Consider the following 52,535-nt stretch of genomic DNA (forward strand, 5'->3'; position numbering starts at 1 on the left):
TCTCCCTCCTACTCGATTCTCACAGGCTTTTTTTCAGTTTTTCTTGATGAAACAAATGCTCATGACGGCTGTAGTTAATGTCCATTTGCTGCAATTTTTTTCGCAAAAATTTATGGTCCCTTTTTGGTGTGGCCAGGATATAACCGCGGATCACGATGTCCAATGTCATCTTTTCCGCTTTTTCGGCGAGCGCCACTTCCCCGATTTTGCTGGCGATTTTTTGTCGTGCGGCGTCCCGAAACAATTCGGGCACAGGCCTGACGAGTTCTTCCAACAGTTCCTTATATTCAGTGGTCCAGAGATGGAGCGTCCGTTTGATGTAATCATTCTGTTGATCCAAAATCGATTTGCCGTCTTCTTTTGGAAGTTTTTTCAAAAATTTCTGGAACATAAAATAGCCGCCGACCGCAAAAAGGAAAACAAGGAAGCAGCTCCACAATACAATAAAGGCCGAAAACCAGCCGTTCAGCATGGCACTCCCCCCAGATCCAATCATTTTACTCTTATTATATGAAAAGGGCACCTGAATTCTCAAGATTTATCACAATTCCAAAAAGGTAGAAAAAACCTTTCCGCTATTTTGCGGAAAGGTTTTTTCTCACTTTTTCTCCAGTTGGTCAAATGTCTCCTGAAGCAGCACAAGCGTTTTTTCAATATCTTCTTTCGTCGTTTTTTTGCTGTCATGAAGCAAAATCGGGCTGCCGAAGCGGACAAGTTTCGGTTTTCTTTTCAACACTTCTTTAAATGTTTTCGGCCCTTTATAAACCGCCGGCACAAGCGGGACATTTGCTTTCAGCGCGATGGTGACGGCGCCCCGTTTTAACGAAACATGTTCGCTCGATCTTGTTCCGGAAGGGAAAATGCCGACGATCTCCCCTTCTTTTAAAATTTTCATCGGAATTTTCAACGAGCTCGGCCCCGGATTTTCTCGGTTGACTGGAAAAGCATGGAGTTTTGTCAACAGCCATTTTACCCATTTTTTAGAGAATAGTTCCTGCTTTGCCATATAATGGATTTCATATGGCCAGAGTGCAAGCGCAAGGAAAATGATATCGAGCCACGACCGGTGGGTACAAACGACAACAAATGGGGCAGCTGGTATCTTTTCTTTGTTTTCTTTCTTCATTTTGCCGCCTAGGAGCAACAAAATGAAGGAAACGATATAATATCCAAATCTGTACATCCGTTTCACCCCCAAAAGCATTTTATACTAAACAAGTGCTTCGATTCTACTGATTTTGGAAAAATATTTGGCACAGATCTTTCCGGCACCCTTAAACGAGCGGATTGCCCCCCGGCTGGGCGGCTCAGCAGGAAATCGAACAGATCTTTTTGGAAAGCATCTGCGCAAGAAGGAATAAGATAAGAAAAGGTGGAAATAGATCGGAGGGGAAATTTATTGTATAAAAGATGGGTAGTGATATGGACGATGGTATTGTTATGTATTCCGGGGGGCAGCCCCAATTCCGCAGCGGGCCAGGCCGTACCGAAAAAAAACGGGATCAATGAAAAGATCGCCGCCATTCTCCAAACCGGCCCGATGAAAGGCGGGGTTGCCGGCATCAGCGTCCGTTCGGCTGGGACGGGGAAAATCCTTTATGAGCATAACGGCAACATGAGGCTGCGACCTGCATCCAATATGAAACTATTGACGGCAGCTGCCGCCCTTGAAGCGCTCGGTGGGGGATACAGGTTCCAGACCAGCTTGTACCGGGACAGCGTTGTCCGAAATGGAGAGCTCCATGGCAATTTATACATAAAGGGAGGCGGGGATCCTTCTTTGTTGAAGTCCGATTTTGATGCTTGGGCTGCCCAATTAAAACAAAAAGGGATCTCGTGCATTAACGGTGCATTGATCGGTGATGATTCGCGCTATGACGATGTACGGTATTCCGTTGACCTGCCGTGGAGTGATGAAGATGAATATTACGGCGCACAAATATCGGCTTTGACCGTATCGCCGGACAAAGATTACGATGCAGGTACCGTCATCTTTACGTTTACGCCTGGTGAGAAACCCGGCCAAAAAGCATCGCTTAAACTGGCGCCAAAAAACCGTTACGTCACCGTGGAAAACCGGGTAAAGACAGTGCCGGCCGGGGAACAGGGCGAAGATGACATTGTAATTGAAAGGAAACACGGCTCGAACCATTTTACGGCAAGCGGAACGATTACGGCAAATACGGAAAACGTCCGGCAATGGAAAGCGGTTTGGGATCCGTCTTTATTTGCGCTCTCGCTGTTTAAAACATCTTTGGAAGAAAACGGCATATCCGTTTTCGGCGGGATCAAAAGAGGAAGGCTGCCTAAACATGCCCGGCTTGTCCTTACCCATGATTCGCCGCCGCTTTCCAGCCTGCTCGTCCCGTTTATGAAACTGAGCAATAATACGATTGCCGAAATGCTTGTAAAAGAAATGGGAAAAGTGGAAAAGGGGGAAGGAAGCTGGAAAAAAGGCCTTGACGTTGTCCGGGAAACCGCGGCAAAACTTGGGGCCGATCCGGATGTCATGCTGATCCGCGACGGCTCGGGCATTTCCCATGCCGATTTGGTCCCTGTAAACGAATTGGCGAAATTATTGTATCATGTACAGAAAAAAGATTGGTTTCAAACGTATTTGCATGCGCTGCCCGTGGCAGGGGCGGAAGGAAGGATGGAAGGCGGTACGCTCCGGGGCCGTTTCAATGATACACCGGCAAGTGGCATGGTGTTTGCGAAAACAGGCTCGATTACTAGCGTCAGTTCGCTTTCCGGTTATTTGCAAACAAAAACAGGAAAACAATTGGTCTTTTCCATTATCATCAATAATGTGCTCGATGAGGAAGCGGTGCACGAAGCGGAAGAGCAAATCGTGCTCCAGTTGATGAGTGAGTAAGGGGGGCTAGCGATGAGGAAAGGGAAAGCATTGACGTGCGGCGCAACAGTCGGGCTGGTGGCGCCCGCGAGCCCGGTTTTGCCGGAGAAATTGCAGGCTGCGGTTGTAAAATTGCATCAGCTCGGTTTCCAGGTTAAATTAGGGGAAAGCTGTGGGAATGAATACGGAGGATACATGGCCGGTACGCCGCTGGAACGGGCGGCAGACATCAACAATATGTTTGCGGACGAAGAAGTGGATGCGATTCTTTGCCTGCGCGGCGGATACGGGTCACCGCAAATTTTACCATATCTGGATTACGAGATGATCAAAAAACATCCGAAACTGTTTACCGGCTACAGCGATATTACGGCCATCCATACCGCCTTCCTGCAAAAGTGCGGGCTTGCCACCATCCACGGCCCGATGGCGGCAGTCGAATTCATTCGAAACGACGATAAATCCGTCCAATCATTTTTGCGGATGGCTATGGCAGGCAGCACATCATATTCGGGGCTGAAAAATGCGGAAGTATGGGGGGGAGGGAAGGTTACGGCGCCGCTTGTTGGTGGGAATTTATCATTAATTTGCACGCTGATGGGCACGCCCTATGAACTCGATACGAAAGGGAAAATTCTTTTTCTTGAAGAAGTCCATGAGGAACCTTATGCCGTAGACAGGATGCTGACACAGCTTTTTCTTTCCGGAAAACTGGATGATGCGGCCGGGTTTGTCCTCGGACAATGGACGGATTGTGAAGCGAAGGAACATACAAACAGTTTTACGGTACAGGACGTGCTCAAACATTTTTTTTGCGGGCTGGATAAACCGGTTCTGGCCAATATATGGTCAGGCCACTGCACACCGAATGTTGCGCTGCCGCTCGGCATCCCGGTAACCGTTGATACTTTTCATATGCGTTTGGAATTTAATGAAAAAATCGTGGAAGAATGAGCGTTCCCAAAATGGAAACGCTTTATTGTTGACAAAATAATGAAAATAACATTATTTTTTAATATTATTGCACTATAAAGATTGACATTTACATGATTCGACAATATACTACTAATTGTGCTTAAATTCTATTTTCAGACAATATAAAATAAAATATCAAAGGTGAAGAATATGAACAATATTTTACTTAGGAAGAAATCAATTTCGGATATGCTTGAGACTAGCAAATCTCATGCATTAAAACGTTCGCTCGGGGCACTGGACTTGACATTTCTAGGGATCGGCGCTATTATCGGGACGGGAATTTTCGTGTTGACAGGCGTGGTTGCCGCAGAAACGGCCGGTCCTGCCCTTATTATTTCGTTTATATTATCTGGGATCGCGTGCGCGCTAGCTGCGCTTTGTTACGCCGAGTTTTCATCCAGCGTCCCGATCGCCGGGAGTGTTTACACCTATACGTACGCGACAATGGGGGAAGTATTTGCGTTTTTGATCGGCTGGGACTTAATGCTTGAATACCTGCTTGCCGTTTCATCTGTTGCAACCGGCTGGTCCGCTTATTTCCAATCGTTTATCAGCGGCTTCGGCATCCATATTCCGAAAATTCTATCATCACCACCAGGAAGCGGGCACGGCGGAATCGTTGATTTGCCGGCAATTCTCATCATCCTGTTGATCACCGCTTTGTTGTCACACGGTGTACAGGACAGCGCAAGGTTTAATAATTTGATGGTCATGATTAAATTGGCTGTCGTGTTCATTTTTATTGCGACCGGGATTGGCTATGTGAAGCCGGCAAATTGGACGCCGTTTATGCCGTTCGGGTTCCACGGCGTGATCACCGGCGCGGCAACCGTGTTTTTCGCTTATCTCGGCTTCGATGCGGTCGCTACTGCTTCTGAAGAAGTAAGAAATCCGCAGCGCAATGTGCCGATCGGGATTATCTCATCACTTGCCGTTTGTACATTTTTATACATTCTCGTATCTTTGGTTTTAACTGGCATTGTTCCGTTTAAACTGCTTGATGTCAATAACCCTGTTGCATTTGCCCTTGAATATATCGGGCAGGGGAAATTAGCCGGCATCATTTCTATAGGGGCGCTGGCGGGCATTACAACGGTGCTGCTCGTCATGCTGTACGGCCAGGTGCGAATTACGTTTTCGATGAGCAGGGACGGCCTGCTGCCAAAAACATTTTCTCACGTTCATCCGAAATATAAAACGCCGTTTGCCAATACTTGGTTGACAGGAATTGTTGCGGCTGTCATCGGCGGATTTGTAGATTTAACGACGCTCGCCCATTTGGTCAATATCGGGACGCTCGCGGCATTTACGCTGATTTCGATTGCCGTCATCATCATGCGGAAAACGCACCCGGATTTAAAACGCGCCTTTAAAGTGCCTTTTGTGCCGGTGCTGCCGATCATCAGCGCAGCTTGCTGCCTGTATTTAATGGTCAGCCTTCCTGCGCTGACATGGAAATTTTTCTTCGCATGGATTGTCTTCGGCGCAGCTGTATATTTATTTTACAGCAGAAAACACAGCCAATTGAGCAAATAGCGCTCTGCAGGATGCTGCCCGTTTTGGCGCATGTAGGCCTTTATACAAACATTTTCCCGGGTTCTCCATATCTTATTAGCATCAATGCGAAAAGGAGGGAACATATTGGCGGAATCCAGACAGTATTACGGAGGCTACCCAGGAGCCTATATGCCGTACGGATATCCTCAACAATACCATACCGGCTATCCGTATGGGCATCATTACGGCTACCACCATGGGCACTATCATCACTACCCGCATACGCACGGCTATTACGGCCACGGCGGCTACGGGCAGTATTCGGGCGGCTACGGCTACCGGGAAGAAAAATAAACAAGCGCAAAAGGATGCCTCGTCTAAAAAGGCATCCTTTTTTACGGGCAATTCATTTTGCGGTAATAGCCCGGCTGGAATATAATGAAAGCATCTTAAAAGGAGGGTTTCTCATGGCGGACTTTCAAAACCAGATTGTTGTGGTGACGGGAGCGGGAAGCGGCATCGGCAAGGCGGCGGCGGAAGCTTTTGCCGAAAAAGGCGCATCCGTTGTCGTCGCTGAACTGAATCCGGAAACCGGGGAAGAAACGGCCTGTTCCATCCGGGAAAAAGGTGGAAAGGCTTCTTTTATTGAAACGGATGTACGGAAACCTAATCATATCATCCGCTTGTTTCAGGAAACTGAAAAGCAATTCGGCAGCGTGCATGTTTTAATCAACAACGCAGGCATTTCGAGGTGGAAGGATCCGCTTGAGCTCGACGTCGCGGAGTGGGAAGACGTAATACATACGAACTTGCGGAGCGTATTCTTGTGTTCCCGTGAAGCCGCAAAATATATGAAAAAGCAGGGAACTGGAGGGGCCATTGTCAACATTGCCTCAACCCGCGCTTTTATGTCGGAGCCGTATACAGAAGCATACGCAGCGTCAAAAGGCGGCATCGTTGCATTGACGCATGCGCTTGCCATTTCTTTCGGCCGATACCGGATCCGCGTCAATTCGATTAGCCCGGGGTGGATAGAAACAAAACATTACGACCAGCTGTCCGAAACCGATCATGCCCAGCATCCGGCCGGGAGAGTGGGACGCCCGCGGGATATTGCAAAAGGCTGCCTATATTTGGCAGACAGGGAAAACGGTTTTATTACAGGCCAAAATCTCACCATTGACGGCGGGATGACGGTCAAAATGATTTATGAAGAATAATTTCCCTTGACGGATTGCCTAATAACTGATAAAATAAAAAAGAATTATTTTTGTTCGGTATAGTAAGGAAGGAAAAAGTTTTAAAACTGACCGCCTGAAATCACTTGAGCAAGGATAGTATTTTTGTGTTGAACACACTAGGAGGAAATAAAATGGAACAAGGTAAAGTAAAATGGTTTAACTCGGAGAAAGGCTACGGATTTATCGAGCGCGAAGGCGGCAGCGATGTATTTGTCCACTTCTCGGCGATTCAGGGCGAAGGTTTTAAAACTTTGGAAGAAGGTCAATCTGTTTCTTTTGAAATCGAAGAAGGTGCACGCGGCCCTCAGGCTGCAAACGTCCAAAAATTGGCATAAGGCTGAGTTGAGCGAAACCCGTTGGGAGAACCCTTTTCCCGGCGGGTTTCTTTTTTATTGGGATGCTAAATATCCGCCGCATTTTTCCCGCCAGTCCCATCCATTTATGGGCATTTAAAAGAATGCACCTTTGAATCTCTAGTTTTTCGCTCCGGGAATGGTGAACAAATTATGGCATTTTCCGCGCGCTTATTTCCTTCTTTTATTTGCTCTTATTTGACGGTCGGCGGCGTGCAGTGCATTTGTTTTTTGTGTCAAAACATCCTCTTCAGCTCCTATTCTTGGTATTTCGACAGCGATTCCTTGTCCCAATACCCACGGGAAACCGGGATCAACCTTCCAAAACCTATCCGGCCCCATGTTTGAGGCGCCCGCAAAAAAGAAATCTGATTATACATAATAAGAGAGCGTTATTGTTGCAAAATATGGCTGCGATATCAAGACAACTTTTTTGAAAAGATGTGTTGAAAGGGACATCCGCATTTTTGATGAGGAGGGTGGCCCCCGCTTGAACAATTTTTGAGTTTGCCGATTATACGATGCGCACACCGATTGAAAAGAAGGATGCATTTAATGAAATTTTAAAAATGCCGCATGAATCGGAAATATGGATTTTGCCTACAGCGGAAAAATCTTCTCAGTATATGCGCGAAATTCAGGAACCGAAAACGGCCACCTTATTTTCTTTTTGATCAAAATTGAAAGACACTATCCGGTGCGGCCGGACTTTTATTGTGGCGGACAAAGGCGGTTGCGGGGCTCCGGAGAAATTTACGGTAAATGGAAGATTAAAAAATTTATATTTTTTATTTTTTTAGTATTGTATATTCATACACTTTAAATTATAATAATACACATACATATCAATAGGGAGATGAATATGTTGAAAATAGGGATTGTCGGGGCAAACGGGTACAGCGGCGCGGAACTGATCAGACTGCTTGCCCGCCATCCCAAAGCAGAACTGGAGATGTTGATATCGCATCGTACAAAAGGGACGATGCTGACAGCGCAATATCCGCATTTTCAGCATATTGCCGAAGCGGAATTGGAAGACATGGCTCCGGATGAAATTTTAAACCGGGTCGATGTACTATTTTTCGCGACGCCGTCCGGTGTGGCAAAAGACTGGATTCCGTGCTTCCTTGAAAAAGGATTAAAATGCATTGACCTGTCCGGGGATTTCAGGCTTGATAACGGGGAGGCGTACAGGCGCTGGTATAGGCGGGAACCCGCTGCACAGAACTATTTGGACAAAGCGGTGTACGGCCTTTCCGAAATGAATGCGTTCCGGATAAAATACGCCCAGCTCATCGCCAATCCGGGCTGCTTCCCGACGGCGGCGCTGTTGGGGGTTCTGCCGGCAATTAGCGGTGGCCTGATTGACCCGTCTTTCATTGCCATTGACGGCAAGACCGGCGTTTCCGGGGCGGGCAGGAATCCTTCCCTCGGGAATTTATTCGCCGAGGTGAATGAAAATACCGGCGCATACAAAGTCGGCATCCACCAGCACACTCCGGAAATTGAAAGGTTTATAAAAGAATTTGGCGGGCAGGAGGCGAAGGTCACCTTTATCCCACATCTCGTTCCGATGACAAGGGGCATTCTTTGCACGATCTATGCGCCCCTGGCAAAAAAAGTCACAACGGAAGAGGTCCGTCAATACTATAAGGAAGTGTATAAAGGCCGGAAATTTGTCAGGATCAAACCGGCCGGCTCTTTTCCTTCAACAAAGGAAGTTTATGCTTCAAACTATTGTGACATCGGCGTTTACGCGGATGAACGGACAGGAAGGCTGACGATCATTTCTGCCATTGACAATCTTGTAAAAGGCGCGAGCGGGCAGGCTGTCCAGAATATGAACCTGCTGTTCGGCCTCGCGGAACATGAAGGGCTTGATGCCGTTCCAGTTTATCCGTAAGAATACGAATCTAAAATGAACATACAGCTAAAACATGGAGGATGGCAATGAATCAATTATATGAAAAGGCAAGCGCAGCATCTTACAGCAAAACAGACGGAAATATTATGAGTCCACTAGGCTTTATTGCAGGCGGGCTGCACTGCGGGATTAAAAGAAAGCGCCCGGATCTGGCTTGGCTTTATTCTGAAGTGCCTGCAAAAGCGGCTGCGGTTTACACAACGAACCATTTTCAGGCAGCGCCGATAAAAGTAACAAAAGAGAGCCTTGCAAAAAGCCAAATGCTGCAGGGGATGATCATCAACTCGGGAAATGCGAACTCTTTTACCGGGAATGAAGGCCTTGCGCATGCGTACATGATGCGCAAATGGTTTGCCGGGCATATCGGTGTGGAAGAAGACCTCATCGGTGTGGCCTCGACAGGTGTGATCGGTGAACTGTTGCCAATTGAAAAAATTGAAGCTGGCATCTCAAACATACCGATTGGGAAAAACGAAACGGGCGGGGATTTTTTTGAAAAAGCGATTTTAACAACCGACACATTCCAAAAACGTGCCTGCGCTGTGGTTGAAATCGACGGGAAAACTGTTACGGTTGCCGGCGCAGCAAAGGGATCGGGCATGATCCATCCGAATATGGCAACAATGCTTGCCTTTATCACAACAGATGCGGAAGTCGAGTCGGAAACATTGCAAACCGTTTTAAAACAAATGGTCAACGAGACATTCAATATGATTACCGTAGACGGGGATACGAGCACAAACGACATGGTTGTCATGATGGCAAACGGGATGGCGGAAAATCAACCGCTTTCCGCACAACATCCGGAATGGCACAAGTTTATGGATGCATTCTCGTATGTGTGCACGCAATTGGCAAAGCAGATTGCAAGGGACGGGGAAGGCGCCACAAAATTGGTGGAAGTATTTGTCTCTGGCGCCGAAACAAAAAACGCTGCGCAGACGGTCGCCAAAACGGTCATCGGCTCGAACCTTGTGAAAACGGCCATTTTCGGTGCCGATGCCAACTGGGGAAGGATTATTAACGCGATCGGCTACAGCGGCGTCAACGTGGATGAAAACATGCTGACGGTTAAACTCGGCGGGTTTACAGTTGTCGAAAACGGTATGCCGGGTTCTTATTTGGATGAAGAAGCACACAAGTATTTGGCCGGAAATGAAGAGATCCATATTGATGTAGATCTTGGGTCCGGAAGCCATTCGGCGATCGCATGGGGATGCGATCTGACATACGATTATGTGAAAATCAACGCAACATACCGTTCTTAAGTTTTTTGCGCGCTAAGGTGAATAATTATACAATTCTATAATTAATTATAAGGGGTTGGCCATATTGCCATACGTTGTCATCAAATGCGGCGGCAGCATTTTAAATCAACTGCCTGATGCATTTTTTGAAAATATTTTACAAATAAAACAACAATATCAGCTTGATCCGATCATCGTGCACGGCGGGGGGCCGGCGATTTCGGCGGCGCTCGAAAAAATGCGAATCAAAACGCGGTTTATTAACGGCATGCGCGTGACGACGGAGCCGGTGTTAAACGTTGTAGAAATGGTCCTCTCCGGCTCCATCAATAAATCGATTACTCGCAAACTTTCTTCAATGGGTGCTAAAGCGATCGGCATTAGCGGCACTGACTGCGGCCTGTTAACTGCAAAGAAGCTTGATTACGATAAGCTTGGGTTTGTAGGGGAAATCGAGTCGGTCAACAGTCATGTGCTCCAAGCATTGTTGGGACAACAGTTTATCCCGGTTATTTCCCCGCTCGCTTTAAGTAAAAACGGCCAGCGCCTGAACATCAACGCAGATTTGGCGGCAGCGGCAATTGCCAAAAAAATGAATGCGGCATTATGGATGGTGACGGATGTCCCGGGCGTGATGCACGAGGGGAAAGTGCTGCCCCATCTGACGCCGGAACAAGTCGAAATGTTGATACGAAAGAAAGCCGTCACCGGGGGGATGATCCCGAAAGTCCGGGCTGCAGCCGAATGCATCCAATCCGGGGTGAAGGAAGTCGTCATTGTCAATGGCATGGAAGAAAACAGCCTGCTGCGCCTTGCCGGGGGCGGAAAAATGGGAACGAAATTTACAGGAAACGGGGTTTTGATCGATGGTTAAACAATCAGCAATCAAAGTAAAACATGCGCTGATGGAAACATACAGACGGACGCCGGTGAAGCTTATAAAAGGAAAAGGCTGCTTTGCCTGGGACGAAAACGGAAAAAAATATCTTGATTTTACATCGGGCATTGCCGTCTGCAACCTCGGCCATGTGCCAGAAAAAGTAAAAGAAAAAGTGGGCAAACAGCTTGATCAAATCTGGCACACTTCCAACCTGTTTGAAATCGAAGCGCAGGAAAAACTTGCCGAAAAGCTCACCGAATTAAGCACATTTGACCGGGCATTTTTCTCTAACAGCGGCGCGGAAGCAAATGAAGCGGCCATTAAGCTTGCCCGCCTTTATGCGAACAAGCGCAAAAAAAGCGGACCAATTGTAACGTTTCAGCATTCCTTCCACGGCCGGACGCTCGGGACATTGTCGGCAACGGGGCAGGAAAAAATCCAGAAAGGATTTGATCCGCTGCTTCCAGGGTTTGCCTATTTGCCGTACAATGATCCCGCCGCTTTATCGGAGGTGGATACCATCAAACCGATTGCGGTGATGCTCGAACTCGTCCAGGGCGAAGGCGGCGTAATCCCGGCGAAACAAGTATGGGTGGACGCGCTGATCAGTACATGCAAAAAGAACGGGATTCTGGTCATTGTCGATGAAGTGCAGACGGGCATGGGCAGGACCGGCACGCTTTTCGCTTATGAACAGTACGGTTTCGAGCCGGATATTATGACACTTGCAAAAGGTTTGGGTTCTGGTTTCCCGATCGGCGCAATGCTTGCCAAAGAAGAAGTGGCGGAAAGCTTTACACCGGGCACGCACGGCAGCACATTCGGTGGGAATCCGCTTGCCACAACGGCCGGGCTCGCTACGCTTGAAACATTTATCGAAGAAAAAGTAATTGAAAACGCCCAAAAACAAAGCAAATACTTATGGGCGAAACTAGAGACCTTTAAGGCGCAATTTTCCTTTATTAAAGATGTCCGCGGCAAAGGGCTGATGGTCGGCATTGAAACGGAAATTGAAGCTGCGGAAATCATCAGGGCGGCGTTAAAAGAAGATTTGCTTGTGCTGTCTGCCGGTCCTCATGTTGTCCGCCTTTTGCCGCCGCTTATTGTGTCGGAAGAAGAAATAGACCTTTTTGCCGAAAAAATGCAAACCGTTTTTTCGCATTTTTAAACAAACAGCATCCATCCAACGGCTTTTAGATAAGGGAGGACAGAAATCGTGGTAAGAGGTTATCTTATTCTCGAAACGGGAGAAATTTTTGAAGGAAACTTGGCGGGCAGCCATTTTGAAACGGCCGGAGAAGTCGTGTTCAATACCGGTATGACGGGTTACCAGGAAATGATGACGGATCCGTCGTATGCAGGACAGATTTTAGTATTCTGCTATCCTTTGATCGGCAATTACGGCGTTAACGCGGATGACCATGAGAGCATGAGGGTTTCGGCGCGCGGGATTGTTACGGGTGAAATCTGCGGGGGGCCGAGCTTTTATAAATCGGAGTCAACGGCGTTGTCATTTTTGGAAAAATCAGGCGTTCCCTGCCTGACGGATGTGGATACGCGCGCGCTTGTCAAAACGATCCGCAGGCAAGGAACCGTACGGGGGATCATTACGACAGATCCAAATGCTGAAGTGCCTTGCTGGGACGGGGATGAATTTCTCGTTGCAAAGGTGTCAACGGATCGGCCGGAAACTCACGGCAGCGGCCTTTTGCATATCGCGCTTATGGATTTCGGATATAAAAAATCGATCCTCCAGTATTTGCTCGACCGCCATTGCAAAGTAACGGTCGTCCCTTTCGATTTTAGCGCGAAACAAATGGAGGAAATCGATCCTGACGGCGTTGTTTTCTCAAACGGCCCGGGCGACCCGGTAAGGCTTTTGGAGTGGCTGCCGGAAATTAAAAAAATCAGCGCCGCTTATCCGGTGCTCGGCATTTGCCTCGGACACCAGCTGCTTGCGCTTGCCTACGGGGCGAAAACGAAGAAGCTGCCGTTCGGCCACAGGGGCGGAAACCATCCTGTGAAAGATTTGCGGACCGGAAAAGTGTTTATGACGGCGCAAAACCACGGCTATGTCGTCGATGAAGCATCGCTTTCCAGCTCGGAAATGGAACTGGTATTTAAAAATGTCAATGACGGCACGGTAGAAGGCTGCGCCCATCCGCACCTGCCGATTGCGACTGTTCAATTCCATCCGGAAGCGCACCCGGGTCCGCAGGACAGCGAATACATTTTTGAGCAGTTTTTACAGCAAGTACAACAAAGAGCGGGAGTTATGTCTTATGCCATTAAATAAATCGATCAAGAAAGTGCTTGTGATCGGGTCTGGCCCGATTGTGATCGGCCAGGCCGCGGAATTTGATTATGCCGGTACGCAAAGCTGCCTTGCCCTGAAAGAAGAAGGGATTGAGATCGTGCTCGTGAACAGCAATCCGGCCACCATCATGACAGATGAAGAAATCGCAGACAGAATTTATTTTGACCCGCTGACCGTCGAATCTCTCGAACAAATTTTGCAAAAAGAACGCCCGGACGGCATCATCGGCACATTGGGCGGGCAGACCGGGCTGAACCTCGCCGTGCAGCTGTATGAAGCGGGCATTTTGGAAAAATACGGCGTGAAACTGCTCGGCACCCCTGTCGAATCGATTCAAAAAGGGGAAGACCGCGAAAAATTCCGCCAGTTGATGATCGATATCGGCGAACCAATTCCGCAGTCCAAAATCGTAGAAAATACGGAAGATGGTTTTGCATTTGCGAAAAAAATCGGCTACCCCGTCATCATCCGCCCGGCTTACACGCTCGGCGGCTCGGGCGGGGGATTTGCTTCCAATGATGAAGAGCTCCTCGAAGTTTTGCAGCGCGGGCTTGATTTAAGCCCGATCCACCAGGTACTGCTTGAAAAAAGCATTAAAGGATGGAAAGAAATCGAATACGAAGTTGTACGCGATGCCAATGATACATGCCTTATCGTTTGCAATATGGAAAATATTGATCCGGTCGGGATTCACACGGGCGACTCGATCGTTGTTGCGCCGTCGCAGACATTATCAGATGTGCAGTACCAAATGCTACGGAACGCCTCTTTAAAGGTAATCCGCGCGCTCGGCGTGATCGGCGGGTGCAACATCCAGTTCGCCCTTGATCCCCATTCTGATCAGTACTATATTATCGAAGTCAACCCGCGCGTGAGCCGTTCGTCGGCCCTTGCTTCAAAAGCGACCGGCTACCCGATTGCGCGCGTTGCTACAAAATGCGCGATAGGCTACCATTTGGATGAAATTTTAAACCCTGTGACAGGCAGTACGTTTGCGTCGTTCGAGCCTGCCCTCGATTACGTCGTCGTGAAAATCCCGCGTTTTCCGTTCGACAAGTTTACGGAAGCGGAACGGAAGCTCGGCACGCAAATGAAGGCAACCGGCGAAGCAATGGCCATCGACCGCACGTTTGAAGGAGCGCTCAATAAAGGTATCCGTTCGTTGGAACTGGGCTTGAATGGACTGCATCACCCTGCGCTCGAAGGCAAAACAGCGGAAGAACTGGTCCCGTATTTAACCGAAGCGACGGACCTCCGTCTGTTTGCAGTGGCGGAAGCAATACGGAAAGGCATGGATCTTGCTGCAATCGGAAATTATACGGAAATTGACCGCTGGTTTCTCGAAAAAATGAAAAACATCGTTGATCACGAAGAAGCATTAAAACATTATACGATAGAAAATGTGCCGGACCATTTGCTTGCCGCAGCCAAAAAAATGAATATCAGTGACGAAAGGCTGGCGGTGCTGTTCGGCTGCAGCGAAAAAATGGTACGCGGCAAACGGAAACAACTGGGGCTGAAGCCGGTTTACAAACTTGTCGACACTTGCGCGGCCGAATTTGAAGCCGTAACGCCGTACTATTACTCGACTTGGGGCGGCGCGGACGAAGTGAAAGTGTCGGACCGCAAAAAAGTGCTGATCATCGGTTCCGGGCCGATCCGCATCGGGCAGGGGATCGAGTTCGATTACTGCTCCGTCCATGCGGTCATGGCACTGAAAAAACTCGGTTATGAAACGATTGTCGTGAATAACAACCCGGAAACGGTCAGCACCGATTTTTCGATGGCCGATAAATTATATTTTGAACCGCTACGCCCGGAAGATTTGCTGCATATCATTGAAAAAGAGAAGGTGGAAGGCGTATTTACACAATTCGGCGGGCAGACGGCGATCAATGTGGCCGCAAGCCTTGAAGCAGAAGGCGTGCCGCTGTTCGGAACAGACGTCGATGCAATTGACCGGCTTGAAGACCGCAGCTTGTTTTACCAATTGCTCGATGAACTGAGTATTCCGCATATTAAAGGGCATATCGCCTATGATGCCGAGGAGATGAAAGCGGCGGCAAAAGACCTACAGTTTCCGGTGCTGGTCCGCCCGTCTTATGTCATCGGCGGCCAGTCTATGTTCATTTTTTACCATGAGAACGAACTGGATGCTTACGCCGAATCGCTGCAGTATACGAGCGAAAAAAGCTGGCCGCTTTTGATCGACCAGTATTTGCCGGGGGTTGAATGCGAACTCGACTGCATCACCGACGGGAAAAACGTTTTGATCCCGGGCATATTTGAACATATCGAAAAAGCTGGTGTGCACTCTGGTGACAGCATGGCGGTCTACCCTCCGCAAAACTTGAGCAAGACGGTACAGGAAACGCTTGTGGAATATGCGGAAAAAATTTGCATAAGCGGGCACATCAAGGGCATTGCCAATATCCAGTATTTAATTCACGGCGGCACGGTTTATGTGCTGGAAGTCAATCCGCGTGCATCAAGGACGGTTCCGGTTTTAAGCAAAGTCACCGGCATTCCGATGGTTGACCTGGCAATTGCCGCGCAGACCGGAAAACCGCTTGCTGTAAGCGGCCTGGCGGAAGCACCGGAACTTACTGCCGTGAAAGCGCCGGTATTTTCATTTACGAAACTGAAAGATGTCGACCCTGTTTTGGGGCCGGAAATGAAATCGACCGGCGAGGTACTTGGCCTTGCCGGCTCATACGGCGAAGCGCTGCAGAAAACGCTTCTTTCTGTCCGCTATCCGCAGTTCGAGCCGCATGAAAAAGCGCAATATGTATTCTGCTCGGTGACAGAGCGCGAAAAAGAAGCGTCGTTCGCTGTCTTAAAAGTTTTGGCAGGACGCGGCTATAAACTGGCTGCAACGGAACATACCGCCGAATTCTTGCGTAAATACGGCGTTGATGCGAAAAAAGTGGATTTGGAGGAAGCGGCCGCATTTTTTGAAAACGAGGAGATTGCAGCGGCAGTTATTATCCCGACGAAAGGGCGCGACAACAAACGGGGCGGAAGCATGCTGCGCGAGACGGCGATGCGCTTCCATATTCCGCTCTTTACATGCCTCGACACATTGGAAGTGGTCGTAAACCTGGCAACCGGCAAAAAACCGGAGGCCGCGGCGATCAATGATTTTCACCGCATCAAAGTAGAAGTATAGCGAGAAGGGAAGAAAAGAAATGGCAACGACTACCGGAACGAAGAAAAAAGATTTTTTAACGATCGGCCAGCTGTCAACGGAAGAAATCCATGATTGGCTGAAGGAAGCCCTCGCTTTAAAAAAAGCGCATAAAGCAGGGAAAGATACCCCTTATTTAAAAGGGAAAGTGCTCGGCATGATTTTTGAAAAATCTTCGACGCGCACCCGTGTATCTTTTGAAGCCGGCATGCTCCAGCTCGGCGGGTATGCCTTGTTTTTAAGTTCTAAAGATATCCAGCTCGGGCGCGGGGAAACGATCCATGATACGGCAAAAGTTTTATCCCGCTATGTCGACGCCCTGATGATTCGCACGTTCGGGCACGAAACGGTGGAAGAGTTTGCAAAATATGCAGATGTCCCGGTGATCAACGGGCTGACAGACTTGCACCATCCGACCCAGGTGCTCGCAGATCTATTGACGATCTATGAATATAAAGGAAAACTTGCAGGGCTGAAAATCTGCTATTTGGGGGACGGCAACAACAATATGTGCCATTCCCTGCTTGAAGGGGCTGTGAAAACGGATATTGATATTTCGGTCGCTTCTCCAGAAGGGTATTTCCCGGATCCGGACATCCTTGCCGCCGCCAAAAATGAAGCCGGACAAAAAGGCGTCAAAGTGGAGATCGGAACAAACCCGGAAGAGATGATTCAAAATGCGGATGTCGTCATTACGGATGTTTGGGCGAGCATGGGCCAGGAAGGGGAAGCAAAAAAGCGCCTGGAAGATTTGAAAGGCTACCAGGTCAATGAATCATTATGCAAACTGGCAAAAGATGATTTTCTCTTCCTCCACTGCCTGCCCGCCCACCGCGGAGAAGAAGTAGCGGAAGGTATTATCGACGGCCCGCATTCGATAGTTTTTGACGAGGCGGAAAACCGTCTGCATGTCCATAAAGCCATTTTAAAAAAATTACTGGAAAATTATTGAGCGTTCGTTTATAATGAGTGTATAAAAATTCAAATATAATATTATTTATGCAAAAAAGGCAGGGAGAAACTATAATGGCGAAGGAAAAAATTGTATTAGCATATTCAGGCGGTTTGGATACATCCGTATCGATTAAATGGATCCAGGAAAAATACGGGTATGATGTGATCGCCCTTGGGATAGATGTCGGGGAAGGCAAGGATTTAAACGCCATCCGCCATAAAGCATTGAATGTCGGTGCGGTTAAAGCCGTGATCATAGATGGTAAAGAAATGCTCGCAAAAGATTATATTTTGCCGGCTTTAAAGGCGAATGCCTTATATGAAGGGAAATATCCGCTGTCTTCGGCGATCAGTCGCCCGCTTATTTCAAAGCTGCTTGTCGATGTGGCGGAGCAGGAAGGCGCGGTTGCCGTCGCGCACGGTTGCACCGGGAAAGGAAATGACCAGGTCCGTTTCGAAGTGTCCGTCCAGGCGTTAAATCCAAAGTTGAAAGTCGTTGCGCCTGTCCGTGAATGGGGCATGACGCGCGATGAGGAAATCGCCTATGCAGAGAAAAACAATATTCCGATCCCGGTTGATTTAGACAACCCGTTTTCGATTGACGCCAACATTTGGGGAAGGGCATGTGAAGCAGGCGTGCTCGAAAACCCGTGGAACGAAGCGCCGGAAGCGGCTTTTGAATGGACAGCGCCGATTGAAATGACGCCGGATGAGCCGGAATACATCGAGATATCATTTGAAAAAGGCGTGCCGGTTGCATTAAACGGCGAAGCGATGGGGCTTGTTAAAATGATCGAACAGCTGAACCTGATTGCAGGCAAGCATGGCATCGGCCGAATCGACCATATTGAAAACCGCCTCGTCGGGATCAAATCGCGCGAGGTGTATGAAAATCCGGCTGCAGTTGTACTGATCAACGCCCATAAAGAACTGGAATTTTTGACATTACCGCGTGAAGTGACGCAATTCAAAGCAACTGTAGAACAGCATATGGCGAAAATCATTTACGAAGGGCTCTGGTACTCGCCTTTGAAAGCGGCTCTCGATGCATTTGTCGAAGAAACGCAAAAGACGGTAACGGGGACGGTCCGCATTAAACTGTTTAAAGGTACCCATACCGTTGTCGCCCGCAAATCGCCGTTCAGCCTGTACAACGAAGAACTTGCCACTTATTTGAAAGGAGACTCGTTTGACCATAATGCTGCGGTCGGTTTCATCAAACTTTGGGGCCTGCCGACAAAAGTATTTGCCGAAATCCAGGCAAACGGAAAAGTGTTGAACAAATAAGCTAAAATTTATGGCCGGTGGACTATAAAATTAGCGGAAAAAAGAGGGCGGATTCCGTAGTCAACCACTGAACTGAATCCGGTATAAGTATGATAAGGCTGTGGCGGTCTGCCGCGCAGCCTTTCATTTTTTTACTATCATCACGGCAGGAGGAAAAAACATTGTCAAAGTTATGGGGCGGACGTTTTACGAAAGAAACGAACAAGCTGGTGGAGGAATACACCGCGTCCATCGCATACGATCAGCGGCTCGCGTTTGAAGATATAGAAGGCAGCCTTGCCCATGTCCAAATGCTCGGCGAATGCGGGATATTACCGAAAGAAGATGCGGAAAAAATAAAAGAAGGGCTTGAAAAAATTGCCGAAAAAATCAAAAATGGTGAAGTGGAATTTTCAGTTGACAACGAAGACATCCATATGAATATCGAAAAAATGTTGATTGACGAAATCGGCCCTGTCGGCGGCAAGCTGCACACCGGGCGGAGCCGCAACGACCAGGTCGCCACAGACATGCATTTGTATGTGCGGAAAACGACAAAAGAAATGATCAGTCTGATTACGCATGTCCAGGAAGCGCTGCTTGTGCAGGCGAAAGCCAATACGGAAACGATGATGCCGGGCTATACACATTTGCAGCGGGCGCAGCCGGTGCTGTTTGCCCACCATCTGCTAGCTTATTTTTGGATGCTTGAGCGCGATAAAGAAAGATTTGCCGACAGCCTGAAGCGGACGGACTGGCTGCCGCTCGGGGCAGGGGCGCTTGCCGGCACGACTTTCCCGATCGACCGGGAGCGGACGCGTGAACTGCTCGGATTTGGCCGGATATACCCGAATAGTTTGGATGCCGTCAGCGACCGCGATTTTGTGCTCGAATTTTTAGCCAATGCTTCAATTTTAATGGCCCATATTTCGCGGCTTTCGGAAGAAATGGTCATCTGGTCCAGCCAGGAATTCCAGTTTATTGAACTGGATGATTCATTTTGCACCGGGTCGAGCATCATGCCGCAAAAGAAAAATCCGGATGTGCCGGAACTGTTGCGCGGTAAAACGGGAAGGGTATTCGGCCACTTGCTCGGGCTTTTGACTGTATTAAAAGGGCTGCCGCTTGCTTACAACAAAGACATGCAGGAAGATAAAGAAGGCATTTTTGATACGGCTGATACGCTCGAGGGGGCGCTCAAGCTGCTTGCACTGATGATTGAAACGATGAAAGTCAATAAAGAGAAGATGTTCAAAGCCGTTTCAAACGATTACTCCAATGCAACCGATATCGCCGATTATTTGGCGAAAAAAGGGCTTCCGTTCCGTGAAGCCCATGCCGTCATCGGACAGATTGTGCTGTATGCGATCCAAAATGATAAATTTCTGCTCGATTTGACGCTCGATGAATATAAACGCTTCAGTCCGCTTTTTGAAAAAGATATTTTCGAAGTGCTGAAACCGGAACATGTTGTAAAAGCAAGAAACAGCACCGGGGGAACCGGGCATGAACAAGTGGCTGCGCAGCTTGTAATGGCGGAAAAACAATTGGAAAACGGTTTTTAAAATGCAGGTTGACGTTGGCGGCATTTTTATGAAAACCCGGCGGGCGTCTTGCCGGGACTTGCCGGATTCTCCGTTTTCTTTTAAACTGTTATACAATAGACTGCACACGATGCGAAAAAGTTTGATATAATAAAATATTGTAAAGCGTTTTAATCTTTTGCATCATGAGTATAGGGCAGTACATACATCTTGCGAGTCAAAAAGTGGGAGGAAAAGGTCTTGGTTGAAATTGCAAGGCGCATGAACCAGTTGCCGACGTTGATTTTCAATGAACTCATTGCGTACAAAAAGAAAAAAGTAAAAGAAGGATGCCGGATGATCGATTTAAGCATCGGCAGCCCGGACCAACCGCCGCCAGCTTTTGTTATGGACGAAATCATCCGGAATGCAGGCGACCTGAACCAATACGGATATACGATTTCGGGGATTGAAGCGTTCTACAAGGCTGCAGCCGGCTATTATGAACGTTTCGGGGTGAAACTTGATCCGGAAACGGAAATCATCCAATTAATGGGATCACAGGACGGGATTGTCCATCTTCCGCTCGTCTTTTGCAATCCGGGTGATATCATCCTTGTCCCGGATCCTGGCTATACGGCATATGAATCGGGGTTGAAACTGGTGGAAGCAGTGCCTTACCCGATGCCGCTTCTTGAAGAAAACGGATTTATGCCGGACTTGTCGAAAATACCGGAAGACATCGCCCGCAAAGCGAAAATGATGATTTTGAATTTTCCAGGCAACCCGATTCCGGTTTTGGCAAAAAAATCGTTTTTTGAAGAAGTCGTCCGGTTTGCGAAAAAATACGATATCGTAGTGGCACATGATTTTGCCTACTGTGAACTCGTCTTTAACGGGAAAAAGCCGGTTAGCTTCCTTTCCGTCGAAGGGGCAAAAGAGGTCGGTGTTGAATTCAACTCCTTATCAAAAAGCTTCAATATGGCGGGTGCCCGCATCGGCTTTTTGGCCGGAAACCGTGAAGTGATCCGCCTGTTTTCGCAATTGAAGTCACATATGGATTACGGCATTTTTGAACCAATCCAAAGGGCTGCGACCGCTGCTTTAACAAACGGCAGGGAATTTGCACGGGAAAATGCCGCTCTTTATGAAAAGAGAAGGGATTTGTTTGTTTCCCGCACGGCGGAGATCGGGTGGAAGATCCGGCCATCGGATGCGACGATGTTTTTATGGGCAAAAATTCCGGAAGGCAAACAATCTGTTGCGTTTACTTACGAACTGATGGACCGGGCAGGGGTGGTCGTTACGCCCGGCATTGCGTTCGGCAGCCACGGTGAAGGATATGTCAGAATTGCGCTCGTACATGAGGAACATACATTGAAGGAAGCTGTCCGGAGAATCGAAGAAAGCGGTGTGCTGTTACAACAAAAAGCGGGACTCTTTTAAGGACCCCGCTTTTATTTGTCAATGAACATTATGTGAAATATATCACATAATTATTTTAAAATTTTCATGAAAACTTTAAAATGAGATAGACGCCGCAGCATAAATCGGTTATCATATTTTATGTAGGAATGATAATCATTATCAATAAAAATACCTCTATTCTTGGTTGCCAGGGAGGAGCAGTGATGGTCTTAACAGAACTGAAGCCTGGAGAAAAAGGCATCATTACAGATTTGTCCCATATTGACGAAAATATCCAAAGGCGTCTTCTTGATTTAGGTGTGCTGGAAGGCCGTGAAGTTTGTTATAAATGCGCATTGCCGTTCGGGGGGCCGTGCCTGCTTGAAGTTTGCGGGCAGTGCATCGGCATCCGCAAAAAAGAAGCAATGCGGATTCAAGTGGAGTGTTCATAATGCAGGTCGCTTTATTTGGCAATCCGAATACAGGGAAGACATCGCTTTTTAATGAACTGACGGGATCTTATGAATATGTCGGGAACTGGACGGGGGTCACCGTTGAGAAAAAGGTTGGGCGGCTGAAGAAAAATCTTGGCCTGTTAATCGATTTGCCCGGCATTTATGCATTGAACCCGCTTTCCAAAGATGAAGCGGTAGCTTCCAATTTTTTAATTGAAGAAGAATTTACATCCATTTTAAATATTGTCGATGCCTCCCAGCTTGCGAGAAATCTGCATTTGACCATCCAATTGATGGAATACGGAAAACCCGTCCTGATCGGCCTGAATATGATCGATGTGGCGAAATCGCGCGGCATGAAGGTAGATGAAAAATCCCTTTCGAAAGGGCTCGGCGTTCCGGTTGTGCCGATTATAGCCCGGACGGGAAAAGGGTGCGGGGAGATCTCGGAGCGGATGAGAGAAAAGCCTGTTGCGCCTGACTTCCGCATTGATTACGGGGATGTGATAGAGGAAGCGGCAACCCGCATTATGGGGATACTTCCGGATTATAAATCCTTGAATAAACGCTGGCTCGCCCTCCAATTTTTGGAAGGGAACGAAGTCATCCGTTCTATCTCTGCATTCCGTCCGTTGAAAACAGAACTTTTGGCTTATTGCACGGAAGTTGAAAACCGGCTACGGGAGAAAAATCCGCATGCTTCGTTGAAACAGGAAATGTTTAAAAAACGTCAGCAGTTTATTGATCGGCTGATCGGAACGGCCGTTGAACAAACAGGTTCAGAAAGAAAAACGTTGACGGAGAAAATTGATGCGGTGGTCTCCAATAAATTTCTCGGCGTCCCGATTTTTATTGGCACGATGTATTTGATGTTCTGCATCACGTTTAACTGGCTTGGGACTCCGTTATCCGATTTGCTCGACAAGTTCTTTTCGGGGCCGCTGACCGATTGGATCGAAGCCGGTTTAACGAAAGCCGGCGCAACCCAGTTTATCCGTGACGTCGTCCTGAACGGGATTGTCGCGGGCGTAGGCGGCGTGCTTGTTTTTGTGCCACAAATTTTCGTATTGTTTTTCTTTATATCGCTAATTGAGGATTCCGGGTATATGGCGCGGGTCGCAATGGTGATGGACCGGGTGATGGAAGCAGTCGGCCTGAACGGGAGAGCCTTTATTCCGCTGATTATCGGTTTTGGCTGCAATGTTCCCGGCGTGATGGCGTCAAGGCCGATCGAACAGCCGAAAGAAAGGCTGCTGACGACGCTCCTGACGCCGCTCATGTCGTGCTCGGCACGCCTTTCCGTATATAGTTTGTTTGTTTCGGCGTTTTTTCACAAATACCAGGCTTTAGTCGTCCTGTCGCTGTATTTGCTCGGTATCGTCATTGCATTGGTGCTTGCCAAAGTGTTTTCAATGGTAATGAAGACAGAAGGTTCCGTGTTTATCATTGAACTGCCGCCGTACCGTGTGCCGAATGCACGGAGCCTTTTCAGGGGCACATGGGACAAAGGAAAAGGCTTTGTCCGCAAAGCGGGGACTTTGATTTTCGGCGGGACGGTTGTCATCTGGCTGATTTCCTATACGGGGCCGGGCGGATTGGACGTTCCCGTTGATAAAAGTTTTATGGCGCTGATCTGCAAGTATCTCGCGCCGCTCTTTCAACCGCTCGGTTTTGGTACATGGCAGGCGGCTGCGGCACTTCTGACCGGTTTCATGGCAAAAGAAGTCGTTGTATCGACGATGAATGTGCTGTATTTTGTCCCAAGCGGCGCGTCATTGGCAGACGTGATCCAACACGCGTTTACACCGCTTACGGCTTACAGTTTTATGGTGTTTATACTATTATATATTCCTTGCCTTTCGACAGTGGCCATGGTCCATAAAGAAACCGGTTCGGGGAAAGTGACGCTTTTTTCGATCGGTTATGCGCTGACCGTTGCTTATGTAGTCTCGTTTATCATTTACCAGGGCGGCCGTTTACTCGGCTTCTAGAGACGGAGGGATGTTCACATGTTCAGTATCCTATTAGGAATCGCCATATTTGCTTATGCAGCATTTACGTTGATCCGATTTATGAAAAAAAGCAGGGAAGGGCAGTGCGCATCCTGTGCTCTGAAAGACAGCTGCGGAAAGGCAAACTGCTGTATTTCACACGGAGAGGCTCAGGATGCAAAAGCGAAAATGACGGTAAAAGGGTAAAAAAGGCCCCGCAGGCATTTACGCGGGACCGTTTTTTTATGCAATCTATTTCGCATCACGAAGGAGTTTCGTGTACAATAAGGGCAGGCCACTTAATTTAAATAAATTGGATGATGGGGGGAGTCACATGAAAGGAACAGATGTAAACGGTATCCAACAAAAATTTGAATACGGAAAAGAAAAAATTTGGTCACGAGATTTTGTCCTCATTCTTTTTGCGAATTTTTTTGTTTTTCTTGGTTTTCAAATGACTTTGCCGACAATTCCGCTTTTCGTTGAACATCTTGGCGGAAATGATCAATTGATCGGGTTTGTGGTCGGCATTTTTACATTTTCGGCGCTATTGTTAAGGCCATTCGCCGGCCATGCCCTGGAATCAAGGGGAAGAAGGTTTGTATACCTGTTGGGGCTTGCCATTTTTGTCATATCCGTCGGGTCTTATTCGGTTGCCGCAAGCATTCTTTTTTTATTATTGATGCGGGTGGTCCAGGGGGTCGGCTGGGGTTTTTCTACAACAGCCTCCGGAACGATCGCCACTGATATTATCCCGATGCGCAGGCGCGGGGAGGGTATGGGCTATTTTGGTTTATCTGGGAATCTCGCGCTTGCCTTTGGCCCGTCACTAGGCTTGTTTATTGCAGACAGGCTTCCTTTCCGGAATTTGTTTCTCATTTGTGCCGCTTTGGGCCTGGCCGCTTTTTTGCTGGCGACTAGAATCCACTATAAAAAAGCGGAAAAGCATGGAGCGGAAAAAAGTGGGCGCAAAAGATTTGATTTTTACGAAAAAACGGCGCTACAGCCGTCGCTCCTGTTGTTTTTTATTACTGTCACTTTTGGTGGCATTGCGTCATTCCTGCCGCTTTATACTGCCGAAAAGCATATTTCCGGTATCCAATGGTATTTTCTGGTCTACGCGCTTGCTTTAATGCTGACGAGGACATTTGCCGGGAAATTGTATGACAGGAAAGGGCATAAAGCTGTATTTGTTCCGTCAACACTGCTAATTGTTGCTGCAATGCTGTTATTGTCGTGGCTCCCGAATCCATTCGTATTATTTTCTGCAGCATTTTTATACGGATTCGGTTTTGGTTCCGTCCAGCCTGCGCTTCAAGCCTGGGCCATTGAAAAGGCGCCGCACAACCGTAAAGGAATGGCCAATGCGACCTTTTTCTCCTTTTTTGACCTCGGAATTGGATTCGGGGCGATGATGTTCGGCCAAATCGGGCATCTGTTCGGTTATCATGCCATCTATATGACAGCTGCTTGTTCTGTAGTGGTTTCAATTGTCCTGTATCTATTTTTCTATTCGAAAGAAAAAGGCACGCAAACGGTCTGACTTGGCGCCATTCCATCCGCGTTTTTAGATTTTTTCTCCGCCATATGATAAGATAAACATGTTCCGGTATTTACCACACCGGATCCCATCAATGCAAAGGGCGAATGTACCCGATGCTGCCGTTAAAAAGAATTTCAGGAAAAAGGCAGATGAGTTATGAGCAAATTCAATGATGATTATATGATCACAATGGATGACATTGTAAGGGAAGGTGACCCGATTTTAAGGAAAGTGGTCGATGAAGTGCAGATGCCGCCGACTGAGGAAGACAAGGCGGAATTGCGCTGCATGCTGCAGTTTTTAAAAAACAGTCAAAACCCGGAAATCGCCGCCAAATACAACCTGCGCGCGGGCGTCGGGCTTTCAGCAAATCAAATCGGGTTGAATAAGCGCATGTTCGTGGTGTACATTTCAGATGAAGACGGGGAAATGGAATACACCTTATTTAATCCGAAAATCATCAGCCATTCGGTTTCGATGATCTATCTTCCGCAAGGGGAAGGGTGCCTGTCTGTGGACCGGAAAGTGGAAGGCTTTGTCCCCCGGCACGAAAGGATCAAAGTGAAAGCTTACGATATGGACGGGAATGAAGTTCTGGTCAAATTAAAAGGCTTCCCAGCTATTGTTTTCCAGCATGAAATCGACCATTTGAACGGGATCATGTTTTACGACCATATCAATAAAGAGAATCCATTTGCGCTTCCCGCAAATGTGGATATCAGGAGCTTGTATGAGTAAGCGACATACAAAGCGGCAGCCTGCACAGCTGCCGCTTTGTTTAAATCCTGTTATTCCCTTGTATGGAAATAAGCATTCAGCTGGCCGCGGATCACCTTTTCGCGCATTGTCCGTTCATTGTATTTTTTCTGTTTAATGTATTCTTTGCGGATTTCTGCAGTTTGGATGCCTTCTTCCCGTTTGTTTGCGATGTCCATCAGCCGTTCGACATCGGAAAATGAATATTTTCGGATTCCCCGGTTCGTCCGCTCGGGAAAAATCAGTTTTCTCTCTTCATAGTAACGGATCCTTCTTTCGCTTAAACCTGTCAATTCACAAACTGTACCGATCGAGATGACTTTTTTATCGAGGTATGATTCGTTTGAAGCCACTATGTACCCTCCCTTTGTAAGGTGTTTTTATTAATATATAACAAAAAATCTAATTGTTCCATACTTATGTTAGGAAATCTAACAAGAAATCCCGATCTTCCCTTTGCTGATGGAAGAATACATCACAGAAGAAAACGCCTGCAATCTATTCCGATCTCCATCTCACGCATTATTGGCGGCAAAACGTTTAAAATAAACAGGTCGGGGGTAGAAATGTATTGTTTCTCAGGAGGGTTGACAGATGGAAATGATGACGTATTCCGATATGGAAGAAAGGAAAAATGATTATATTGAAAAACTTTTAGAAAAAGGGATTTATAAAGTCGGAAAATACCAGCTGTATGAGCTGCCGCTGTTGGATTTACAAAAAATTTACCACAATTCGTTTGAAAATAACATCCGCTAGAACAATTGCCGCTCCCTACCCCTCCCTTCACCGCTTCTGTCCGGCCATTTTTTCTTCTTTTGGAGTTGAGTTTTCATTTATTTACCAATATAATGATTCAAGATCATATGTTTTCGATAGAAGGAGAAAAAGGATGAAAAATTTTTTGATCGTGGTGGCGGGATCTGTCATTGTCGGCACGGCGTACAATCTTTTTTTCATTCCGCACAAAATATTAAGCAGTGGTTTAAGCGGGATTGCGATCCTGCTCGGCCTGATCACCCCCGTCAACACCGGGGTGTTAAATTTTGTGCTGAACCTGCCGTTGCTTGTTTTGTCCGTTTTTAAACTCGGGAAAAAGTTTACGTTGTTGACGGTTTCTTCGGTTATTTCTTTATCTTTAAGCCTGTATTTGCTCCCGGTTGTAAAAATATCTTCTGAACCGATTTTGTCTTCTTTATTCGGCGGCATTTTTACCGGCCTTGGCATCGGCCTGATTTTCAGGGCTTCCGGGTCCTCGGGCGGGTTTGATATTATTGCCATGTTTCTCGCAAAGAAAAAAGATTTTCCGCTCGGCGCCATCCTGTCGGCTTTAAACGGCGTGGTCGTCATCGCATCCGGGTTCGTGTTCGGCTGGGATGCCGCCTTTAATACGCTTGTGGCGATATTTGCATGCGGAAAAGTGATCGATGCCATCCATACGAGACATATTAAATTGACGCTGATGATCATAACATCTAAAGGCGAAGAAATGAAAACGAGACTGCTTGAAAAAGTGTACCGCGGGATTACAATGATGGATGGAAAAGGGGCATATTCCGGCGATTCCCGAAAAATATTGCTGATGGTCATTACGCGCTATGAGCTGACGGAAGTGAAAAATTTGGTCCGCGAAACCGATCCGGGGGCATTCGTCAATATTTTGGAAACCGCCGAAGTGGTCGGGTCTTTCCACCGGAATTGATTTTAAACTTTTCTTAAGGAATGGGGCGTAAACTGATATTGCTGGCATTCGCGATTTTGAAAGGTGGGTGGAGGGGCAAATGTATAAATTGCCGCGCCTTATTTTTGCAGCACTCATATTGATTATTTTATTGTTGGTTTTTAACCAATATTATTCGAGTAAAAATACCGCAAAAAACAGTATAAAAAGCGAATCGAGCCAAAGTGCTTCAAAAAATAGCAAGCAGAAAACAGAAAAGCAAAATTCATCCGGCAGCAAGAAAACATCAGGCAAAACGACCGAGCAAAAAGAAAAAACGAACAACTCGGAAGAAAAGAAAAATTCAAGATCCGGGAGAATATTGCTTGATGTGCCGCTCATTAACCAGATGGATGCGCCGCGCCTGTACAACGGGTGTGAAATTACAAGCCTTGCCATGCTTTTGCAGGATAACGGCTACAACGTGACGAAAAATGAATTGGCGAACGAGGTGAAGCGTGTGCCGCTTACATATGAAAACGGCAAGCATGGCAATCCAAATGTCGGTTTTGTCGGCAATATGGAAAACGGGCCGGGGCTTGGCGTGTATCACGGGCCGGTTTTTGACCTTGCCAAAAAATATGCCGGCAGCAAAGCGCATGATTTCACGGGACAGCCTTTTTCAAAAGTCATTCAAAATATTGCGGAAGGGCATCCGGTATGGGTCATCATCAATACATATTTTGCGCCGGTTTCGAATTTCCAGACTTGGGACACGCCCCAGGGCAAAATTAAAATTACATACAGCGAACACAGTGTTGTTATTACCGGGTACGACGACGACCATATTTTTGTAAATGATCCGTATGGCACAAAAAATAAAGAACTGGATCGAAACACTTTTGTAAAAGCATGGGAGCAAATGGGAAGCCAGGCGATTGTGATCCGTTGAACATTTTGCATGGAGATGTCCCAAAGCCCTTTTAAATAAGAAACCCGCCGGGATAAAACCATTTTCCCGGCGGATTTTCGCGATTTTCTAAAACAATTTCAGTTTTTGCATAATGGCGGAAATTTCCGGTTATATTATGGACAGGTTCAAATGAGGAGAGAGGGATCTGCCGATTTGCGAATTTTACAAAGTGAGACCGGCCTTTTGGCTGTTTGTTTTGCTGTCATCATTCTATATTTGTCGCCGCTTTACATTTTAGGGGGCGATGCCCATATCCGCGTGCATGATAACCTCGATTCTAATATTGCCTGATATAAAGTACTGGCCGAAAGCGGAAAAATGTTTAGACCGCTTGATGCGAGGATTCCCCAGGTGATGAACTGGATCCCGCGCAATGCGTTCGCGTCTGAATTCAGCCTGATTGTCTGGCTCTACGCCCTGTTTCCTCCGATGACCGCCTATGCCATTAGCCAGACGATCACAAGAATTTTTGCCTTTATCGGCATGTACGCGTTGTTAAAAACGCATTTTTTGCGCGACAGTGCGTACCAGCCGGTTTGTGCCGGATGCGCGCTCGCTTTTTCGCTTACGCCGTTTTGGCCGTCCGGCATGCTGAGCACGCTCGGCATGCCGCTTGCATTATGGGCTTTTCTTAATATCCGCGCAGGCAAAAACATCACGTGGAAAGAACGCCTCATCCTGACACTGATTCCGTTTTACAGCAGTATCGTCCTCGGCTTTTTCTTTTTCTTATCCGCAATGTTTCTGCTGTGGTTTTGGGGCGGAATCAGGGGAAAGGGCTGGAATTTCCGCTTTTTTGCCGCTATTCTTTACATGTCCGCCATTTTTTGGCGGTTGAGTATCGGCTTGTCTATTCATTTTTGTTTGCGGCTGTTCCGAACAGCCGCGATGAATATATCCATGCGCGCCTTTCGTTTTGGCATTCCGTCAGGCTTTCATTTAAAAATTATGTGCTCGGGCATACCCATGTCCTTACGGTGCATGGCTTTATCATTTTACCTTTTACGCTGCTTGCGTTTTGGATTGTTTTAAAAAATAAGCTCTGGAAAAGGGAAAGCACATTTGTAAGCTTGTTTATCCTTAATTTTTTGCTGTCGGTCTGGTATGAGTTTTGGTTTTATAAAGGTTGGCTGCCGTTAACCGAAAAAGTCCATTTTCTCAATACGTTTAACTTCGCACGTTTTCATTTTTTTCGCCCGCTTGTCATTTATGTACTGTTCGGCCTTAGCTTAAAAATTTTAGTGCAGCATTGGGGATTCTGGAAAAAAACGGCCGCTGCCTTTATCGCAGGGCAGATCATCATTCTTTTTATCTCTAATGATGAATTGGTGTACCATTCGAAACCGACGCCCAACCAGTTTTATGCCGAAACGCTATTCCAAAAGATTGATGACTATATCGGTAGGCCGAAAGCAAGTTATCGCGTGGCAAGCATCGGCCTCCACCCGGCAATCGCACAGTATAACGGTTTTTACACGCTTGATTCATACAATAACTTCTACCCGCTTTCCTATAAACACAAGTTCAGAAATATTATTGCGCGCGAACTGGAAAAAAACCGGGCAATCAAACAGTATTTTGATGAATGGAGCGGGCGCTGCTATATGTTTACGGATGAACTCGGCAAACATTATATGTTCCAAAAAAATTCCGGGGAAAAGCTTTCCCATTTGCAGCTCGATACGACCGCTTTTAAAAAAATGGGCGGGGAATTCATCTTTTCGGCGGTGCCGATCGAAATGCCCGCGGAAAATCGGCTACAATTTTTGCGTGCATTTTCGGACAAGGACACGGTGTGGAAAATATATGTCTACAAAGCCATGTAAAATATTGGCACATTATAAAATAAATCCCATTATTGCAACTTCCTGCGCTTTCCTTTATTATTCACCTGGTCTGTAATACAATCAAGGTAAAGGCAGGTGGAGAAAGGATGAACGAAAAAAAAACAGCCGGGGAAAAAGCGGCGGAATTCGTGGAAGATGGCATGACCATCGGGCTTGGAACCGGTTCAACCGTTTATTATACGATCAGAAAAATAGGGGAACGGGTGCAAAACGGCCTGAAAATTACGGGTGTTCCGACATCGCAGGCGACAGCGGTACTTGCCCGCGGATGCGGCATTCCGCTGGCCGACCTGAACGACACAGATACAATCGACTTGACCATTGACGGCGCGGATGAAGTCGATCCCGCCTTAAACGGCATTAAAGGTGGCGGGGGAGCTTTGCTGTTTGAAAAACTGGTGGCAAATGCATCGAAAAAAAATATATGGGTGGTCGATCACAGCAAGCAGGTCGAAAAACTCGGCGCTTACCCGCTGCCGGTCGAAGTCATCCCATTCGGTTGGAAACAAATCATGAAAATTTTTGAGGAAAAAGGCTTCAGGCCTGTTCTCCGCATGAAAAACGGGCAACCGTTCCAAACGGACGGCGGGCATTATATTGTCGATATCCGTGCCGGGCATGCCGGGGACATGGTAGCGCTCGGGAAATGGCTTGACGGGCTCACCGGCGTTGTCGAGCACGGCCTGTTTCTCGGCACATGCGACCTTGTTGTCGTCGGGGACGGCGAAAGCGTAAGCATGCGGGAAAAACCGCGGGAAACGGGTAACAGATCCTGATTTTTGGGTAAACGTAAAATGGAACAGAAAGGGAAACGCAAGTCCGATCCCTTTTCGGTTCCGTTTTCTCCGGCTGTTTCGCAGCAAGGCGCGTTTTCAGCCTGAACAACATGTTATCATATATGCTCAATCCAAAGTTCGGAGGAAGAACAGATGTATCGATTGTTAACGCATAACGACTTGGACGGCCTTGGCTGCGGCGTTTTGGCCAGGCTCGCATTCGGGAAAAACATCGAAATCCAGTACAATTCAGTGTCCGGGATCAATCCGCAGGTGGAAGCTTTTTTAAAGAAAGAGAAAAAAGAAGAGATGTTGTGGATCACCGATTTATCCGTCAATGAACAAAATGCGGAGTTGATTGATGCGTATGTCCTGCAGGGAGGGAAAGCGAAACTCATCGACCACCATAAAAGCGCGCTCCATTTAAATGCTTATGCATGGGCGTCCGTCCAGGTGGAGGAAGACGGAAAGCTGGCAAGCGCCACTTCATTATTTTACCGGTATTTGAAAGCCAAAGGGAAGCTCAGGCCGGACGACGCCGTGGATCAATTTGTCGAGCTCGTCAGGCAGATGGATACATGGGAATGGGAAAAAAACCAAAACGTCCAGGCAAAAAAATTAAATGACCTTTTTTATATGTATACGGTTGAAGAATTTGAAGAAATATTGTTACATAAGCTGACCCATAGTGGCTCATTTTCTTTTGACGATCTCGAGGAGAAAATTTTAGACCTGGAAGAGAAAAAAATTGCGCGGTACATTAACGGCAAGAAGCGGGAAGTTTACCAAGCCGTGATTGACGGCTATTATGCCGGCGTTGTCCATGCCGAATCGCACCATTCCGAACTTGGGAATGAGCTCGCGAAAGAATATCCGCATTTGGATTATATTGCGATTATAATGGTCGGGAAAAAAAGAATCAGCTTCAGGACGATCCATGACCATGTCGATGTATCGGAAATTGCGAAAAAATACGATGGTGGCGGTCACCGGAAAGCATCGGGCGCAATGCTGACGGCTGAGGCTTTCCGGCATTTCGTGGAGGAAACTTTTAAGTCCGAACCATTAAAGCGCGATTTCGCCCACAACCAAGCGAACATAAAAGGGCAGGAGGCCGGCTGCTTATACCAAAACCGGTGCGGGGAACCGTTCTTCGTATATAAAGACGTCCAAAAAGGCTGGGTCATTGAAGCAAAAGGGTTAAAACAGTCCCCGTCTTTTTCCGATTTTGAAGACGCAGAAAAATTTGTAAAGCGACAGTTCCAGGCCTGGCTTGTTCAGGATGATGTGTATATAGAGTACATGGAAAAAAAGCGCCGGATAGATAGCGGCGCATGAAGCGGGCTGAGGCTGTCCCAAAGGCCCCTTCTTAAACAAGAAAAACCGTTGAGAAAATAATTTTCTCGACGGTTTTTCTTCTTTCTGAAACAGGCGGTTCTTTTCCGCCTGTTTCAGAAGATTGTGGGCGATGGCAACCAGCCCGAATTCGATATTTACTTTCTCAAGCCCCCGCAGAGAAAATCTGCGGAACGACCGATTGCCTTTGATATGACCGAACACGTTTTCTACCTCGATTTTCCTTCGAGCGTAGATTTGCTCGTCTTTTTCACGATATTCCCAGTTAGAAACATTTCGGATATCTTTTTTGTAAGCCCGCGTCTCTTCTTTTCTCATAGTATTGTAGGGAATCAATGCTTCGAACTCTTCCTCATGCGCATACAAATAGTTGGCTTCCCCGCCATAACCTGCATCCGCAATGATCCGTTTTGGCTTAGGCAGGCCGGATGCTTTCAGCTTCTACAAATGCGGAACAAAGCATCTTGTATCAGTTGGCCTCTGGTGTATAGTGTATCCAAGAATAAACTGGTCTTCCGTTCCAATTTGGACATTGTAACCCGGTTTCAGCTGGCCGTTTTTCATATGATCTTCTTTCATCCGCATAAAGGTGGCATTATGATCTGTTTTGGAATAACTGTTCCGGTCTCCAAAAATTTCCAATCGGGCTTCATACTTCTTCAGCCGCGGTAAGTAGTCTTCTTTGAGTTTCTTGTAAATTTTTCGTTTCGACCGATAGACTGCCTTTTTCTCTTTCTTCAGTTCCTTGTCTTCTTCCTGCTCTGCGTCTGTTTCAGCTTCTTTGACTTTTGCTCCACCTTTTCGGCAATCTTCTCCAGCTGTTTTGCACTTACATGTTCAGCCGGAGCTTTCATTTCTTTCAATGTTTCCTCATCTAATTCAATCATTTCTTCGATGAGTTGAAATGTCTTTTGAAGGTTTTTTTATGGAAGGCTCTGTTAAATTTTATTGTTGATTATCGTTAATTTCTGATATCTGCGGGATTATCGGGCAAGAAGAGACCCCTTGTGCTAAGGCATCGAACAAGGAGGCTCGCGACGGTGTGCGGAAAGTGAGCGGATTTCGCGATCATCAACATTGGAACATAACACATAAAGAAAATAATTTCAAATAAAAAAATTCAAAAAATAACGTGAGTAAAACTGACAACATTACTGATGATTTTATTGGCCATGTTTTATACTTTTGATAAGCATTTTAGCCTAGACAACGGAGGTGATTGTTTACATCGTTTGCCGGTTTTACAAAAAGAAAACAGAAGAATGGGGGAAAAGAATGAAGTCAAAAAAATTATGGTCATTCGGCTTGGCGGCCGTGCTCGCGGTAAGTTTGCTCGGGGCATGTTCGCAGTACAGCAGTAAGAGCAATGCGTCCGGCGGCAGTATGCAAGTGATTAAAATCGCCACACAGTCCCCGCTCTCGGGCGGAAGTGCAACATTGGGGGAAGCCATTAAGCTCGGGGCACAGTTAGCATTGGAAGAACAACAGGCAAAATTTAAAAAAATGGGCTTTAAGCTGCAGCTTGTCCCGTATGACGACCAGGGCGACCCGAAAAAAGGCGTGTCCAATGCCCAATTGATCGGGTCAGATGACCAGGTTTTCGGAGTAATTGGGCATTTGAATTCTGGCGTTTCCATTCCGGCTTCCGAAGTGTATGAAAAATATGCGATTCCGATGATTTCTCCTGCCAGCACGGCGACTGAAGTGACCGACCGCAATTTAAAAACGGTGAACAGGGTATGCGCCCGCGATGACTTCCAGGGTCCGGCCGGCGCCTCTTACGCCGTGAAAACGTTAAAAGCAAAGAAAATTTTTGTCATCCAGGACAAAACGGCATACGGGCAGGGGCTTGCCGATGCCTTTAAAGCTGCCGCCGAGAAGCTTGGGGCAAAAATTGTCGGTTATGAAAGCATCACGGTCGGGGAAAAAGATTTTAACGGGGTGCTCAATTCCGTTTCATCGGCAAAGCCGGATCTTGTTTATTTTGGCGGTTTGTACGCTGAAGGCGGCTTGATTGTGAAACAAGCTAGGGCGAAAGGCATTGACGTGCCGATCATGGGCGGAGACGGCCTTGATTCTTCCACATATGTAGATATTGCGGGGGGTGCCGTAAAAAATACGTATTTGACATCAGTCGCTGGAGATGTCTCGAAAACATCGGAAGGGAAAAAATTCGCAGAAAATTACAAAAACAAATTCAGGAAAAATGTTGAATCTTATTCCGCTTATGCGTATGATGCGATGGGCGTCATGCTGAAAGGTCTGGAAAACGCCATTAAAGCTAATGGCGGAAAAATCCCAACCCGCGAGCAGGTCAGAGACGCCGTCCGCGCCATTAAAGATTACAAAGGTGTTGTCACGGAAGTCGACTTCGATTCAAAAGGCGACAACAAATACGCAAAAGTATTTATTTATAAGTTCAATAAAGCGGCTTACCCTGCCGAACAGGAAGGCGAAATCAGCAAATAAAAACAGACGGAAGGGCGTGCAGCGGGAGCCCTTCCGCTCATTCAAATGAAAGGACGTGGGGAAATGCTGACGGATTTGATCGGTACATTGCCGCAGGTGCTTATAGACGGCCTTACACTCGGTGCAATTTATGCCGTTGTCGCCATCGGGTACACGATGGTTTACGGCATTTTGGAACTAATTAATTTTGCCCATGGTGAAATTTTCATGACAGGGGCTTTTATCGGCACATCCCTGCTCTTTTTGTTTACCGGCCAGGGATGGATCCATACTCTGCCGGCAATCTTGATCCTGCTTCTGGCCATCATTGCGGCAAGCATCTGCACGGGGGTTTTGGGGATCGGCATTGAGCGGGTGGCTTACAGGCCGCTTAGAAATGCGCCGAAACTGATCACGTTGATTACGGCGATCGGGATTTCTTTCCTGCTTCAGGACATTGTCCGCTTTATCGCCGAGTTGAAGAAAGGAACCTACATTATCAACGGGCCTAATCTTTTCAATGGGCAAATCCATATTAAAGCATCATCTTTATGGCCGGAATTTCATGACGCGACGCTGAAAAGCTCCTTCCTCGTCGTATTGCTCGTATCCATTGTGATGCTTGCGGTGCTCGACATCTTTGTCAACCGGACAAAATGGGGAATGGCGATGCGGGCGGTCGCCCAGGACCGGGAAACAGCCTCCTTGATGAGCGTAAATGTCAATAAAGTCATTGCCATTACGTTTTTTATCGGATCTGCACTCGGGGGAGCGACGGGCGTTCTGTTTGCCGTCCAGTACGGCACAATAGACCCTTATATCGGCTATACGCTTGGGATAAAAGCATTTACCGCAGCAGTGCTCGGCGGAATCGGAAACATACGCGGCTCCATGGCCGGGGGGCTCATCCTCGGTTTGATTGAAATGTTTGCGGCCGCCAACCTTTCCGGGCTGACCGGCGGCGTATTCGGTTCCGAGTACAAAGATGTTTTTGCATTTATTCTGTTAATCATTGTGCTCATTTTTAAACCGGAAGGCTTATTCGGAAAAGCAGCCGCAGAGAAAGTGTAGGTGGAAAAAGTGGGAAAATATTGGATTGCATTTGTTGCAAACAAATCTTTATCCGGAGGGCTTTTTCTTTTATACGTTATCGTGACATCAATTGGGATTTATTTGTCGCAGAAATCAATTGTTTCGTTTTTGCTGCTGCTTGCTTCTTTGTTGATTCTATATTTTCTCCAATTCCCGGACAAAGTGAAATGGGCGGCTGCACTTGTCATTCTCGGGGTGGTTTTGCCGTTTGCCGCTAGCCATGGGCAGTCTTACCAATCCTATATGGATGTGGCGGTTATGGTAGGCATTTATGTTGCGATGGCGCTAGGGCTGAATATTGTGGTCGGGATGGCGGGGCTCCTGGATTTGGGTTTTATTGCCTTTTTTGCATTGGGCGCTTATACGTACGGGATTTTTACAACTTCCCAGGCATCGCATTTTATGCCGTTCGGGCACTATCCTTTATCGGGCGCCAGTTTTTGGATGTTTATTTTGATCGGCTGCCTTTTCGGCGCTTTATTCGGCGTGTTGCTTGGAATTCCGGTGCTGCGTGTGAAAGGGGATTACCTGGCGATGGTGACGCTCGGGTTCGGGGAAATTGTCCGGATTGTTTTCAATAATTTGGATAAGCCCATCAATATCACGAACGGGGCAATGGGCATTTCCTCTATTGCGCCGCCTGAACTTTTCGGCATCCGCTTTATCTATCCGAGCCAGTTTTATTATGTTGTGCTTGTGCTCCTTTTGATTGTGATCTATATGGTCCGCCGGCTGGAACGTTCTAAAATGGGGCGGGCATGGAAAGCGGTAAGGGAGAACGAAATTGCGGCGCAGGCGATGGGCATACCGCTTGTCAAAACGAAGCTTGCCGCATTTGCCATCGGCGCCTCTTTTTCCGGGGCGATGGGCGTAGTGTTTGCGGCAAAACAAGCATTTGTCGATCCGACCAGTTTTACGTATTTGGAGTCCACCACGATCCTCGTCATGGTGCTTTTAGGGGGGATGGGAAGCGTCCCAGGTGTCATTTTAGGGGCATCCATCATTACGATTTTAAATCTGCAGGTGCTGACGGAAGTCACAAACTGGCTCAACCAATTGAGCATGAGCGGGGTGTTGAAAATTCCGGATGCCTTGTCGCCTGCCAAAATGCAAAGGTTTATTTTCGGCCTTTTGTTGATTGTGTTCGCATTATACCGTTCAAAAGGCCTGTTGCCGGCAAAAAATATGCATTATGATCTTGAAAAGCTTGCCCGCAGGACGCACAGCATGGATGCTGTTCCGGCGGCAGGCGAAACGAATAAAGGTTAAGCGGGGGAGATATATGAATTTGCTTGAAATCAAAGGGCTGACGAAAAATTTCGGTGGCCTGGCCGCAGTCTCCAATGTTAATTTAAATGTCCCCAAAAATTCCATTACCGCTGTCATCGGTCCGAATGGTGCCGGCAAAACAACGCTTTTCAACATGGTCACAGGTGTCTATAAGCCGAGCGCAGGCGATATTTTATTAAACGGGGAACCGATTACCGGTCTTAAGCCGCACGCCGTCGCCAGAAAAGGGATTGCCCGGACATTTCAGAATATCCGCTTATTCGGCAGCCTGTCCGTGATGGAAAATGTTTTGATCGGCATGCATAGCCGTTTAAAAAGCAATTTTTTCGGAGCCGTCTTCCAGCTGCCGGGAACGCGGCGTGAAGAAGAAGCGGCGCAAATGGAGGCATTTGAACTGCTCCAGTATGTCGGGCTCGACGGCTTGCTGAATGAACCGGCCACGAATCTCCCGTACGGGGCGCAGCGGCGGCTTGAAATTGCCCGCGCCTTGGCCGTAAAACCGAAACTGCTGCTGCTCGATGAACCGGCGGCGGGCATGAATCCGAAAGAAACAAAGGAACTGACGGATTTAATCCGGAATATGTGCGGGGAAAAAGATTTGACGATTATCTTAATTGAACACGATATGAAGCTTGTGATGGAAATTTCGAACCATATTGCTGTGCTTGACCACGGAGAAAACATTGCCGAAGGGAAACCGGTTGAAATCAGAAACAATCCAAGAGTCATAGAAGCGTACCTCGGTAAAGGCGCATTGGCTTATGCATAAGGAAGGAGGGGAAGCCATGCCTTTGTTGGTACTGGAAAATGTGAAGGCAAACTACGGTGGGATTCAGGCATTAAAAGGAATCAGCATGGCGGTGACCGAAGGGGAGATCGTTACGCTGATCGGGAGCAACGGGGCCGGGAAATCCACGACATTGAAATCGATCAGCGGCCAGGTAAAAGTAAACGGCAGCATCACATACGGCGGTCAAAATATTGCCAACCTGCCGCCCCATCAAACGTCCCGATTGGGGATCGCGCATGTGCCGGAGGGCAGGAGGATTTTCCCGAAACTGACCGTAAAAGAAAATCTTTTGATCGGGGCTTTTGCAGTGAAGCAGAAAAGGACGATTGAAGAGAGAATGGAGCGTGTGTTTTCATATTTTCCGAAGTTGAAAGAAAGGCTCGACCAAAAAGGCGGGACGATGAGCGGGGGCGAACAGCAAATGCTAGCCATCGGCCGGGCCTTGATGGGTAGGCCGAAACTTCTGATGCTGGACGAACCTTCAATGGGGCTCGCGCCGATCGTTGTCGAACAAATTTTTGAGATTATTTCCGAACTCAATCAAGAAGGCATGACGATTTTGCTGGTCGAACAAAATGCGTACCAGGCGCTGCAAATAGCTGACCGCGGCTATGTCATCCAAACCGGGGAAATCGTCCTGGAAGGGGTGGGGAAAGAATTAATGGTGAATGAGCAAGTACAGGAAGCTTATCTTGCTTAAGGGGCAGTTTTAAATTTTATGATAATATCAAGGGCCCGTAGCGCTTAAAGTGAACGGGCAATTGCCGGGGTAAATTATCCGGAACAGAAATCTAAAAAAACAGGCGCACCTATAAGGGGGCGCCTGTTTGCGCATTAATACACAAGGCTGAACAAGCCGTTAATATGGGACAAGTAGCGAATATTGCTCGCTTCTTTCATTGCCGAAGCAGGGAAGCCTTTTAATTGCGTTTGGTTCTCCCCGATAAAGGCAATGGCATCTTTTCTACCGAGGCTTGCAAGCGTACCGGAGTTTACCGGCTGGAATACCCGCATTTTGCCGCCTTTTAAGTAGGCGTAAAGGTTATAGCCGATCAATTCGCCCATCTGCCACGACATTTGTGCTGTCGGCGGATAAGGGCGTGCGCCTTCAGACGGGAAGACAACTGCGCTGTCGCCGGCTACAAATACATCCGGATGAGATGTGGACTGCAAATATTCATTGACGGTCGCGCGTCCCCGGTTCACTTCAATGCCGGAATTGGCCACAACCCTGTTGCCCTGAACGCCGCCGGTCCAGACAAGCGTTTTCGTTTCGATTTTCTGGCCGTCTTTCAGTTCCACAACACCATCTTCATATTTCGTAACAGGAATGCCCGTCAGGAATTTGACGCCGCGCGCTTCGAGGCTCTTCGTTGCGCGTTCGATCAAGTTCGGCGCAAAGTTCGGTAAAATTGAAGGGGCGGCTTCTACGCAGATCAGCGAAATTTCGCTTGGGTCAATCGCATATTTTTTCGACCACACCGGCACTTTATCCGCCAGTTCGCCGACTAATTCGATCCCGGTCAGTCCGCCGCCGCCGACAACGAAGGTGGCATCCGCTTTATTTTTTGTTTTTGTATATTGTTCGAGGCAACTTTGGATATGGGCGTGGATGCGTTTTGCATTGTCAACCGATTTCAATAGGAAGCTGTTTTCTTCAAGTCCCGGAATGCCAAAGAAAGCCGTTTCACTGCCAAGCGCCACGACAAGGATGTCATAATTCAGCTTAAATCCGCTTCCTAAAGATACTTCTTTTGTGTCCGGTGAAATTTTGGTGACTTCATCGACCTGGACGTCAACATCTTTTCCTTTAAACAATTTTTTTAACGGAAGCGATACTCTTTTTTCGGAAACGCCGCCTGCGGCCAAACGGTGCAGCTCCGTAATAATTTGGTGGTCCGGCACCCGGTTGACGACGGTAATCGAAGCGTCGTCTTTCGTTAAATATTCGCGCGCTGACAATGCGGTTAACAATCCGCCGTAGCCAGCCCCTAAAACAACGATTTTTTTACTCATATGGATCCCCCGTTCTTTTCAATTCTGTTTATGTTATTGTTGTTGTTTGCTCCGTTCTTCCGTCACTTGTAGAAATGCCTGCAGAAAACGGAATAGCTTCTGGGCTTGCGGGTCTTTTAACAATCTCAACAGGCCGAAGAGGCCGATTGTATCGTTTGATTCATCCGCCCGGTCTTTCGCTTCGATTGCGGTTTGGGCGAGCCCTTTCGCTTTTTCGGCAACGGGATCCAAAAATCCTTGCACACCGCCTTTAAAATCGTTGATGAGCACTTTATCCGTCATTACGGACTGTGCAAAATCATAAACTTTGTTTAAAATCGTGACCAGCTCGGCCATTTTCGGCAGGCTTTCAACAAGCACGGTCAGGGATTCCTGGACTTCCGGTATCAATAACTGGTCCAGCAAATCTTTTTGTGCGCCCGCCGCTTCTTTGTTTGCTTCAAGTTGTTCTTCGATATTGGTTTTTTGGGTTGAAGTTTCTGCCATCTCCTATTTCTCCTTTACTGGTGGGATTCCCATTAAGGTTATGTACGTTCAAAGTGTTCCGATTGTTCCCTTATTAATCCCTCCGTCCTGTTTGTGAAATTTCTTCATGAATGCACGTTTTTTTATTCACAAAAACCGCTATGAAACCTGATACATGATTAGTATATCAAATTTTCACCATATATGAAGTAAATTTTGCTATCCTTTTAGAAAAATGTTTTCTTATGATACGAGTTCGGGATTTCGGAAAATTTTTCACTGAGAAGGGCCTTGCGGGATGCTTGCCGGTTTGTGCCCGTATCGGATAAAATGAGTTTAGAAGAAGGTGGGAAGCGTGAAAGATATTTCGTCAAAAATCCGGATGCTGAAAGTAAAAGAAATTTTGGAAAATGAAACCGATGAAGCGCACGAGTTTTCCCTTGACGAGATTTTGAAGCGGCTCAATGAAGCTTTCGGCGGGGACTTTTGGCAGGATAAAAAAGCGGTAAAACGGGATATTGAAGACCTAGCCCAAACCGGCTTCGATGTGATCGAAAATACAGGCAAGTACGGAAAAAAATACTACAGCCACCAGGTGCGGCGTTTTGAGCTGTTTGAGCTCCGGATGCTGATCGATGCGGTGTTATCCGCCAAATTTATAACAAAGGAAGAGTCGGAAAACCTCATTAAAAAAATTAAAACATTAACGAGCGTCCACCATGCGAAAAAACTGCCGAGCCAGGTATTTTTTGATCAGGCGGTCAAAGGCAACTACCAGCAGATCAAAATCGACATCGACCGGATCCATGAAGCGGTAACAAAATCGAAAAGAATTTATTTCCAATACGGGAAATACAACGTACATAAACAGTTTGAACTGCACCGGGACGGTGAATTTTACCCGGTTGAACCGTACGGGCTCATTTGGAGCAATGAATTTTATTACTGCATTGGCAGGTTTGAAGACGAACCGTTTTTCCGACATTACAGGGTTGACCGGATGCGCAATGTTTCGGTTTCGGATGAATCGTTTAAGCGCATGGATGTGAATTTATCCGAATACATTTATAAAACATTCCATATGTACGGCGGCGAGGACAATTGGATCCATATCCGCTTCGATAATGAATTGATCAATGTGATCATCGACCGGTTTGGCCTCGGTGTGGAAATTGAGCCGGTTTCAGACACGCATTTTGATTTGAAAACAAAAGCTTCCATCAGTGATGGGCTGATTCGCTGGATTTTGACGTGGGGGAGCATGGCGAAAGTGATCGCCCCCCTGCATCTTGCCGAAAAAATTAAGGAAGAAAGCAGGAAAATGGCAGCACTGTATGAACATGAAACTTAAAATTTCTTGCTTTTTATCCTGATCCATTGTAAGATAATTTAAAATACTGAACGTGAACGAAGGATTAGTAGGCGGATAACCTCTGCAATAGAGAGCAGGGTTCATAGGCTGAAAGGCGCTGCAGCAGGCGGCCCGCCGAACCTGCCTTCCGGGTCCCGGCAAAACCGGGCGCAATGTATTTGCGTTATCAAAGAAGAGCGGGGTGGCGTATGCTGCCCAAAAAAGGTGGTACCGCGAAAGGCTTTTTCGTCCTTTTAACAAGGGGCGGAAGGGCTTTTTTTATTGTTGTGAAGGAGAGAATGCTACAGATGGAAAAGAAGAGAGTCGTTGTAAAGATCGGCAGCAGTTCTTTAACGAATGCAGCCGGGGAAATTGACGAATCGAAGTTTGCCGACCATATTCATGCCCTCGCCGCCCTCAGGAAAGCCGGGCATGAAACCATCGTCGTGTCTTCCGGGGCTGTCGCCTGCGGGTTCAAGCTTTTAGGCTATCCGTCGCGTCCTGTTACCCTGAAAGGAAAACAGGCTGCCGCGGCAATCGGCCAAAGTGTGCTGATCCAGCGTTACAGGGAAGCGTTGGGGGAACACGGCATTACGCCGGCGCAAATTCTTTTGACACGCCAAGATTTTTCTAAAAAAGACCGTTACCATAATGCGTATTCGACGTTGACGGAGCTTTTGCACCGCGGCGTGATGCCGATCGTCAATGAAAATGATTCGGTATCTGTTACGGAGCTGACTTTCGGCGATAACGATATGCTGTCGGCGCTTGTCAGCGGGCTCATCCATGCCGAGCAGCTCGTCATCCTGACCGATATCAACGGCTTATACAGCGCCAACCCAAAAAACGATCCAAATGCTAGGCGATTTGATACGATTGAAAAAATTACCCCCGATATGATGCGGATGGCGGGGGGCGCCGGTACGAAAGTGGGGACCGGCGGCATGCTTTCAAAATTAAAAGCCGCCAATACCGCCCTTTCTCTCGGCGTCCGTGTTTTTATCGGCACGGGAAAAGGTGAAAACAAACTGCTTCGGATTCTAGAGGGGAAAGGGGACGGCACTTATATTGGCGGCGCCCGCCCGGCGGTGACCAGCCAGAAGCAATGGATCGCACTTTTTTCGGAAACGGCGGGGAAAATTTATATCGATCCGGGAGCGGAACAAGCGTTATTAAAAAATGGCAGCAGCCTGCTGGCAGCCGGGATCCAAAAAGTAACCGGCCTATTCCAAAAAGGCGATGTGGTTGAAGTGTACGGTTCAAACGGCCTGCTTGGAAAAGGGGAAGTACTGTACGGGGCGGAAGAACTTGAAGATTTACTAGAAAAACAAATGGGCCGTGCCACGGGCGAAGTGATTCACCGGGACAAATGGGTACCACTAACAAGAAAGGGGTTGGGATAAATGAGCGAAGCAATCGAAAAAGGGCAAAAAGCTAGAGAAATCAGCATTGCGCTTTCCGCAAAAACAACAGAAGAGAAAAACCGTGCACTTTTATCTATCGCATGGGCGCTTCTCGAAGACCAGGGTGAAATCATTGCCGAAAACAAAAAAGATTTAGAACGCGGGGATCGTGCCGGGCTTCCGGAAAATATTCTCGACCGGATGATGCTCAATGAAAAGCGAATCAAAGACATGTCGGAAGCGATCCGGTTACTCGCCGGCTTGAATGATCCGATCGGGGAAACGGTTGAAGAAATTGAAAAAGAAAACGGCTTAAAAATCGTAAAAAAGAAAGTGCCGCTCGGCGTCATCGGCATGATTTACGAAGCCCGGCCAAACGTGACGGCGGATGCCGCCACCCTGGCCATCAAAACGGGTAATGCCGTGATTTTAAGGGGCAGCTCATCTTCCATCTGTTCCAATCAAGCGCTCGTCCGCACCATTCACCGGGCTTTGGCAGAATCCGGTTTTCCGGAAGAAGCCGTGCAGCTCATAGAAGATACGAGCAGGGAAGCGGCAAAAGATTTATTCCATCTCCACGATTATTTGGATGTGCTCATCCCGAGGGGCGGCAAAAACCTGATTGACACGGTTGTCCGCGAGTCATCCGTACCTGTCATTGAAACCGGCGCCGGCAACTGCCACCTTTATATAGATGAAACGGCACAGCCGGAAATGGCCATCCGTATTGCAGTCAATGCAAAAATACAGCGCCCATCCGTCTGCAATGCGATTGAAACGATTCTCGTCCATGAAAATTGGTTCGCTCAAAATGGCAAAGCGCTGTTATCGGCATTGGCTGAGCACGGTGTTGAAATTTACGGTGATGGAAAAGTTACCGAAACCTGGCCCGATGCAAAAAAAGCAACGGAAGAAGACTGGTACTGTGAGTATCTGGCTTTAAAAATAAGCATGAAAACAGTGAAAAATACAGATGAAGCGGTCCAGCATATCAACCGGTACGGAACAAAACATTCAGAGGCGATTGTGACAGAAGACAAGGAGCAGGCGGCCCGTTTCATGGCGATGGTCGATGCTGCGTGCGTCTACCATAATGCTTCCACCCGTTTTACGGATGGATTTGAATTCGGGTACGGGGCGGAGATCGGCATCAGCACGCAAAAACTGCATGCGCGCGGGCCGATGGGGCTGGATGCCTTAACCTCCACAAAATATTGGATTTACGGCAGCGGGCAGATCCGGGAATAAAATCAAGGGGTTGTCCCAAACCTTAAAATAACTTAGATAAAACAATGATCGCTAATTTCTGAGACTTCTGCGGGAAAACCGAGCAAGAATGATTCCTCATGCTGAGGTATCGCACAAGGAGATTCGCGACGCGTGCGGAAAGCGGGTAAATTTCGCAATCATCAAAACGTCTTGATCATACAGCTTTGTAGCTTTGTTATTAAAGGGGTGCCCCTTGTCCGGTTACCGGTTTTGGGACAGCCCCTTTAATTTACCTGTATTAAAATAGCATGATGCCTGCCAGCCCGCCAAGGATGCCGATCACAACGCATGACGCAGCGACAAAGAAAAGCGTTTGTTTTGAAAAGGATTTGCCTACCATGATCAATGAAGGGAGGCTGATGGCCGGAAGCGTCACAAGCAGTGCAGCGGCCGGACCTGCGCCGAGCCCGAAAGACATCATCGTCTGCACAATCGGGATTTCAGCGGCAGTCGGGATGACAAACAGCATGCCTGAAATTGCAAATAATACCACACCGAGCATGCTGTTGGCATCTCCTTGGTTGATTTGTGGAAATAGCCAGAACCTGGCCGCGCTTAAGATAACGACCGACAACAAATAGGTCGGTACGAGATAAAGGAGCATCTGGCCGGCAGCTTTCCCCCATCTCGTTAATAAGGAACCTTCGTTTTGGTCTCCAACGGCAGCCAGTTTACTGATATCTACCGATTGCTCGCTTTTGGCAATCCTACCCGCCAAATAACTGACCCCGAATGTCAGTACAAGGCCGGCGAGGATGCGCAGCACGGTAAATTTCCATGGCAAAACAAACGCCATGAAAATGAGCGTGGCCGGATTTAGCATTGGATTTCCGATCCAAAAAGCCAATGCCGCCCCCGTCGATACTTGTTTTTTGCGCAGGCCCACAGCAAGCGGGGCGGCGCAGCACGTGCACATCATGCCGGGAATGGCGCTTGCGCCGGCAATCACTGTGCTTCCGAACGATGTTTTGCCGAGCACTTTAACAAGCCATTCGGTCGGCAGAAGCACTTGCATGAGCGAACCGAGCAAAATGCCGAGTACAGCCGCTTTCCAGATCGCTTGGAAGTAATGGATCACATATTGGAATGTCCCGTTCCAAGAAAATTGGGCAGATTTGCCCGGATCCCCGAGGATTGATGTGCCAATAGAATGTGTATGAGCGGCAAGCAAAGATTTTTGGTAGTATGGCCACCATTTCACATATAAAAGCCCTATAGCGGCAATCACGATAAACAAAACGGCGAGCCAAACCGCATTTTTGCCGGACTGCCGTTCAGGCTGCATAGAATTGTCTGCAACAGCCACATCATCATCTCCATTTCCATATAAAGTAAGACATATAAAGTAAGAATTGATACTAAATCTACATTATAACATAACAACTTGAAAAAATATATGGCGGGTTTTTTACATCCCGTTTCCTGCTGCTGAAAGGAAAACAGCATCACCCGACATGCCGCCACAGGGATTCCTCATGTCTCTTTCCACAGAGCCCCGGGGATTTCACATTAACCTTGCTTACAGGGCAGGGGATTTAACCCACCGGTTTTGCCTGGAAAATGCATTTTATAGCGAAGTGGTCTATAATGGTACAAGGATTAGAGTTTCATGCAGAAAGGTTAGGTTGATGCAAAGTGGCACAATCGGAAAAAATAAAATTGACTTCGTTAACGACAAAAGGCGGGTGCGGCTGCAAAATCGGCCCGGCGGATTTGCAGCAGGTGATGCGGATGCTGCCGCCGGCAACACCGGATCCGAATTTGCTCGTCGGCCTTGACACAAGCGATGATGCGGGCGTTTATAAGCTGGCGGATGACTTGGCGATCGTGCAGACAGTCGACTTTTTCACGCCGATTGTTGATGACCCATATGCGTTCGGACAGGTGGCGGCGGCCAATGCGATCAGCGATATTTATGCGATGGGTGGAACACCATTAACCGCGCTTAATATTGTCGCATTTCCTATCCACACGTTGGATAGGCAAATTCTTGCCGATATTTTAAAAGGTGCCGGCGATAAATGCAAAGAAGCCGGCGTTACGCTCGTCGGTGGGCACTCGATCGATGACAAAGAACCGAAATTCGGGATGGCTGTGACAGGGAAGATCGACCCGGCAAATATCCGCACAAATGCCGGCGCAAAGCCGGGGGATAAGCTGATTTTAACAAAACCGATTGGCGTCGGGATCCTCACCACTTCTATTAAACGCGATTTATTAACGGAAGCAGAAATTGAACGCGTGACAAATGTGATGGCCACATTAAACAAAAAAGCGGCTGAAATTTCATGCAGATTTACTGTCCATGCCGGCACGGACGTAACCGGCTTCGGCCTTTTGGGACATGCAACCGAAATGGCGCAGGGGAGCAAAACAGGCCTCCGCATTTTTAAAGATCAGGTGCCGGTGCTGCCGCGTGTGCGTGAACTGGCGGAACAAGGGGTTGTGCCGGGTGGTACGAAAAATAACTTTGCTCATATTGAAAGTGTCGTCGAATTCCCGGAACACATGGACCAGATCGATAAATGGATTTTAAGCGACGCGGTCACATCAGGAGGCCTGCTGCTTTCGGTTGCAGGCTGCGAAGCGGAACAGCTGGTCGAAGAACTCGTAAAATCAGGCGTAGAAGCAAGCCTGATCGGCGAAGTAGTTGCTGAACATCCCGGCCGTATTCAAGTAATATAAAACAAGAGAAGCAGAAAGGCGGGAAATATTTGTTCCAGGATATTACAATCGACGAAGCCAGAAAATTAATGGAGAAAAAGCAACTGACATGGGTCGATGTCCGCTCCCCGTCCGAGTACCGCAATGCGACTATTCCGGGGAGCCTGAACATTCCTGTTTTTGATGATGAGGAACGGGCGGAAGTGGGGACGATTTATACACAGGTGGACACCCACGCCGCAAAAGAGCGCGGGCTTGAAATTTTTTCAAAAAAATTGCCGAATTTTATCCGTGCCTTCAGCAAAATTGGCGGGGAAAAAGCGGTATTCTGCTGGCGCGGCGGCATGCGGAGTAAAACGGCGGCAACCGTGCTGGATCTGATGGGGATCCATGCATACCGGCTTCAGGGAGGTTACCGGGCTTACCGCAAATGGGTAACCGGTCAGATTGAACATATGGATTTTCAACCGGAAACGTATGTTTTGGGCGGCTATACGGGCACCGGAAAAACGTATATGCTCCGGAAATTGGAGGAGGAAGGCTACCCTGTCCTCGATTTGGAAGGAATGGCCAACCACCGCGGCAGCATTTTCGGGGATATCGGCCTGAAACCCCACAACCAAAAAACATTTGACGCATTGCTAGTTGAAAGGATTTTGCAATTGGGCCGCCCGCCTTATGTCCTGATGGAAGCCGAAAGCAAAAGAATCGGGAAAATTGTGCTGCCTGAATTTTTGCTCGAAAACAAGGAGCGTGGCGTTAATATTATCATTGAACTGCCGGTTGCGGAACGCGTCCGCAATATTTTGGATGACTACCGGCCTTGGGAAAAACAGGAGGAATGCCTGGCCGCATTCGCGCGGATTAAAGAGCGCATCCACACCCCGGTTGCGAAGCAAATCGAAGAAGATTTGCGCCGTGGACGGTACAATGAAGCCGTAAAGCTCCTGCTGGAATATTATTACGATCCGAGATACGACCATTCCCTCGACATCTCGGGGAAAGACAGGGTCAAAACGATCCGTGCCGAACATACTGATGAAGCGCTCAAGCAGCTGAAAGAAATGTTGAAAGAAGCCGGCTTTTTATTGCGGTAAGCAATAAAGGCCGGATATTTACATATGTCTTGACAGGTGGTATATTACAAGTGTACGAGACACCATCAAAAGGGGAGTACAATATTGGCACAAATTTCCAAGAAAAAATTACTGGCGCTCACCGGGACAAGCTGGCTGTTTGACGCGCTTGATATCGGCATATTGTCGTTTATTATCACTGCGCTTGCAAAAGACTGGCATTTGAATGCAGAGAGAATGGGTTGGATCGGAAGTGTGAATTCGATCGGCATGGCTGCCGGCGCTTTTTTATTCGGCGTTTTGGCGGACAGGTTCGGGCGCAAAAAAATTTTTATCATTACACTTTTGTTTTTCACCGTTGGAAGCGGCCTTTCCGCGTTTGCGCAGACGCTTACTGTGTTTTTGGTTTTCCGGCTTGTGATCGGAATGGGCCTCGGCGGGGAGCTTCCGGTTGCGTCCACGCTTGTAAATGAAAGTGTGGATCCGGAAGAACGGGGCAGGATGGTTGTGCTGCTCGAAAGCTTTTGGGCTGCCGGCTGGCTCGCTGCCGCGGTGATATCCTATTTCGTCATTCCGCACTTCGGCTGGAGGGCGGCGCTTGTGATCACTGCCATCCCGGCATTGTATGCCCTTTACCTGCGGAGGGACCTTCCGGATTCGCCTGAGTTCCGTAAAGCCGGGCATCCAGTACAGGCATCCGTTTGGCAAAACGTTGCCAAAGTATGGTCGAAAGAATATGCGGCACGCACTTTCATGCTTTGGATCCTTTGGTTTGCCGTTGTATTCTCCTACTACGGCATGTTCCTCTGGCTTCCGAGTGTGATGGTGATGAAAGGCTTTTCGCTGATCCAAAGTTTCGGGTATGTGCTGATAATGACGCTTGCGCAGTTGCCGGGTTACTTTACGGCGGCATGGCTGATTGAAAAAACGGGGCGGAAATTCGTGCTTACCGCCTTTTTAATCGGAACGGCCGTCAGTGCCTACATGTTCGGGCAGGTCGATTCTGCGGCGATGCTTATTGTATCCGGCATGCTGCTGTCGTTTTTCGATCTCGGGGCGTGGGGCGCACTGTACGCGTATTCGCCGGAACAATATCCGGCAGCGATCCGTGCGACAGGAACCGGGATGGCGGCGGCTTTCGGAAGGATCGGCGGGATTCTCGGGCCGCTTTTGGCCGGCTCCCTCGTCGCCCGTGGCATTTCGATAACAGGCATTTTTACGATTTTCTGCCTGTCGATTGCTGTCGGAATTGCTTTCTTGGTCATACTCGGCAAAGAAACGAAACCTACACAATTGGCCGGCCGGCTGCAGCCTTAAAAAAGGGGTGCCACGAGCGTCAGTCATTGACGTCGGGACACCTTTTTTAAAAAAATCAGATGGTACATACATTGTTTTCAAAAGCCTAATTCCGCTTCATTCTATGCATTTATGCGCCGCCGCGTTCGGGAAACCAACTCATGGCAACATAGCAAAGGCGAACCAAAGTTTCAAAAATTGTTTAATAAAAGTAGGAAACGATTTCTTTCAAAGTTTTATTTTGGGTTGCTTTTAGTTCCACCATACATATCATCTGCAGCCGCAGGTGAGAAGGGAAGTGCACCATATGGGCAAAAGATTGCTTGCCGTAAGCGATATCCACGGCTGTTTCGATGAATTTGAAGCATTGCTTGAACTTTCAAACTATGATCCATCCAAAGACCGGCTGATTTTGCTGGGGGATTATGTGGACCGCGGCCCAAAAAGCAAAGAAGTGTTGTACAAAATCAAATCCCTTGTGGAAAAAGAACATGCGGTTGCATTAAAGGGAAACCACGACCAGATGTTTTGCGACTGGCTCAATGACTCGGAACTTTATCACGACATTTATATGCAAAACGGCGGAAAAGAAACGATCCGGTCTTTCCTTTCGGGGGAAGAAATGGAACCGGAAGCGGCACCTGAACGTTTGGCCGCCAACATACTTGCAAACCATGCTGAAATGATTGGTTTTTTGCAGGGGCTCCCGTATTACCATGAGGAAGAAGAATATATTTTTGTCCATGCCGGCATCAATCCGCTCCTTGACGACTGGAAAGAAACGGGCGCCCGGGATTTTCTTTGGATCAGGGAAGGATTTCTGGACCAAAAGCTTTCCATTCCGCAAACAGTCATCCACGGCCATACTCCTGCTGTTTTGCTGCACGGGTCATCGGATGTATACTTCGGTGACCATAAAATCTGCGTTGACGGCGCCTGTGCTTACGGCTACCAGTTGAATATGCTGGAAATAAATAATGAGGCTTTTCATGTATATCATGTCGGAAAAAACAGCGGGGCCTAAATGTGTAAAAGAATAAGCGCAAAATCCCACTGCTTTTTCTTATATTATCCCATTTTTTCGTTTCTAATCAAAAAGACTATACGCCCGTATACCTCCCGACATATTGTAAACTATCTATTTCATTACTGAAGTTGAAAAGATGGAACAGGCGGGATTACAGGCCGGTTTAGTTTGGCGCGGCAGTGCAGATGAAACGTGTTTTGGCAGATGCAGCGCTGCGCAAAAGGATCACGCAAAAAGGGCAGGAAACGATCCGTACCGTCTATTCGCCGCGAGCCATCGGCGACAAAATGAGAAACCGCCTTCAGGCACTCGGGTTGTTGTAAAAAAACAATTTAATTAAACAATCCCGAACGGCGGCGGTGAAGGGCTCATGCCAAAATGTTTCACTTTTGCTTTTTCATTTCTTCATATTTATGGAACCATTCCGGAAAAACTTTTGCAAACGAAACGGGGCGGAATGTATCTTTTTTGACGATGATATGGGTCGTGGTGCCTTCCGCGCAAATTTCGTTCTGTCCGTTTACAATTTTAAACCCGTAAACGGTCCGTGACCGCCCGTTTTCTTCCACCCACGTTAAAACGGATACTTGATCACCAAACCGGATTGATTTTTTATATGTAATGTCAAGATGGTAAACGGGCGCGTAATATCCTGCCTTTTCCATATCGAGATAATCGTAGCCGGCGTCTTCCACAAATTGCGAGCGCCCGAGTTCAAGCCATTTGATATAGTTGCCGTGGTAAATCACGCCCATCATATCGGTATCGGCGTAGGAGAGCTGGATATCTGTCTTGGCAATATGCATGTTCCATCACCCTTTTGTAAAATCTCAACTATACATTATAACCGATTTTTCCTGCGTTGGGGAAAAAAATAACCTGCGGATGTTTAACCCGCAGGAAAAATGTCCATCAGCAGTCACAGTCTCTGCCCGCCATGCCTGGGTAATAGCCTTGCATTGGTTGCATCATGCTAGGGCCCATTCCCATGCCTGAATATCCCGGAGTAAAGCCCGCCATCGTTCCTGGTGTGCCGTAGCCGCCCATTTGCCCCGGATACATCGGCATGCCCATATGGTGCCCGTATCCCGGCATACCGTAGAAACTTGGGGACATAGAGGTGCCCATGTATTGCCCTGGGTACATTTGCCCGGACGAAGGATATTGCTGCACCATTCCGCCTGTAGTGCCAATCGTTCCGCTTCCCATCGGCCCCATCATTCCTGTCTGGCCCATTGTGCCGTGGTGCATCATATCCATATCATCATCGTAATAGGGCTGGCCTCCGCCTGCATAGCTTCCAAAATGCCCCAGACCTGATGTTTGAGGATAATTTCCATATGTGTGTTCCATATAACCCACT

The 52,535-nt window shown here is 47.6% G+C and carries 48 protein-coding genes and 2 pseudogenes; 40 read left to right on the forward strand and 10 right to left on the reverse strand.

Translation table 11 applies throughout. The annotated features are described in order from the left end of the window. Positions 1-19: 19 nt before the first annotated feature. A complete protein-coding gene (locus tag GBH70_RS09675; RefSeq protein WP_151680851.1) occupies positions 20-472 on the reverse strand; it encodes a DUF2621 family protein in 453 nt (150 codons plus the stop codon). A gap of 126 nt (positions 473-598) precedes the next feature. After that, positions 599-1,183, reverse strand: a complete 585-nt coding sequence (locus GBH70_RS09680) for a lysophospholipid acyltransferase family protein (RefSeq protein WP_151680852.1) — start codon at positions 1,181-1,183, stop codon at positions 599-601. 216 nt (positions 1,184-1,399) lie between these two features. Here GBH70_RS09680 and dacB point away from each other — a divergent pair, with 216 nt between their 5' ends. The 21 genes from dacB (at position 1,400) to def (ending at position 26,355) form a co-directional block, all read left to right on the forward strand. Then, positions 1,400-2,875, forward strand: coding sequence for a D-alanyl-D-alanine carboxypeptidase/D-alanyl-D-alanine endopeptidase (dacB, locus tag GBH70_RS09685; protein WP_151680853.1), 1,476 nt, complete (start codon positions 1,400-1,402; stop codon positions 2,873-2,875). Between the two features lie 12 nt (positions 2,876-2,887). Continuing rightward, a complete protein-coding gene (locus GBH70_RS09690; RefSeq protein WP_151680854.1) occupies positions 2,888-3,808 on the forward strand; it encodes a S66 peptidase family protein in 921 nt (306 codons plus the stop codon). Between the two features lie 171 nt (positions 3,809-3,979). Then, a complete protein-coding gene (bcaP, locus tag GBH70_RS09695) occupies positions 3,980-5,368 on the forward strand; it encodes a branched-chain amino acid transporter BcaP (protein ID WP_151680855.1) in 1,389 nt (462 codons plus the stop codon). A gap of 105 nt (positions 5,369-5,473) precedes the next feature. Continuing rightward, entirely contained in the window at positions 5,474-5,683 is a 210-nt protein-coding gene (locus tag GBH70_RS09700; protein ID WP_151680856.1) for a hypothetical protein, read from the forward strand. Between the two features lie 113 nt (positions 5,684-5,796). Next, on the forward strand, positions 5,797-6,549 hold the full coding sequence (locus tag GBH70_RS09705; RefSeq protein ID WP_151680857.1) for an SDR family NAD(P)-dependent oxidoreductase: 753 nt from the start codon (positions 5,797-5,799) through the stop codon (positions 6,547-6,549). A gap of 152 nt (positions 6,550-6,701) precedes the next feature. Further along, the gene (locus GBH70_RS09710) at positions 6,702-6,905 is read left to right on the forward strand and encodes a cold-shock protein (protein WP_151680858.1); all 204 of its coding nucleotides are present in this window, start codon (positions 6,702-6,704) and stop codon (positions 6,903-6,905) included. An 880-nt stretch (positions 6,906-7,785) separates the two neighbouring features. Then, positions 7,786-8,826 (forward strand): N-acetyl-gamma-glutamyl-phosphate reductase, encoded by a 1,041-nt coding sequence (gene argC, locus GBH70_RS09715; protein ID WP_151680859.1) that lies wholly within the window; start codon positions 7,786-7,788, stop codon positions 8,824-8,826. A 47-nt stretch (positions 8,827-8,873) separates the two neighbouring features. Continuing rightward, positions 8,874-10,115 carry a bifunctional glutamate N-acetyltransferase/amino-acid acetyltransferase ArgJ gene (gene argJ / locus GBH70_RS09720; RefSeq protein WP_151680860.1) on the forward strand — a complete coding sequence of 414 codons (1,242 nt, stop codon included), beginning with the start codon at positions 8,874-8,876 and terminating at the stop codon, positions 10,113-10,115. Between the two features lie 64 nt (positions 10,116-10,179). Further along, entirely contained in the window at positions 10,180-10,968 is a 789-nt protein-coding gene (argB, locus tag GBH70_RS09725) for an acetylglutamate kinase (protein ID WP_151680861.1), read from the forward strand. Beyond that, entirely contained in the window at positions 10,961-12,142 is a 1,182-nt protein-coding gene (argD, locus tag GBH70_RS09730; protein WP_151680862.1) for an acetylornithine transaminase, read from the forward strand. The genes argB and argD overlap by 8 nt, the downstream gene beginning before the upstream one ends. Before the next feature lie 48 nt (positions 12,143-12,190). Then, a complete protein-coding gene (locus GBH70_RS09735) occupies positions 12,191-13,270 on the forward strand; it encodes a carbamoyl phosphate synthase small subunit (protein ID WP_151680863.1) in 1,080 nt (359 codons plus the stop codon). Beyond that, the gene (gene carB, locus GBH70_RS09740; protein WP_151680864.1) at positions 13,257-16,460 is read left to right on the forward strand and encodes a carbamoyl-phosphate synthase (glutamine-hydrolyzing) large subunit; all 3,204 of its coding nucleotides are present in this window, start codon (positions 13,257-13,259) and stop codon (positions 16,458-16,460) included. Before GBH70_RS09735 ends, carB begins: the two co-directional genes overlap by 14 nt. Before the next feature lie 19 nt (positions 16,461-16,479). Further along, a complete protein-coding gene (argF, locus tag GBH70_RS09745; protein ID WP_151680865.1) occupies positions 16,480-17,430 on the forward strand; it encodes an ornithine carbamoyltransferase in 951 nt (316 codons plus the stop codon). Between the two features lie 74 nt (positions 17,431-17,504). Continuing rightward, positions 17,505-18,719 (forward strand): argininosuccinate synthase, encoded by a 1,215-nt coding sequence (locus tag GBH70_RS09750; protein WP_151680866.1) that lies wholly within the window; start codon positions 17,505-17,507, stop codon positions 18,717-18,719. A 161-nt stretch (positions 18,720-18,880) separates the two neighbouring features. Further along, on the forward strand, positions 18,881-20,263 hold the full coding sequence (argH, locus tag GBH70_RS09755; RefSeq protein ID WP_151680867.1) for an argininosuccinate lyase: 1,383 nt from the start codon (positions 18,881-18,883) through the stop codon (positions 20,261-20,263). A 219-nt stretch (positions 20,264-20,482) separates the two neighbouring features. After that, positions 20,483-21,667: an LL-diaminopimelate aminotransferase gene (locus GBH70_RS09760; RefSeq protein ID WP_151680868.1), complete on the forward strand. Its 1,185-nt coding sequence runs from the start codon at positions 20,483-20,485 to the stop codon at positions 21,665-21,667. A gap of 185 nt (positions 21,668-21,852) precedes the next feature. Continuing rightward, a complete protein-coding gene (locus GBH70_RS09765) occupies positions 21,853-22,080 on the forward strand; it encodes a FeoA family protein (RefSeq protein WP_172967424.1) in 228 nt (75 codons plus the stop codon). Further along, entirely contained in the window at positions 22,080-24,074 is a 1,995-nt protein-coding gene (feoB, locus tag GBH70_RS09770) for a ferrous iron transport protein B (protein WP_151680870.1), read from the forward strand. Before GBH70_RS09765 ends, feoB begins: the two co-directional genes overlap by 1 nt. A gap of 18 nt (positions 24,075-24,092) precedes the next feature. Next, complete coding sequence (locus GBH70_RS09775) at positions 24,093-24,281, forward strand: FeoB-associated Cys-rich membrane protein (protein WP_151680871.1); 189 nt, start codon at positions 24,093-24,095, stop codon at positions 24,279-24,281. Positions 24,282-24,408: 127 nt separating this feature from the next. After that, complete coding sequence (locus GBH70_RS09780; RefSeq protein WP_151680872.1) at positions 24,409-25,617, forward strand: MFS transporter; 1,209 nt, start codon at positions 24,409-24,411, stop codon at positions 25,615-25,617. 156 nt (positions 25,618-25,773) lie between these two features. Next, entirely contained in the window at positions 25,774-26,355 is a 582-nt protein-coding gene (gene def, locus GBH70_RS09785; protein ID WP_151680873.1) for a peptide deformylase, read from the forward strand. A gap of 50 nt (positions 26,356-26,405) precedes the next feature. On the opposite strand, the gene GBH70_RS09790 is transcribed toward def, so the two are convergent. After that, positions 26,406-26,726 (reverse strand): MerR family transcriptional regulator, encoded by a 321-nt coding sequence (locus GBH70_RS09790; protein ID WP_151680874.1) that lies wholly within the window; start codon positions 26,724-26,726, stop codon positions 26,406-26,408. A gap of 241 nt (positions 26,727-26,967) precedes the next feature. Between GBH70_RS09790 and GBH70_RS09795 the strand changes: the two genes are divergently transcribed. The 6 genes and pseudogenes from GBH70_RS09795 (at position 26,968) to GBH70_RS09820 (ending at position 32,967) form a co-directional block, all read left to right on the forward strand. Further along, the gene (locus GBH70_RS09795; protein WP_253693696.1) at positions 26,968-27,132 is read left to right on the forward strand and encodes a Fur-regulated basic protein FbpA; all 165 of its coding nucleotides are present in this window, start codon (positions 26,968-26,970) and stop codon (positions 27,130-27,132) included. 133 nt (positions 27,133-27,265) lie between these two features. Beyond that, positions 27,266-28,075 (forward strand): YitT family protein, encoded by an 810-nt coding sequence (locus GBH70_RS09800; RefSeq protein ID WP_151680875.1) that lies wholly within the window; start codon positions 27,266-27,268, stop codon positions 28,073-28,075. A gap of 79 nt (positions 28,076-28,154) precedes the next feature. Continuing rightward, complete coding sequence (locus GBH70_RS09805; RefSeq protein WP_253693699.1) at positions 28,155-28,985, forward strand: C39 family peptidase; 831 nt, start codon at positions 28,155-28,157, stop codon at positions 28,983-28,985. 237 nt (positions 28,986-29,222) lie between these two features. After that, a pseudogene (locus tag GBH70_RS09810) lies at positions 29,223-30,832 on the forward strand (DUF6044 family protein). 107 nt (positions 30,833-30,939) lie between these two features. Continuing rightward, positions 30,940-31,629, forward strand: coding sequence for a ribose-5-phosphate isomerase RpiA (gene rpiA, locus GBH70_RS09815; protein WP_151680876.1), 690 nt, complete (start codon positions 30,940-30,942; stop codon positions 31,627-31,629). Between the two features lie 153 nt (positions 31,630-31,782). Then, positions 31,783-32,967 (forward strand): DHH family phosphoesterase, encoded by a 1,185-nt coding sequence (locus GBH70_RS09820; RefSeq protein ID WP_151680877.1) that lies wholly within the window; start codon positions 31,783-31,785, stop codon positions 32,965-32,967. Positions 32,968-33,090: 123 nt separating this feature from the next. Here GBH70_RS09820 and GBH70_RS17925 read toward each other — a convergent pair. Both GBH70_RS17925 and GBH70_RS17510 read right to left on the reverse strand, forming a co-directional pair. Continuing rightward, positions 33,091-33,693, reverse strand: a pseudogene (locus GBH70_RS17925) (transposase); the annotation flags it as partial. Between the two features lie 29 nt (positions 33,694-33,722). Beyond that, positions 33,723-33,848 carry a hypothetical protein gene (locus GBH70_RS17510; protein ID WP_259373281.1) on the reverse strand — a complete coding sequence of 42 codons (126 nt, stop codon included), beginning with the start codon at positions 33,846-33,848 and terminating at the stop codon, positions 33,723-33,725. Between the two features lie 412 nt (positions 33,849-34,260). Between GBH70_RS17510 and GBH70_RS09835 the strand changes: the two genes are divergently transcribed. The 5 genes from GBH70_RS09835 (at position 34,261) to GBH70_RS09855 (ending at position 39,305) form a co-directional block, all read left to right on the forward strand. Beyond that, positions 34,261-35,454 carry a branched-chain amino acid ABC transporter substrate-binding protein gene (locus GBH70_RS09835; RefSeq protein ID WP_151680879.1) on the forward strand — a complete coding sequence of 398 codons (1,194 nt, stop codon included), beginning with the start codon at positions 34,261-34,263 and terminating at the stop codon, positions 35,452-35,454. Positions 35,455-35,517: 63 nt separating this feature from the next. Next, on the forward strand, positions 35,518-36,504 hold the full coding sequence (locus GBH70_RS09840) for a branched-chain amino acid ABC transporter permease (RefSeq protein WP_151680880.1): 987 nt from the start codon (positions 35,518-35,520) through the stop codon (positions 36,502-36,504). Positions 36,505-36,513: 9 nt separating this feature from the next. Further along, positions 36,514-37,794 carry an ABC transporter permease subunit gene (locus tag GBH70_RS09845; protein WP_151680881.1) on the forward strand — a complete coding sequence of 427 codons (1,281 nt, stop codon included), beginning with the start codon at positions 36,514-36,516 and terminating at the stop codon, positions 37,792-37,794. Between the two features lie 13 nt (positions 37,795-37,807). Next, entirely contained in the window at positions 37,808-38,584 is a 777-nt protein-coding gene (locus tag GBH70_RS09850; RefSeq protein ID WP_151680882.1) for an ABC transporter ATP-binding protein, read from the forward strand. A 16-nt stretch (positions 38,585-38,600) separates the two neighbouring features. Next, complete coding sequence (locus tag GBH70_RS09855) at positions 38,601-39,305, forward strand: ABC transporter ATP-binding protein (protein WP_151680883.1); 705 nt, start codon at positions 38,601-38,603, stop codon at positions 39,303-39,305. 134 nt (positions 39,306-39,439) lie between these two features. Here GBH70_RS09855 and GBH70_RS09860 read toward each other — a convergent pair whose 3' ends face one another. Continuing rightward, the gene (locus GBH70_RS09860) at positions 39,440-40,621 is read right to left on the reverse strand and encodes an NAD(P)/FAD-dependent oxidoreductase (RefSeq protein WP_151680884.1); all 1,182 of its coding nucleotides are present in this window, start codon (positions 40,619-40,621) and stop codon (positions 39,440-39,442) included. 33 nt (positions 40,622-40,654) lie between these two features. Continuing rightward, positions 40,655-41,107, reverse strand: a complete 453-nt coding sequence (locus GBH70_RS09865) for a helical membrane plugin domain-containing protein (protein ID WP_151680885.1) — start codon at positions 41,105-41,107, stop codon at positions 40,655-40,657. A 334-nt stretch (positions 41,108-41,441) separates the two neighbouring features. Between GBH70_RS09865 and GBH70_RS09870 the strand changes: the two genes are divergently transcribed. From GBH70_RS09870 to GBH70_RS09880, 3 genes are all read left to right on the forward strand, one after another. Then, on the forward strand, positions 41,442-42,437 hold the full coding sequence (locus GBH70_RS09870; RefSeq protein WP_151680886.1) for a helix-turn-helix transcriptional regulator: 996 nt from the start codon (positions 41,442-41,444) through the stop codon (positions 42,435-42,437). Positions 42,438-42,745: 308 nt separating this feature from the next. Further along, positions 42,746-43,840, forward strand: a complete 1,095-nt coding sequence (gene proB, locus GBH70_RS09875; protein ID WP_151680887.1) for a glutamate 5-kinase — start codon at positions 42,746-42,748, stop codon at positions 43,838-43,840. Continuing rightward, positions 43,841-45,088, forward strand: a complete 1,248-nt coding sequence (locus tag GBH70_RS09880) for a glutamate-5-semialdehyde dehydrogenase (RefSeq protein ID WP_151680888.1) — start codon at positions 43,841-43,843, stop codon at positions 45,086-45,088. It begins immediately after the preceding gene. 259 nt (positions 45,089-45,347) lie between these two features. Here GBH70_RS09880 and GBH70_RS09885 read toward each other — a convergent pair whose 3' ends face one another. Beyond that, a complete protein-coding gene (locus GBH70_RS09885) occupies positions 45,348-46,394 on the reverse strand; it encodes a permease (protein ID WP_371862250.1) in 1,047 nt (348 codons plus the stop codon). Positions 46,395-46,744: 350 nt separating this feature from the next. Here GBH70_RS09885 and selD point away from each other — a divergent pair, with 350 nt between their 5' ends. The 5 genes from selD (at position 46,745) to GBH70_RS16765 (ending at position 51,495) form a co-directional block, all read left to right on the forward strand. After that, positions 46,745-47,794, forward strand: coding sequence for a selenide, water dikinase SelD (gene selD, locus GBH70_RS09890; protein WP_151680890.1), 1,050 nt, complete (start codon positions 46,745-46,747; stop codon positions 47,792-47,794). Positions 47,795-47,823: 29 nt separating this feature from the next. Further along, a complete protein-coding gene (mnmH, locus tag GBH70_RS09895) occupies positions 47,824-48,870 on the forward strand; it encodes a tRNA 2-selenouridine(34) synthase MnmH (RefSeq protein ID WP_151680891.1) in 1,047 nt (348 codons plus the stop codon). An 81-nt stretch (positions 48,871-48,951) separates the two neighbouring features. Continuing rightward, on the forward strand, positions 48,952-50,166 hold the full coding sequence (locus GBH70_RS09900) for an MFS transporter (RefSeq protein ID WP_151680897.1): 1,215 nt from the start codon (positions 48,952-48,954) through the stop codon (positions 50,164-50,166). Positions 50,167-50,452: 286 nt separating this feature from the next. Next, positions 50,453-51,169 (forward strand): metallophosphoesterase family protein, encoded by a 717-nt coding sequence (locus GBH70_RS09905; RefSeq protein ID WP_151680892.1) that lies wholly within the window; start codon positions 50,453-50,455, stop codon positions 51,167-51,169. Between the two features lie 188 nt (positions 51,170-51,357). Continuing rightward, entirely contained in the window at positions 51,358-51,495 is a 138-nt protein-coding gene (locus GBH70_RS16765; RefSeq protein WP_172967423.1) for a hypothetical protein, read from the forward strand. Between the two features lie 60 nt (positions 51,496-51,555). Here GBH70_RS16765 and GBH70_RS09910 read toward each other — a convergent pair whose 3' ends face one another. Continuing rightward, a complete protein-coding gene (locus GBH70_RS09910; RefSeq protein WP_151680893.1) occupies positions 51,556-51,978 on the reverse strand; it encodes an acyl-CoA thioesterase in 423 nt (140 codons plus the stop codon). A 106-nt stretch (positions 51,979-52,084) separates the two neighbouring features. Continuing rightward, positions 52,085-52,535 (reverse strand): hypothetical protein (locus tag GBH70_RS09915; protein ID WP_253693701.1); only part of this gene is annotated, 451 nt, incomplete at its 5' end.

Origin of the sequence: Weizmannia acidilactici (assembly GCF_008974225.1) — a bacterium.
Lineage (GTDB): Bacteria > Bacillota > Bacilli > Bacillales > Bacillaceae_C > Weizmannia > Weizmannia acidilactici.

What these genes read in the sequence shown, in the direction of transcription:
- GBH70_RS09675 (WP_151680851.1), bottom strand. Translation starts at nt 472, where the DNA reads ATGCTGAACGGCTGGTTTTCGGCCTTTATTGTATTGTGGAGCTGCTTC.
- GBH70_RS09680 (WP_151680852.1), bottom strand. Translation starts at nt 1,183, where the DNA reads ATGTACAGATTTGGATATTATATCGTTTCCTTCATTTTGTTGCTCCTA.
- GBH70_RS09690 (WP_151680854.1), top strand. Translation starts at nt 2,888, where the DNA reads ATGAGGAAAGGGAAAGCATTGACGTGCGGCGCAACAGTCGGGCTGGTG.
- bcaP (WP_151680855.1), top strand. Translation starts at nt 3,980, where the DNA reads ATGAACAATATTTTACTTAGGAAGAAATCAATTTCGGATATGCTTGAG.
- GBH70_RS09705 (WP_151680857.1), top strand. Translation starts at nt 5,797, where the DNA reads ATGGCGGACTTTCAAAACCAGATTGTTGTGGTGACGGGAGCGGGAAGC.
- GBH70_RS09710 (WP_151680858.1), top strand. Translation starts at nt 6,702, where the DNA reads ATGGAACAAGGTAAAGTAAAATGGTTTAACTCGGAGAAAGGCTACGGA.
- argC (WP_151680859.1), top strand. Translation starts at nt 7,786, where the DNA reads ATGTTGAAAATAGGGATTGTCGGGGCAAACGGGTACAGCGGCGCGGAA.
- argJ (WP_151680860.1), top strand. Translation starts at nt 8,874, where the DNA reads ATGAATCAATTATATGAAAAGGCAAGCGCAGCATCTTACAGCAAAACA.
- argD (WP_151680862.1), top strand. Translation starts at nt 10,961, where the DNA reads ATGGTTAAACAATCAGCAATCAAAGTAAAACATGCGCTGATGGAAACA.
- carB (WP_151680864.1), top strand. Translation starts at nt 13,257, where the DNA reads ATGCCATTAAATAAATCGATCAAGAAAGTGCTTGTGATCGGGTCTGGC.
- argF (WP_151680865.1), top strand. Translation starts at nt 16,480, where the DNA reads ATGGCAACGACTACCGGAACGAAGAAAAAAGATTTTTTAACGATCGGC.
- GBH70_RS09750 (WP_151680866.1), top strand. Translation starts at nt 17,505, where the DNA reads ATGGCGAAGGAAAAAATTGTATTAGCATATTCAGGCGGTTTGGATACA.
- GBH70_RS09765 (WP_172967424.1), top strand. Translation starts at nt 21,853, where the DNA reads ATGGTCTTAACAGAACTGAAGCCTGGAGAAAAAGGCATCATTACAGAT.
- feoB (WP_151680870.1), top strand. Translation starts at nt 22,080, where the DNA reads ATGCAGGTCGCTTTATTTGGCAATCCGAATACAGGGAAGACATCGCTT.
- GBH70_RS09775 (WP_151680871.1), top strand. Translation starts at nt 24,093, where the DNA reads ATGTTCAGTATCCTATTAGGAATCGCCATATTTGCTTATGCAGCATTT.
- GBH70_RS09780 (WP_151680872.1), top strand. Translation starts at nt 24,409, where the DNA reads ATGAAAGGAACAGATGTAAACGGTATCCAACAAAAATTTGAATACGGA.
- def (WP_151680873.1), top strand. Translation starts at nt 25,774, where the DNA reads ATGAGCAAATTCAATGATGATTATATGATCACAATGGATGACATTGTA.
- GBH70_RS09795 (WP_253693696.1), top strand. Translation starts at nt 26,968, where the DNA reads ATGGAAATGATGACGTATTCCGATATGGAAGAAAGGAAAAATGATTAT.
- GBH70_RS09800 (WP_151680875.1), top strand. Translation starts at nt 27,266, where the DNA reads ATGAAAAATTTTTTGATCGTGGTGGCGGGATCTGTCATTGTCGGCACG.
- GBH70_RS09805 (WP_253693699.1), top strand. Translation starts at nt 28,155, where the DNA reads ATGTATAAATTGCCGCGCCTTATTTTTGCAGCACTCATATTGATTATT.
- rpiA (WP_151680876.1), top strand. Translation starts at nt 30,940, where the DNA reads ATGAACGAAAAAAAAACAGCCGGGGAAAAAGCGGCGGAATTCGTGGAA.
- GBH70_RS09820 (WP_151680877.1), top strand. Translation starts at nt 31,783, where the DNA reads ATGTATCGATTGTTAACGCATAACGACTTGGACGGCCTTGGCTGCGGC.
- GBH70_RS09835 (WP_151680879.1), top strand. Translation starts at nt 34,261, where the DNA reads ATGAAGTCAAAAAAATTATGGTCATTCGGCTTGGCGGCCGTGCTCGCG.
- GBH70_RS09840 (WP_151680880.1), top strand. Translation starts at nt 35,518, where the DNA reads ATGCTGACGGATTTGATCGGTACATTGCCGCAGGTGCTTATAGACGGC.
- GBH70_RS09850 (WP_151680882.1), top strand. Translation starts at nt 37,808, where the DNA reads ATGAATTTGCTTGAAATCAAAGGGCTGACGAAAAATTTCGGTGGCCTG.
- GBH70_RS09855 (WP_151680883.1), top strand. Translation starts at nt 38,601, where the DNA reads ATGCCTTTGTTGGTACTGGAAAATGTGAAGGCAAACTACGGTGGGATT.
- GBH70_RS09860 (WP_151680884.1), bottom strand. Translation starts at nt 40,621, where the DNA reads ATGAGTAAAAAAATCGTTGTTTTAGGGGCTGGCTACGGCGGATTGTTA.
- GBH70_RS09865 (WP_151680885.1), bottom strand. Translation starts at nt 41,107, where the DNA reads ATGGCAGAAACTTCAACCCAAAAAACCAATATCGAAGAACAACTTGAA.
- proB (WP_151680887.1), top strand. Translation starts at nt 42,746, where the DNA reads ATGGAAAAGAAGAGAGTCGTTGTAAAGATCGGCAGCAGTTCTTTAACG.
- GBH70_RS09880 (WP_151680888.1), top strand. Translation starts at nt 43,841, where the DNA reads ATGAGCGAAGCAATCGAAAAAGGGCAAAAAGCTAGAGAAATCAGCATT.
- GBH70_RS09885 (WP_371862250.1), bottom strand. Translation starts at nt 46,394, where the DNA reads ATGCAGCCTGAACGGCAGTCCGGCAAAAATGCGGTTTGGCTCGCCGTT.
- GBH70_RS09905 (WP_151680892.1), top strand. Translation starts at nt 50,453, where the DNA reads ATGGGCAAAAGATTGCTTGCCGTAAGCGATATCCACGGCTGTTTCGAT.
- GBH70_RS16765 (WP_172967423.1), top strand. Translation starts at nt 51,358, where the DNA reads ATGAAACGTGTTTTGGCAGATGCAGCGCTGCGCAAAAGGATCACGCAA.
- GBH70_RS09910 (WP_151680893.1), bottom strand. Translation starts at nt 51,978, where the DNA reads ATGCATATTGCCAAGACAGATATCCAGCTCTCCTACGCCGATACCGAT.